Below are 52,672 nucleotides of genomic sequence, written 5' to 3'. Positions count from 1 at the left end.
CGGCGCAGAGCGACAGCCTACCTCTGACTGCCGCCAATCTTTGCAACAGAGCCCCTGACCGAGAGCGAACGCGATCAGATACTCGCCATCCCGACCGATCGCGACCATTTGGCCCGGCTCTATACCTTCGAGCCTTCCGATATCGAGATCATCGGCGCGCGACGGGAGCGACGGAACCAGTTGGGCGTGGCGCTGCAACTCGCGCTCCTGCGGCACCCGGGCATCACGCTTGCGCAGTTGATACAGGACAGGGGAGCAATACCCCATGATCTCGCCGCTTTCGTCGCGGAGCAACTTGGTCTGCACGTAACCGAGCTGGCCAACTATGCGGCGCGGGATCAGACAATGACGGATCATGCCCGTGAGCTGGCGGCGCGTTTGGGGCTTCGGGGGCCAACCCGCGCCGATATTCCCTTCATGGTCGAGGCGGCCGCGAGAACCGCATGGGCGACCGACAAGGGGATGACGATTGCGATGGGCGTGGTCACCGCCCTGCGCGAGGCCCGGATTTTGCTGCCGTCCATCTCCACCATCGAACGCGCCAGCAGCGCGGGACGTGCCCGCGCGCGCAAGCAGGCCGCCCACGCCCTGATCGCCGATCTCAGCGCCGAACAGGTCCAGGCCCTCGATCAGCTCTTCGACGCCGCCGGCGGCATGAGCCATCTCGCCTTGCTTAAGACCATCCCCGTCGCGGCCAAGCCCGATCACGTCCGCCAGATCCTCGACCGTCTGAGGCAGGTGCGGAAGATCGGCATTTCCCCCGACGTCGCGGGCCGCATCCACGCGGACCGATTTCGGCAATATGTCAGGGAAGGCCGTGCGTCGCCTGCCTATATGATCGAGCGCTATATTCCCTCCCGGCGACGCGCCACGCTCGTTGCCTTCCTGCTCGATCTTGAAGAACGGCTGACGGACAGCGCCCTGGAGATGGCGGACAAGCTGATCGGCGGCATCTTCACCCGCGCGAAGAACGTCCAGGCGCGCAGCTATGCCGCCACGTCGAAGAACGTGGCCCGGCTGATGCTGATCTTCCGCAGGACGATCGACGCGCTCACCGATGCAGTCGATACTGGCGAAGATCCTATGGAGGTCCTGGATGCCTCAGTAGGATGGCACACCCTCCTGAAGGCCAGACCGGAAGTGGCGACGATCGCGGAAACCGCCAATCTTGATCCGCTGAGGGTCGCGGCCGACCGCTATGCGGCGTTGCGCAAGTTCGCCCCTGATCTGCTTGAAGCGCTACAGTTCAAGGCCGGAAAGGGCAGCGCGAAAACGATTGCCGCTATCGAGATGCTGCGCGACCTCAATAGGTCGGGCAAGCGCGATCTGCCTGCCGACGCTCCGATGCCCTTCCGCAAGGAATGGCAGAAAATCGTCATGGGCGATGACGGCAAGATCAATCGGCGGCTCTGGGAAATCGCGACTATCGCGCATCTGCGCAACAAGCTGCGCTCCGGTGATGTCTGGGTGGAACGATCGACGGGATACCGCCAGTTCGACAGCTACCTGCTAAGCGAACCGAAGGCCAAGCCGATCGTGTCGGCTCTTGGTCTGCCACCCACAGCCGGCGAATGGCTCGAACAGCGGGGCCGCGAACTGGACTGGCGGCTGAAGAAATTCGCCCGGAGCCTGAAGCGCGACGCTCTGGAGGGTGTGCGATACCGCGACGGCCGCCTCCAGATATCCCCCGTTCGCACGATCGCAACGCCCGACGCCGAAGCCCTGGCCGACCGGCTCGATGCGATGATGCCACGCATCCGTATCACCGAACTGCTACATGAGGTGGCGCAGGAAACTGGCTTTCTTTCGGCGTTCACCAACCTGCGCACCGGCGAGCTATGTCCCAATGAAAATGCGCTGCTCGCCACGATCCTCGCCGACGCCACCAATCTCGGCCTGTCGCGCATGGCCGCCGCGAGCCAGGGCGTCACGCGCGATCAACTCCTATGGACCCATGACGCCTATATCCGCGACGAGAGCTACCGCGCGGCGCTCGCCGTCCTCATCAACGCGCACCACCGCCTGACATTCTCGCGGGTATGGGGCGACGGCACAACGTCCAGTTCCGATGGTCAGTTCTTCAGGGGCGCGAAGCGCGGCGCATCGGGCGGCGACATCAACGCCCGCTATGGCGTCGATCATGGCTTCAGCTTCTACACCCATGTTTCCGATCAGCGCGGGCCCTACCACGTCAATGTGATCTCGGCCGCCACGCATGAAGCGCCCTATGTCCTCGACGGCCTCATCAGCCATGGCACCGATCTCAGGATCGTCGAGCATTACACCGACACCGGCGGAGCGACGGATCATGTCTTCGCCCTGTGCGCGATGCTGGGATTTCGCTTCTGCCCGCGCCTGCGCGACTTTCCGGACAGGCGGCTTGCGCCGATCGCGCCGGTTTCGGCCTATCCGTCCATCGCCCCGTTGTTGGGCAAGCGTATCCGCACCGACATCATCAATGAACAATGGGACGACGTGCTGCGCCTCGTGGGGTCGATCAAGGCTGGCCACGTCGCGCCGTCGGTCATGCTGCGAAAGCTCGCCGCCTACGAACGGCAGAACCAGCTCGACGTCGCACTACAGGAGATCGGCAAGATCGAACGGACCCTGTTCATGCTGGACTGGCTTGAAAATCCCGATCTGCGCCGGCGATGCCATGCCGGCCTTAACAACAGCGAGCAGCGCCATGCCCTGACGCAAGCGATCTACACCTTCCGCCAGGGCCGCATCATCGACCGCAGCCATGAAGCTCAACAATATCGGGCATCAGGCCTCAACCTAGTCATCGCGGCGATCGTCTATTGGAACACGATCTACATGGCCGACGCCGCCCAGCATCTGCGATCGGCAGCGGCCCCGGTCCCCGATGATCTGCTTGTCCATACGTCGCCGGTTGGCTGGGAGCATATTGCCTTTTCCGGCGATTTCCTCTGGGATCGAGCCGCCGCTTCCGCTGGCCGCAAGGCCCTCAATCTTCCGCCGGACAGCCGCGCCGCCTAAGCGTTCCTCGGTTGTTCTCCCTTAGCGTTGCGTGTGGATGGCTCCCGCGTTGCGGTGCGATTTTCTGACGTTCTGACATGCCATATCGAGTGCAGTCGCGTGTCCGGCCTTTATGTGCAGCCTTTATACGGCTGCTGGCCTTGAAGGATTCCGCCAGCCCTGGCCTCCTCATCGTTTACGCGGACTCGAAGTCCTGTACGCTAAGCAGGTTTGCCGAAGCTCGGTGGATCGAATGGCTTGCCTTCAGTCGGTCTTCACACCTCAACCTTGTTTTGCCATCGCCTGCCAATCAGGCTGCGATCGCCAATTCCTTTCTTTCATACTCGACGCCGCGCGTCATCACCACCCATGCAATACGCGCCATCTTGTTGGCCAGAGCAACGGCCACAACCTTGGGCGGACGGCGATCAAGCAAGGCTTTGGCCCATTCAAAGCCTTTGACGCTGCCCGCCCGGACATGCCGCAGCACTGAAGTCGCACCGACGACCAGCAATTGTCGCAGGTAGCGATTGCCGCCCTTGGTAATCTTGCCCAGGCGGGTCTTGCCACCTGACGAGTTTTGCCGGGGCACGAGTCCAAGCCAGGCGGCGAAATGGCGGGCCGACCTGAAGCTCTGCGCGTTGGTCACCATCGACGCGAGCGCCGAGGCGGTGATCACACCAACGCCGGGGATGGTTTCAAGGATGTTGCTGACGTCGTTGCGATAATGCAAGCGGGTCAACTGCTTATCGATCCCGGTGAGCTTGTCCTGCAGTTCCTGAATGTGGCGCGCTAAGACGCCGAGTGTCTCGCGCGCCAGTTCCGGAAGATCGAGTTCGTCCCCTTTCGCAAGCCGATCGACCATGCGCACCACCTGCGCCACGCCGGTACCCGTCACAAGACCGAATTCGGCCAGATGGCTGCGCACGGCATTGAACATCATCGTCCGCTGCTTGATCAGCAGTGCCCGCGTTTTGTGCAGCACGCCGCCAGCCTGCTGGTCAACTGACTTGATTTCGACGAACCGCATTGTCGGCCGCGTCACCGCCTCGCAAATCGCTTCGGCATCGGCGGCATCGTTCTTCTGCCGCTTGACGTAAGGTTTCACGTAGATCGGCGGGATGAGTTTTACGTCGTGGCCCAGGTTCTGGAGCTGCCGACCCCAGTGATGCGCCGTTCCGCAGGCTTCGATCCCGATCAGAACCGGAGGCAATGCCGCGAAAAACTTCAACATCTGTCCGCGCTTCAATTGCCGGGTCACAACCACCTGACCCGCAGCGTCTACACCATGGACCTGGAACACCGACTTCGCGATATCCAGCCCAATCGTGACAATCTCACTCATCGTCCGTCTCCTCGCTCTTCAGCCGAGGCAGTCTGCCTCAGCCGGTGAGCGGGAGCCATCCACTCCATCGTTTAGCGTACCTTCCACGCTATGCCCTCAACAAGGTTGAGTGGCATTACATCGATCCCGGTAAGCCCCAGCAGAACGGCTTCATCGAGAGCTTCAACGGCTCATTGCGCGATGAGCTGCTCAACGAGGAGCTGTTCGACAGCTTGGCTGACGCCCGCCGGAAGCTGGCCATCTGGCGCTACGACTACAACCATGTTCGCCCCCACTCATCGTTGGGAAATCGAACGCCTGCACAAGCGCGTCGGACGTTCGTGCAGGACGATAGCATCACGCCCGGCGCGCTTGTGCAGGCGAGCATACCGGAATATTCAACCGCAAGACTCTCGTTATGATCGAGGGACCGCCGGGGGGCAGGTCACTTGCCTCGAATTCCTGAAGGCCGGCGACACCTTGGTCGTTTGGAAACTCGACCGTCTCGGGCGATCATTGACCAATCTTCTGGCGATCATAACCGATCTGAAAAATCGAGGTGTGGCCTTCCGATCGCTAACGGAGCAGATGGACACAAGCACGCCCCATGGTGAATTGCTGTTTTCGCTCTTCGGCGCGCTCGCCCAATATGAACGCGCGCTCACGCGTGAGCGGGTGATGGCAGGCTTGGTCGCAGCTCGACGACGGGGCCGGCGCGGGGGCCGGCCGCCCAGCATTGACGCGGAAACGATCGAGCAGATCACGGCAGCCCTCGATGCCGGCGCAAGCAAGGCGTCGGTGTGCCGATCATTCAAGGTGCCGCGATCGACCCTCATCGGCACGCTCGATCGCATTGGCTGGACGGGACCGGTCAAGGCCTGACCCGATGCCCCGCCGCTCTGTTCTGACCGAGGCGCAACACGCCGAGTTGTTCGCCTTGCCGGAGAGCGAGCCAGATCTGGTGCGATACTGGACGCTCAGTTCCGCAGATCTGCGCGTCTTCACGAGCCGGAGGCGTCCCCACAACCGCCTCGGTTTTGCGCTGCAGCTCTGCGCCTTGCGATATCCTGGCCGATTGCTGAAACCCGGCGAATTCATCCCTGATGCTCCTCTCAGGTTCGTCGGGGATCAGCTCGGCGTCGAGCCGGACGCGCTTGCCGATTATGCCACGCGTGGTCCCACCCGGTATGAGCAACTCGATACGCTGCGCGAGGTATTCGGTTTCCGGCAATTGAGCCGTCCGATCCATGCAGAACTGCAGGCTTGGCTCTTGCCGATCGCACTGACCATGACCGGTGGAATCGATCTCGCGCGGATCCTGATGGAAGAATTCCGCCGCCGGCAGATAATCGTGCCCGGTATCACGTCCCTGGAACGCATGGTGAGCAAAGCTCTGTTAGATGCCGAGCGGAACGTGGGCAACCTGCTGACGGGAAGTCTGACTTCAGTGCAATGCGGCCTGCTGGACTCGCTGCTGCTGCAGCACAATGCAGGCCGCATCAGCATTCTTGCCTGGATCCGCCAACCACCCGGTAGACCGGGACGACGTGCCTTCGCGGAAATTCTCGAGCGATTGTCCACATTGCGGGCAATCGGCTTGGAGCCTGTCCTGCTCATCGCCTGGTTGATGCCGATCGTGACGCTGGGCCTGGCGCTGCTGCTCCTCGGGATCGTCATCGCGCTGGGCCGCACCGCCTGGCCACGCTGGTTCGCAGCGCTGGCCAATCCCGTCTCGCTGGTCGCGATCGGCATGCTGATCGCGCGCATCCTGCCCGAGCCGGCGCACACCTGGCTTGACGGCGCCGCGTTCAACCTCGGCTGGCTCGTTGTCTATGCCGTCTCGACGGCGCTGCTCTGGAATGGTGGCCGTTCGCCGGTCGCATCACGGGACGAAGCAGCATGACCGAAGCTGCGACAGCGACAGGCGACGAACAAGTGGGGGAGGAAGCATCAGGCGCTTTCAGCATGAAGCCACTGATGTTCGAGACCTTCGTCTGCTCGATGGCGATGATGTCGTTCGTGGCGCTCGCGGGCCCCATCGCGCGCGTGCTTGGCCTCGAGCCATGGCAGGTCGGCGGGGCGATGACCGCGTCGGGCATCGCCTGGATGATCATGGCGCGGTTCTGGGGCGGCCTTAGCGATCGGCGCGGCGCTCGTCGCTTGACGGCTTAATTGGATCGGGGGCGCCGCGATCAAGCGTTACCGCTCGGTTAGAGAATGGGATGACCAAATTATCGCTGCAACTTTGCCATCGCTTCCACTTCGATGGTTGTAAGCTCGTCGATTGTCAGGTCGAGCGCAGAGCGCTGCGTCTTCAAGTCGACCAACCTTTCCCGGATGCGGGCAATCAATCGCTCCATTTGCTCCTTATGCTCGGGATCGGCATCGTAGAGATCGAGAAACTCCTTGATTTCCTTGATGGAGAAGCCAAGGCGTTTGCCGCGCAAAATCAGCTGTATGCGTCCGATCTCACGCCTGGAATATGCCCGGGTGCTGCCTACCCGTTGAGGGGCGATGAGCCCCTCCTTTTCGTAGAAGCGTAGCGTGCGAAGTGTCAGTCCGAGTTCCTGAGCGACATCCTGGATGCCGTACACTTGTAAATCCGCATCCTTTGCGCGGGTTCTCCCCTTGTGCGTGGGGTTGTCGCGACCCGCGTCCTTAAGCGTTTCATCGTCCTCGGCGAGGTGGAGCGAGTTCCCCATGCCATCCACTCCCTGTCCTCCAATCACGGCTACCCTACCACTCAAGCGCATAAGCTTTGTAGCTTGACAGGGGATAGAGGCTCAGGCGAGCTTTTTGTTCTCCTCTTCGATCAAATCCTTCTTCGAAAGTTTGCCGATCAGCGTTTTGGGCAGGCTGTCCCGGAATTCGAAAGCCTTGGGTAACTCGATCTTGCTGAGGCGATCCTGCAAAAAAATCTTGAGTTCATCGACGGTCAGGTTTGCCCCCTCGTGCAGTGCGACGAACAACTTGGGAGATTGACCTCTGTAGGCATCGGGTATCGCGATTGCGATCGCCTCCTTTACCGCCGGGTGTTGGTAGGCCGCATCCTCGATGATCCGGGGATATACATTATATCCGCCACAGAAGATGATGTCCTTGATGCGGTCGACGAGGAAGAGATAGCCATCCTCATCAAAATAGCCGATATCGCCGGTTCGTAGCGCGCCATCGACGAAGACAGCACTGGTCTCTGCAGGGCGCTGCCAATAGCCCTTCATCACCTGAGGGCCGCGGGCGCACACTTCTCCGCGTTCTCCCTGGGGAAGAACCCGCGAGGGATTCTCCGGATCGCGGATCTCGATGATGGTGCCGGGGAAACTTGGGCCGCAGCTATTATCCTTCACCGTCCCGAACAACGGGTTGCAGGCGATGATTGGGGCGGTTTCGGAGAGCCCATATCCTTCCACGACCCTGGCACGCGTGCGTGCCTCGAACTCCTCGCGTACCTCGAGCGGGAGCGGAGCGCCGCCGGATATACAGGCGCGCACGGCCGAGAGATCGGGTATCTCGTCGTCCGGAAGCGCGTTCAGGGCAACATAGATGGTAGGGACGCCGAAGAACTGTGTCGGTGGCTTGCGCTTCATCGTCCTGAGAACCTGCTTCATCTCAAACCGCGGCAGCAGGACGATTTCGGCGCCGATTTCGACCGAGAAGTTGAGCACCGTCGTGAGTGCGAAGACGTGAAACATGGGCAGGACGCCGAGAGTTCTCTCCTGCTGCGGGCGAAGTCCTCCCACATGCACCACCATCTGGGCGCTGTTCGCCGTGAGGTTGGCATGGGTCAGCATTGCGCCCTTGGGCACGCCGGTTGTGCCTCCGGTATATTGAAGGACCGCGACATCATCAGGGTGACGTTCGACCGCGTCAGGTTCGGCATCATGGGCGAGAAGCGCCTTGAGGCGGACATGAAGGCCTTCGTCGAGTATCCGCGCGTGGTCTTTTCGCTTGAATAGCGCAAAGCCCAGGCCTTGCAGCCAGGGCAGCATATCCCTCATGCCGCACAACACGATCTTGTCCAGCCCGGCACGTGGCGCGACGGCTTGCACTTTCTCGTGGATTATCCGGACGTCCGGTACCGCCATCATGCGCGTTCCCGAGTCCCGGATCTGATGCTCCAGTTCGCGCTCCGTGTAGAGCGGGTTGAAGTTGACCACGATCGCACCCACGCGCAGCGCGGCGAAGTACAATATCACGAAATAGGGGCAGTTCGGCAGGCACAGGCCGAACCGATCGCCCTTGCGCAGCCCCTGATCCTGCAATCCACGTGCTGCACGACGAACGAGTTGCCCCACCTGCGCATAAGTCCAGGTTCGCCCGAGAAAGTCGATGGCGACGCGTTCGGGATAAAGGTTCAACGCATTGTCGAGGAGGTCGGTCAGGAGCCGTGGCGGAATTGCCGGTTCCGGTATCGACGGGAAGGCGCTGATGGCGGGCTGGGGCATGGCGATCTCCAGCATCAGAAGTGGAAACGTCCGCCGAGCGACAGCACGACGGCGTGCGCGTCCTCGAGCTTGCCGTCCATCAGGATCGGCGTCTGCACGGCCGTGCCGGCATAGGCCGCTGTCGTGCGATCAATAGTCGTATCCTTGAACGTGATATACGCTGCGCCCGCATCGAGCGTGAACCGGGAAGACACGGCATAGCTTGTGCCGGCAGCGAAATTCCACCGGTTGCTGTCGGGCACTCGAGCGTCCCGATTGCCGTTGCGCGTCGGGGTCTGGGCGTGTTGAACGCCGGCACGAACGGTCCAGGCCGGTGTGACCGCATAATCGATGCCGCCTGCGAAGCTCCACGTGTCCCGGTAATTTTCCGGGATTGAAACGTTGAGCGGCGCGCCGAGCCGGATAGCGTCGAATTTCGACCAACCCATGCGGGTCACCTGACCGTTGAGGGTGACCTTGGGCGACACCGCCACGCGCGCTCCGAAGATCGCCTGCCAGGGGGTCTCGAACGTGGCGTTTGCATTCACTACGCTGTTTTGCCCGGCGAGCGGACCAAGAAGACCGGTCGTCGTCACCGAACCATCGAGATTATGCTTCACGCTCGACTTGTAGCTGGCGCCCAGTTGCACGGGGCCGGCGCGATATTGCAGCCCGGCCGACCAGCCCAGATCCCAACCATTGCCTTTCAGCTCCTGGTGGCCGTCGGCGAGAAGAGGCGATAGGTTCGGCAGATAGTTGGACAATGATGCGTCGGCATATTCGATATTAAGCGCGGCGCCGATGCTGAGATTTGGCGTAACGAGGTAGGCGATCGATGGCTGGATGTCGTATGTTCGCAGCTTGGTCTTGTCGGCGCTATACCGTGCCCAGCTGTCGGCATCATAATTGGTTGTGAAGCTATAAGGGGAGGCGACGGTCAGCCCCAAAGCGAGCCGTGATGTCAGGCCGACGGCTATCGCGCCGGAGGGTAGTACGCCATTATTGATCGGATCACGAGAGCGTTGGCTCCCGCCTACAGCCGCAGCCGACTGCCCGGGACGGACAATGAGCGTGTTGACATTGTCAACCGACCCTTTGGGAAGGATTATGCTTACGGCCTGGTGGGCATCGACTCCTTCCATGCCTGCGATCGCAGCGGGATTCCACCAGAGGGACTGTACGCCCTGGTCGGCGACCTCGCCCGAAAAGGCTCGTCCGGCACCTCTGGACGATTGTTCCTGAAGGTAAAAGGCCTGCGCGCTCGCGGCTTGCGGCGCGAGCAATCCAGCCGCCAGGGCCGATGTTGCGATCCCAACTTTCCAATTTTTGCCTGCCACGCCCGTCTCCCCTTTCGTGATTGTCAAATTCCTCGTGCTTATCGGATGCGCGTCCATGTCTGCGTCTTGCAAAGGGGCCAGACGATGCAGCCCTTGAGGCGCAAATGATCCCGATCGGCTAATGTGACCGTCGCGCTGTATGTGCCGCCATCCTCAGCGTTGTAGATGGAGCCACCCGACCAACTGCCCGACTTCCACGTAAAACCCTGCAGCATCTGCAATCCACGAAGCGGACGACCGCGCAACGCAGCGGTCTTGTTCTTTTCGTCACGTAGTTCGGGGTTGGCTTTGATCCCGTCGGAACTGATCAAGGCACCACAGATTGATTGCCCGCAGCGGGTGATTTCCACGACGCCATGATGGCTCTCGGTTTGCCAGCGACCGACAACGGTGTCGGCGGGCAATGCAGTGCTCGAAGCCAGTAGTGTCAGAATGATCGACATCGTTCCTCTCCGCGCGCCTTCAGGCGACCGTCTGTTTCACGTCTGGAGCCAATATGCGGCGAATCAGCGTCCCATAACCATCTCGATGACGTATAGGTAAGTCAATAGCTCAATGCGTCATCAAAATGCCTATTAGGTTGTGTGCGAATTGGAGGGTCAGGCGCTGCTGGCCCCGTCGTCAGCGTTCGGGCGTGTTCGTGTGTGACGCCGTCAAGCTATTGATCTTTGCGCGCCTTCAAGCAAGGAAAGATTGCGATAATTGCCCAGTTCCTGAATGCGCTGGATGGAACGCGACACTTCGCCGTCAGCCGCCCCGTTCGCGGCAACGACCAGGCGCCCGTAGCCGCCGGCGTGAATGCGAAAGTCGCTCCAGATCCGGACGCTATCCCCGATGATGCAGGAGACGAGATGGCCCGGATGGAAGTCGGCCCGATCGACAACCGGCTCGGCGTAGCTATCGTTCGCCACAACGACGATGTGGGTTGCGCGGATGACCAGGCCCGGCAGCGTTTCCATCCACTGCAAGGTATCACTGAAGGGGCCGACGTCGGGAGCAGACCAGAACTGCGCGTCCGCGCTGACCGAGGTTGACGTTAGCGTCGTGGTGACCGCTTCACTGTGCCTTTCCCAGGCCAGCCGCCCGTTGGCGGACCACTCCGTTTCCAGGTGGCGCAGGTTGCGATCGAGTCCAGAGGCACATCGCTGCTCCAGGATCAGCCATTCCTTCTCCCGGTCATTCTCATCGACCAGGCGAACCGTCTGAAATGCCATGGCGGGCAATTCGAGTGCAGGAAAACGGCGCAGATGCATTTCGCCGACGATCTGACGCCGGAGGGGATGCTCAGAAAATCGCATGTGTGCGCCTTCGAAAACAGGTGCAGTGGCGCTTGGGGAGAGGCGCAGCCGTCGATAAGACGGGCGCGAGCATCATCGCCGGGATGAGAGTGCGCGGTTTTTCACTGGCGAGCATCCGTACGTTCCTCGGCCAAGACCTCCGATATCAAGCCTCCCGGGAACCGGTGCATGACGATTCCCTCGACGGCGTGAGAAGAGTGCCAAAGATTTTAGTTGACGTAAACGTCATTTCACGCACCATTAGGTAATCAAATGTCCGATTCCCTGGAGAGGCTATCATCGATGCGTAATGTGGTTGTTGCGGGCTATGCCCGGTCCCCCTTTCACCTGGCAGGCAAGGGCGCGCTGGCGCGCGTCCGCCCTGACGATCTGGCCGCTCAGGTCATTCGCGGACTGATTCAGCAGACCGGCGTGAAGGCCGAAGATATCGAGGATATCGTGCTGGGCTGCGCTTTTCCTGAAGGCGAGCAGGGCTTCAACATCGCGCGCCTTATCGGTCTTCTCGCCGACCTGCCGCTCTCTGTCGGCGGCATGACCGTTAATCGCTTCTGCGGATCGTCGATGAGCTCGGTCCACATCGCTGCGGGCCAGATTCAGCTTGGCGCCGGCGAGGCCTTCATCTGCGCGGGCGTGGAGTCGATGAGCCGCGTGCCGATGATGGGGTTCAATCCGCTGCCGAACCCCGAGCTCGCGAAGAAGAGCGCCGCCTATATGGGCATGGGCGACACGGCGGAGAATGTCGCGACCAAATATCAGATCACCCGTGCCCAGCAGGAAGCCTTTGCGGTCGCCAGTCAGGACAAGGCGGCCGCGGCTATCGCGGCCGGCAAGCTCGAGGCCGAGATCGTGCCGATCACGACCAAGGCGGGCGTGGTCGACAAGGATGGCACGCCGCGTGCCGGCACGACGACGGAAACCCTCGCCGGGCTGAAGCCGGCCTTCAGCCAGGACGGCACGGTAACGGCGGGAACGTCCTCGCCGCTGACCGATGGCGCAAGCGCAATCCTGGTCACGAGCGAGGATTATGCGCGCGCGCATGGACTGCCGATCCTTGCCCGCATCAAGTCGGTTGCTGTCTCTGGCTGCCAGCCGGAGATCATGGGCATCGGACCGGTCGAGGCCTCGCGCAAGGCGCTGCAGCGGGCGGGGCTCAGTGTGGACCAGCTTGACGTTGTCGAGCTCAACGAAGCCTTTGCGAGCCAGTCACTGGCCTGCATCAGCGACCTGGGGCTTGACCAGTCGAAGGTCAATCTGGACGGCGGCGCCATCGCGATAGGCCACCCTCTGGGGGCGACCGGTGCGCGGATCGTGGGCAAGGCCGCGGCTCTGCTGAAGCGCGAAGGCGGCAGCTATGCGCTTGCCACCCAGTGCATCGGCGGCGGTCAGGGCATCGCCACCGTGCTGGAGGCGGCGGAATGAGCGAGCAGGCCATCAAGCCAGTCGGCGCCCCGCCGGAAACCATCAAAAAGGTCTGCGTGATCGGCGCAGGCGTCATGGGCGCCGGCATCGCAGCGCAGGTCGCCAATGCCGGCGTGCCGGTGCTGCTGCTCGATATCGTGCCCAAGGAGGGCGGCGATCGTGACGCCGTGGCGAAGGGTGCGGTCGCGAAGATGCTGAAGACCGATCCGGCGCCCTTCATGTCGAAGGCTGCGGCGAAGCTCGTTGAAACGGGCAATATCGACGACCATCTCGAGCGGGTGGCCGAATGCGACTGGATCGTCGAGGCGATCGTCGAACGGCTCGACATCAAGCAGGCGCTCTACGCCAAGCTCGAGCAGCTCAAGCGTCCGGGCACGGCGGTATCGTCCAATACCTCGACGATTCCGCTTGGCCATCTGGTCGAGGGGCGGGACGATCAGTTCAAACAGGACTTCCTGATCACCCATTTCTTCAATCCGCCGCGCTACATGCGGCTCATCGAAATCGTGACCGGCCCCGACACTGATACGGCTGTGGCGAGGCGCGTCTCGGATTTCGTCGATCGAAAGCTCGGCAAGCGCATCGTGCCGGCGCGGGACACGCCGGGCTTCATCGCCAATCGCATCGGTACCTACTGGCTGGCCGTCGCGATCAATGCCGCGATGGACCAGGGGCTGACGGTGGAGGAAGCCGACCAGATCGGCGGAAAGCCGATGGGCGTGCCCAAGACCGGCATTTTCGGCCTTGTCGATCTCGTTGGCGTCGACCTCATGCCGCTGCTCACGAAGAGCCTGTCCTCGACGCTGCCGGCAGGTGACGCCTATTTCGACACGGTGAGGCCGATGCCGCTCGTCGACAGGATGATCGCGGAAGGCTTTACCGGGCGGAAGGGCAAGGGCGGTTTCTACGCGTTCGACAAGGCGACGAAGACCAAGAAAGCGCTCGATCTCGCGACCGGCGAATATCGCGTATCGGTGAAGCCGGCTTCCTTGCCGGGCCGGGCCGAGAAGGACCTGGCAGCATTGGTTGCTGCGCCCGGCAAGGTCGGCGCCTATGCCTGGGAAATTCTCGGCAAGGTTCTTTCCTATGCCGCGAGTCTGGTCGGTGAAGCTGCGGACAACATCGTCGGCATCGATGACGCGATGAAGCTCGGCTACAACTGGAAGTTCGGGCCGTTCGAACTGATCGATCGCCTCGGGCCGGGCAAGCTCGCCGAACGGCTGGCGGCCGAGGGGCGGGATGTTCCCGCGATCCTCAAGGTAGCCGGAGATCGGCCATTCTACCGGGTGCAGGACGGCCGTCGGCAATATCTCGATGCCGCCGGCGACTATCATGATGTCGTGCGGCCCGAGGGCGTGCTGCTGCTGGAAGACATCAAGCTTCATAGCCAGCCGATCCTCAAAAATGGCTCGGCGGCACTCTGGGATGTCGGCGACGGCGTTGCCTGCCTTGAGTTCACCGGCAAGATGAACGCGCTCGACGGCGATGTGATGAAGCTGATCGGTCAGGCGATCCCGGTCGTGCAGGACAAGTTCAAGGCGCTCGTCGTCTATAATGAGGGCAGCAATTTCTCTGCTGGCGCCAATCTCGGCCTTGCCCTGTTCGCGCTGAACATCGCGGCATGGGGCGAGATCGAAAAGCTCGTCGCGGGCGGGCAGCAGGCCTACAAGGCGCTCAAATATGCGCCGTTCCCGGTCGTGAGCGCGCCGGCCGGCATGGCGTTGGGCGGTGGTTGCGAGATCCTGCTCAACAGTGATGCCGTGCAGGCCCATGCCGAAAGCTATGTGGGTCTGGTCGAGTGCGGCGTGGGCCTGATCCCTGGCTGGGGCGGATGCGGTGAAATGATCGATCGCTGGCGCTCCAGTCCCGGCATGCCCAAGGGGCCGATGCCGGCCGTTGCCAAGGTGTTCGAGACGGTATCGACGGCCACTGTGGCAAAGTCGGCCGCCGAGGCGAAGGAGCATGGCTTCCTGCGTCCGTCGGACGGCATCACGATGAACCGCGACCGCCTGCTGGCGGATGCCAAGGCGAAGGCACTGGAACTGGCGGACGGTTACAAACCGCCCGTGGCTCCGGAATTCCGCTTGCCTGGCGCGGGAGGCAAGTCCGCTCTTTCGATGGCTGTCGAAGGATTCCAGGCCCGTGGCCTCGCAACCTCCTACGATGGTGTCGTGTCCGGCGCGCTCGCCGACGTCCTGACGGGCGGCGAGAAGGATCTGATCGACATCGTGACCGAAGAGGATCTGCTGGCGCTCGAGCGCAAGGCCTTCATGCAACTGGTGCGCGACCCGCGGACCCAGGCGCGCGTCGAGCAGATGCTCGTCACCGGCAAGCCGCTGCGTAACTGATTGGCGGCCGGCGGCCCGAGGGCCGACTGGTCAGGAGATATAAATATGCAAGTCTATGACGCCCCGTTGCGCGATATGCGCTTCGTGCTCAACGAACTCCATGCCGATGACGGCTTCGGGGACATTCCCGCGCTGGCGGAGTTCACGCCGGATCTGACCGATGCCATCCTCGAGGAGGCGGCGCGCTTCTGTCGCGACGTGCTCTTGCCGATCAATCGGTCGGGCGACGAGGAAGGATGCCATCTGGAAAACGGCGTTGTGCGGACGCCGGCGGGGTTCGCGCAAGCCTATAAGCAATTCGCCGAAGGTGGCTGGACCGCGCTCGCATCCGATCCAGAATGGGGTGGGCAAGGGCTGCCGGAAGCGGTCAACAAGCTGGTCGAAGAGATGATCTGCTCGTCCAACCTTTCCTTCGGCCTCTATCCGGGCCTCACCCATGGTGCGACCACTGCGATCGAGGGCCATGGGAGCGACGCGCTCAAGCAGGCCTACCTGCCCAAGATGGTAAGCGGTCAATGGTCCGGCACGATGTGCCTGACCGAGCCTCATTGCGGTACCGATCTCGGGCTCCTGCGCAGCCGCGCGGTCCCGCAGGGCGATGGCAGCTACAAGGTCACCGGCTCCAAGATCTTCATCTCCGCCGGTGAGCATGACCTGACCGAGAATATCATCCATCTCGTGCTCGCCCGCCTGCCCGACGCCCCCAAGGGCGTAAAGGGCATCAGCCTGTTCCTCGTTCCCAAATATCTTCCCAAGGAGGACGGCACTCCCGGTCAATCGAACGGCGTCGCCTGCGCCGCGATCGAGCACAAGATGGGTCTCAAGGCGTCGGCGACCTGCCAGATGAACTTCGACGATTCGACCGGTTGGCTGGTCGGCGAGCCGGGCAAGGGCATGGCCGCCATGTTCACGATGATGAACACTGAGCGCGTCTCTGTCGGCATTCAGGGCCTCGGTGTCGGTGAAGCCGCGTATCAGGCGGCCGCCTGGTATGCGAAGGACCGTATTCAGGGCCGGGCGCTCTCGGGCCCCAAATATCCCGAACAGGCTGCCGATCCGATCATCGTCCATCCCGATGTTCGCCGCATGTTGATGACGATGCGGGCCTATAATGAGGGGTGCCGGGCGCTCTCGGCCTGGGTCTCGCGCGCGCTGGACGCGGAAAAACATTCTCCCGAACCCGAAGTGCGCCAGCGTGCGAGTGACTTCATCGCGCTCATGACCCCCGTCGTCAAAGCGCTCTTCACCGACCTTGCGTTCGACAGTGCGAACCTCGCTGTCCAATGCTATGGCGGCCACGGCTACATCCGCGAAAGCGGCGTCGAGCAATATGCCCGTGATGCCCGGATCACCATGATCTATGAGGGGACGAACGGCGTTCAGGCGCTCGATCTCGTCGGCCGCAAGCTCGGCGCCCATATGGGCCGCTATCTGCGCAGCTTCTTCCATCCGGTGTCGGCTTTCATCGAGGAAAACAACGTCGACGGACCGATGAAGCCGATGGTCGAGGCGCTCGCCAAGGCGTTCGGGGCGCTGCAGCTTTCGACGGCCACGGTCGCGCAGCGGGCACTCAAGGATCCCGAAGAGGCGGGCGCGGCGTCGGCGGACTATCTGCGTCTGATGGGCCTGGTGGCCATGGGCTATTGCTTTGCCAAGGCGACCAAGATTGCAGGCTTGCAGCTCTTCTTCGGCAGCGAGGACAAGCGCTTCTACGATGCCAAGATCAAGACGGCGACGTTCTTCTTCGAGCGCATCCTGCCGCAGGCGACGGCCAGCTTCCTGGCGATCAAGGCGGGCAAGAAGTCGCTGATGGCGCTGGAAGACGACGTGTTTTGACGCTTCCGGCAAGCCTCGAAAAGCGGCTGGCCATTCCAGCCATCGTTGCGCCGATGTTCCTTGTGTCGGGACCGGACCTTGTCGTCAGTTGCTGCGAGGCGGGACTGCTTGGCACGTTCCCGGCGCTCAATCAGCGGACCAGCGAAGGTTTCGGTGAATGGCTGGATGAAATCGAGGAGCGGCTGGCTCCCATGCCGGGAGCGGCGCCCTTCGGCGTCAACCTCATCGTCCATAAGAGCAATCCGAGGCTCGACGCCGATCTGGAACTGATCGTTCGGCACCATGTGCCATTGGTCATCACCTCGCTCGGCGCCGTCGCGGATCTTGTCCAGGTGGTTCAGGGCTATGGCGGGCTGGTCTTTCACGACGTGACGAACGTGCGTCATGCGGAAAAGGCGCTCGAAGCTGGCGTCGACGGTCTGATCGCGGTCGCTGCCGGCGCGGGGGGACATGCCGGCACGATGAGCCCGTTCGCACTGGTTGACGAGATACGGCGCTTCTTCCAGGGGCCGCTGGCGCTTTCCGGCGCCATCACGCGCGGCCACCAGATCGCGGCCGCGCAGATGATGGGGGCCGATCTTGCCTATATCGGATCCCACTTCATCGCGTCGGAAGAGAGTCTCGCCTCGCCGGCACAGAAAGACATGGTGATCGGGGCCGGACCAGCGGATATCGTCTATACGGACCGGGTCACCGGCGTCGGGGCCAATTTTCTCCGGCCCTCGCTGGAAGCCGCGACTCTCCCTGAGCCACATGGCGCGCTTTCGGTTTCGGAGGAGGCCAAGGCCTGGAAGACGATCTGGTCGGCAGGCCACGGTGTCGGCGCTACCACTGCCGTCCAACCGGCCCGATCCATCTGTGAGAGACTCATTGCCGAATATCAGGCGGCATTACAATCAGAGTAGGATTGATCCATGAAGGTGCTTGTGCCCGTCAAGCGGGTTATCGATTATAATGTGAAACCGCGCGTGAAGGCGGATGGGACGGGCGTCGATTTGGCGAACGTGAAAATGTCGATGAACCCGTTCGACGAGATCGCCGTCGAAGAGGCTATCCGCCTCAAGGAAAAGGGAGTCGCGACCGAAATCGTGGTGGTGTCGATCGGCGTCGCCAAGGCGCAGGAAACGCTGCGCACCGCGCTCGCCATGGGGGCCGACCGCGCGATCCTCGTCCAGACTGACGATGAGGTCGAGCCGCTCGCCGTCGCCAAGATCCTGAAGGCCATCGCCACCGAGGAGGCTCCGGGCCTGGTGATCCTCGGCAAGCAGGCCATCGACGATGATGCCAATCAGACCGGCCAGATGCTGGCAGCCCTTCTCGGTTGGGGGCAGGGCACATTCGCCAGCAAGGTCGAAGTATCGGGCGAGACTGTCGCGGTGACCCGTGAGGTGGATGGCGGTCTGGAGACCGTAAGCCTCAAACTGCCGGCGATCGTGACGACCGATCTGCGTCTCAACGAACCGCGCTATGCGAGCCTGCCCAATATCATGAAGGCCAAATCCAAGCCGCTGGCGACGAAGACGCCGGCCGATCTCGGTGTTGAGATCGCCTCGCGCCTCAAGACGCTCAAGGTGACCGAACCCCCCAAGCGCTCGGCGGGCATCAAGGTGGCCGACGTCGATGAATTGGTCGCCAGGCTCAAGGAAATGGCGATTTGATAAACTTTCAAACGCGCCGAACTTGCCGAACCTCTCCCATGCAAGTGACGGCGCACCCCGCTTCATCCTGTGCGCACAGAGATGAAGCGGGGGCGGATTTCTCGGAGAATAAGTTATGAATACGCTCGTCTGGGTTGAACATGACAATGCGTCGGTCAAGGATGCGACGCTATCGGCCGTCACCGCCGCTGCCAAACTTGGTGAGGTCCATCTGCTGGTTGCCGGTGCGGGCATCGGCGGCGTGGCCGAGGCTGCTGCGAAGGTCGCGGGTGTCGCCAAAGTCGTAACGTTCGACGATGCGGCGTTCAAACACGCTTTGCCCGAGAATGTCGCGCCGGCCGTCGCGGACCTGATGCGCGGCTATGACGCGTTCGTGGCGCCTTCCACTTCGAATGGCAAGAACATCGCGCCGCGCGTGGCGGCCTTGCTTGATGTGATGCAGGTCAGCGACATCCTGTCGGTGGAAAGCGCTGACACGTTCACGCGTCCCATCTACGCGGGAAATGCGATCGCGACGGTCCAGTCGTCTGATGCAAAGAAGGTTATCACGGTGCGTGGCACAGCCTTCGAGAAGGCGGCCCGCGAGGGTGGCTCGGCCAGTATCGAGGCTGCGACGGGCACGGATGCGGGACTTTCCAGCTTCGTGGGTGCCGAGATCGCCCAGTCCGAGCGCCCGGAACTCACCTCGGCCAAAATCATCGTCTCGGGCGGGCGAGCGCTGGGCTCGGCCGGGCAGTTTCATGGCGTGATCGATCCGCTGGCCGACAAGCTGGGCGCGGGTGTGGGCGCAAGCCGCGCGGCGGTCGATGCTGGCTATGCGCCCAACGATTTTCAGGTCGGCCAGACCGGCAAGATCGTGGCGCCGGAAGTCTATGTCGCCGTCGGCATATCGGGTGCGATTCAGCACCTTGCTGGCATGAAGGATAGCAAGACCATCATCGCGATCAACAAGGATGAGGACGCGCCCATCTTCCAGGTCGCCGATATCGGCCTGGTCGGCGACCTCTTCAAGATCGTTCCTGAACTGACCGAAAAGCTTTGAGGTAAGCGATGACCGGTCTGGAAGAGATCGAACAGTTCATGGCGGCCGGCACCCGGCCGCCCATGATGGACCTGTTCGACATCGATCTGCTTGAGGCGGAGGAGGGGAAGGTCGTCTTTGTCGCGACGCCCACCTCGCAGACCTACAATTTCATGGGCATCGCCCATGGTGGCTATGCCGCGACGCTGCTGGATTCGGCCTGCGGCATCGCGGCGAACTCCGCGGCCCAAGTGCCCATCAACTGCGTCACGCTCGAACTCAAGGTCGCCTATCATGCGCCCTTGACCGACAGGGTCGGGATGGTCCGTGCAATCGGCCAGGTGGTGTCGATGGGCAAGAGGGTGGCGCATACCGAGGCGCGTCTGATCGACATGGCCGGCAAACTCTATGCCTCCGCGACATCGACCTTGCTGCTCGTCGATCGGGCGGCCTGAACAGGAAAGAAGATATGGAAGTCGTTATCCCGCACAGCCTTGGTAAAATCGAAGCGAAGAGCAGGATCGAGGCCGGCCTGCCCAAGCTGGCAGCGCATATCCCGGGAGGCGGTTCGCTCAGTTCCGAGTGGGTATCGGACTACGCACTACACTTGGTCATCGGGGCGATGGGGCAGAATATCCCGGTGCAACTCGACATTGAGGATAGCGAGATTCGCGGCGACGTCAGCGTACCGCTGTTCCTCAAAATGATGTCAGGACAGATTTCGGATTTTGTGAAAACGAGCGCCGAGAAAATGCTCAGCAAGGCATGATGAATTTACTGGCCGCAGGACAATATCGTTGCTCTGCGATGATTGAGTTTACGAGAATCTGCCCTGTTTCCTAGCCGATAGTGTCCGCGCGAGGGCTTTGTGATGGAAGAAATCGCTCCCCGAGTTTTCAGGATCATTAGCCGTCAGCTCGGCGTCTATCCGGATCAGATTGCCCTTGCTTCGTCTTTCTACGATGACATCGGCGTGGATAGTCTCGATGTGCTGGAAGTTGTGATGGCGCTTGAAGACGAATTCGGACTCACTATCCCGGATGAAGCCGCCGGTGAGGTCAAAACAGTAGAGGATGCGGTCAAGCTGGTCGAAGCATGGATAGCCAAGTGAGATAAAACCCACGATCCTCTGAAACCGCAATTCACGACGACAATGAAATCTAGATAGCTCTTTGGTCGCCTGACGTATCACTTCCATGATCAAGGCTACCGTGATCGCGCATAGCCGCCATATGCTTTGCGCCAGAAACGGGATTTCATCTATCGCTTTGCCCACTCGATGACGGAATGGTGTTTCCGAAAAGAATATAGCGAACCATGTTATCTAATGACGAATCGCTGTCTTCTCACATTTGACGAACTGGCTGGTAACGTCGGAGCGGGAAGATGCATGAAAGAGGTAGATCATGCGATACCGTTCATTAGGCCTGGCTACAGTCTTGATTGTCACGAGCACCGCTTGGGCGCAGACGCCGTCGGATAACCAACATGCGCTGATCGGACCGCCCCAACTCCACGCCCTTCCCGTCACCGCTCCGACGCTCGTCGAGGCCTATGGTCCTGATCCTCTGCAGATCGGTGAACTGCGCTTGCCTGCAGGTCCTGGCCCGTTTCCCGTCGTCATGGTCATTCACGGTGGCTGCTGGACCAAAGGCTATGAGACACTGGCAGGCACGGCGCCGTTGGCGAGCGCCTTGACGGACAAGGGCGTGGCGACATGGAATATAGAGTATCGACAGGTTGGTGACACCCGCGGCGGGTGGCCTGGGACCTTCCAGGATTGGGGAGCGGCGCTCGATCACTTGAGGGTGCTGGCACGAACCCAGCCTCTGGACCTGAAGCATGTGGTGACGGTGGGACATTCGGCCGGCGCCCACGCTGCCCTGTGGCTGGCGGCCCGTCCCAGATTGCCTGCCGACAGCGAGGTCCGCGGCGCTGATCCACTGAAGGTTTCCGCCGCGGTCGCCATCGACGGCCCAGGCGACCTGCGAACCCTGTACGGGTTCGACAAGGAGATTTGCGGCCGCCCGATCTTCGTCAACCTGTTCGGGGGCGCTCCTGACGCACAGGCGGGCCGCTACCGTCAGGCAAATCCGATCGAATGGCTGCCTCTGGCCGTGCCTCAATTCATGGTCGCTTCCGTCGTGCTGGAGCCTTCAGCCGCGCAAGCCTATGCAGCAGCCGCACAGTCGGCCGGCGATAAGGCGACGGTGATCACCCTGGAGAATGCGGGCCACTTCAACATGCTTTCGCCTGCGGACCCCACCTGGGCGCCGGTAGAGGCCGCGATCCTCGCGGCGGCGAAAGCAGAGCAATAGTCGAGGCAGCCTCCGGTTTATCCCCATCTCGGTGATCTCTATCTGATGAAGCCCTGCAGAGGTCCGCTTCGAACACCTCCCCCTGGGTTGCGCCAAGGTCGCGTCGGCCGGGGCGAGAGGGTTGCACTTGGGGTGCCCCTGACGATCTCGTTCCATTGAGGCGTCAGTCAGGCTTGAGAGGCTGAAGGTCCGGCGCGGAAATCTTCGTGAAGCGCCACCAGGCCAGGCCTCCGTAGACCAGAATGAGGATGGCGAGGTTGAGCACCTCCCGCGTCTGCTCGGCAAGGCTCGCGCCCATCTGATTGAGCCCGACCATGAGATGAATGCCCGCGGTGGTTGGCAGGAGGCGCGCGAGGAGCGCCAGCCAGGCCGGCGTCGCCTCCGCCGGCCAGGAGAGACCCGCGAGGAAGAAGATGGCGAGCGACGTGCCCATCCACAGTTGCAGGGGTCGTTCCCGTGTCCGGAAGAGGCTGGCCAGCGCAAGCGCCGCCGCCACAGTCGCGCCCACGAACAAACTGCCGCCCACGATCAAGGCGCCAGGAGAGCCGGCGGCGCGGGGATAGTCCTGAAACCAGAACACAAAACCCGCATAATAGGCCACGTCGGCCCAGCCGATCACGAAGAAGGCCAGGGCAATTCCGATAAGGGTGCGCGAGGGCAGACGAAAGCGTCCCAGTGTCTCGCGCAGGGTGGCGGCGAGCATCGTCAGGCCCATCAGCAGGGTCTGGTGAATGATGAGGAAGCCGACCCCGGGGAACACCGTGCTGCCATAGCCTTCGCGCGTGTTGAACAGCGGGCGCTGAACGAGCGACAGGGCAGGGCGGGCGGGTGCGCCCTGCGCCATGGCCTGATCGCTCGCCGCCTCGCCGGCGATCGTGGTGACCGCCAGGCCGATGCCTGACAGCGCCGTGCTGCTGCGCAGCAGATAGGCGCCGTTGCCGTAGAGCGCGACCGTGCCCTGGGCGCCGTTCAGAATATGTCGCTCGAACCCCTCGGGGATGATGACCACGGCCCCTGCGCCGGTCGTCTCGAGCCAGAGCCGGGCGGCTCCTGGAGAGGCCGGGCGCGCGGCAAGATCGGCCTGCTGGAGCGCTGCGATCCGGCGCACGAGACTGCGGCTTGCGCCGCTGTCGTCGAGATCGACGACGGCCACCGGAATGCGGACCGCGACCTCCCCGGAATAGGCTGAAGGGTAGAAGAAGGAATAGAGGATCGTCGACACGACGATCAGCATGAAGGCGGAGCGGTCGGAGAGAACGGCGCGGAAGGTAGCGAGGAAGGCGCGGCCGATCATCGTCGTCCCCAGACCTCCGGGCTCATCCGCGCCGAGACATAGCGCGGCAGCCCGGCGCCCGAGCCGACGACGAGAAAGGCAAACAGCGCCAGGATCGATCCAAGAGATGCGAGCACGGGTGCGCCGATCATCCATTGCTCCGCGACCAGCCGCGCGAAGCGGGTAAAAGGCAGCAGCGCGCTCCATAGCCGGGCGAAGGCGGAGGCCGACTCGATCGGGAAGATCGCCCCGGCGAAGGCGAAGGAAGCGCCCGCATAGAGGGCGGTCATCGACAGCGCCTGCCCCATGGAAAGGGTGGCCCCGACGATGAACAAGGCCATGCCCGCATAGGCGAGATAGAGGGCGAGATAGCCGCCCATCAGCATCGCCACGCTCCCTTGCACGGGCCAGCCCCGGTAGACCGCGAGATAGCCGGTCGCAAGCGCCCCCCAGAGCAGGAAGATGAGGATATAGGGCGCGATCTTGCCGGCGACGGCGGCGACCGCCTCGCCTCGAGGCCCTGCAAGCCATGCTCCGATGGTCCCGTCCCGCAGCTCGCGACCGAGCGCGCTCACGACCGCGATCATGAACAGCAGGTGCAGGAGTGCGGGGTGGATCAGGGCGACGAGTTGCAGCTCGTAACTGGCCTGCGGGTTGTAGAGGATCCGGCTCTGCACGCTCACCGGCTGCGGCCGCACACGCGCGGGACCGGCGATCGCGGCGCTTTGCTCCCCGGCCAAGGCCTTTGCGTGGGCCTGGACCACGGTGCCGACTTCACGCAACACCGAACCCGAGGGCGTGGAATAGCTCGCATTGTAGAAGAGGAGGATCTTGCCGGTCTCGCCGCGCAGCACGGTGCGCTCGAGATCACGCGGGATCAGGACCACGGCATAGGCGGCGTTGGAGCGGACCAGATGCTCGGCCTGTGCCATGTCCGGTGGCCGCGCCGCGACCTTGAGCCCGGGTGACGCCTCCAGCTTGCGGGTGAGGTCGCGCGCGACGCCGCCGCCGTCCTCGTCGACCACGACGATCGGCAGGTTCCGCATGACGCCTGCCGACAACTGGACCGCGACGATCGCCAGCAGCAGCAGAGGCAGCCAGGTGACCAGCGCCAGATCCCAGACGCTGCCGCGCAGGAAGGCGGTTTCGCGCCGGGCGCTATCGACGAAGGCCCGGATCATTGCGGCCAGTCGAACAGGACCGTCATGCCGGGGCGCAGCCCATCGACCCGCGACACGGGCGACAGGCGCACGTCAAAGCTCTTCACGTCAAAGCCGCTCGACTGGCGGGTCGCGCGCCATGTCGCGAAATCGCCGGCGGGCGCGATGTAGAAGACCCGAAACTGGGCGCAACGATCGCCGAGCGCAGGTATGCGGCCGGTCAGGACCCGTCCCCGGCGGATCGCACTGAACTGATCTTCTCTCAGGGTGAGCGTCACCCAGGGATGATCGATGTCGGTCAGGACGAAGACGGGAAATCCCTGCGGCACGAGTTCGCCCGACTGCGCCAGCCTGCGTCCGATCTCACCGTCCGACGGCGCGAACACCCGGGTTTCCTTCTCGGCCGCCTCGACTTCGGCCAGGGCGCCGCGCGCCTGGCGCACCTGTCCGCTCGCGGCCTGCCGATCCTGTCGCCGCGCCCCGGCCAGCGCCAGATCATATTGCGCGCGCGCCGCTCGGGCCGCTTCATTGGAGGCCAGGGCGTTTGCGCGGCTCTCGTCGCGTTTCTGCCCCGCCAGCACACCCTGTTCAAAGAGGCGCTCGGTGCGCTGATAGGTGGTCTGGGCGAGGTCCGCCGCCGCCTGCGCGCGTCGCCACTGGGCCTCGGCAGCCCGGATATCCTCCGGCCGTGCGCCTTCATCGGCCTTGTCCGCATTCGCCTGCGCGGCGGCGAGCGCGCCGCCGGCCTGTTCGGAGCGGGCTTCGACCTCGGGACTGTCGAGCGTATAGAGCAGCTGTCCCGTCTTCACCGGCTGGCCTTCCTCGACATGAAAGGCCGTGATCCGAGCCGAGACCTTGCTCGTGATCCGCAGTTCGCGGGCCTCGACCATGCCCTGGAGCTGATCGGGAACCGGGCGATAGGCCAGCCAGAGACCGAGGCCGAGAATGACCACGACGAGGAAAGCAATGAGCGGCAGCAACTTGCGCTTCCGCCCGGTCGGAACCGGCGGAGCCGTCTCGTCCGGGGTGACCAGGGTTTCCGATGTGGCGGTCATGGCGTGACCCTTTCACCCTGGTCGATATAGTCCGGCAATGTGGCGATCTGACCGCTGACGTGGAGAAGCTGGGCGAGCGCGACAACGAAATCATATCCGGCCTGGGCGCGCTGGATCCGGGAGCGGGCAAGACCGAGCTGCGCATCGATCACGTCGAGCGAGGTTGTCTGCTGCTCCTGATAGCCGAGGGTCTGGACCCGCAGATTCTCCTGCGCCGCAGTGATGGCCGTGTCGGTCAGCTCAAACCGCCGTCGCGCGGCTTCCGCATCGTTCCAGGACCGCGTGACGCCGATTTCGATCTGGGTGCGGGCTTCGCGCAGGCCCGCATTGGCTTGCGTCACCGTTTCCCGCGCGGCCTGCACCGCTTGCGAGCGGCCCACACCGGAGAAGAGCGTGTAGCGCAGCCCCACGCCCATCGACCAGTCGGGATCCGTCAACAGCGTGTCGCGCCGATCGAAATTATACTGGGCGAAGCCATAGATCGTAGGCCGGAGCTTGGCGCGCTGGAGGGCCACCCCCGCTTCGGCCTGGTCTTCCAGCGCGCCGAGCCGGTCCAGTTGGGGATGGGCGCGCAGCGCCGTGTCCACATAGGTGTCGAGCGAGCGGAGGGGCTGGCGGATCACGAAGATGGGGGAGACGGGATCGACGCCGGACGGCGCCCGCAATGCGCCGGCAAGCGCTACCTGCGCACTCGCGAGATCGGCCTGCGCCTTCTCGAGTTCACGCGCGGCGTCGTCGCGAGCCACCTGCGCCTGGAGGCGTTGGGCCCGGCTTATGAACCCTTCCTGTTCGAGTTTGAGGGCGTCCGCGACATGCCGGTCCAATCCCGCGAGCGCATCACGGCGAACATCGCGCACGCGCTCGAGCAGCTGCTGGCCGAAATAGAACTGGGTCATCTGCAACAGACCGTTGTCGATGACGATCTGGCGTTCGGCGCGCGACTGCCCCAGTTGCGCCGCCGCGCCCGCCTGAGCGGCGGGAATCTGGCCACCGGAATAGAGCGGCAGCGTCGCCGTCACGATCGGCCGGGTGCTGGTGCGCTCGATCTCGAAGCGGAGGGGATCATAGATGGCATAATCCTGGGCCACGTCCGCCAGCGGGCCGAGCGGCAGATAGAGGGTTTTCTGATAGCGGATCATCTGGCCTTCGAACTCGACAGTCGGACGCCGCAGCGTGCTCGTGGAGCCCTTCTGGGCCTCCTTGCTGCGCACATCGGCGTCGGCGCCCTGGATCGCGTCCGACCGCTCGAGCAGCCTCGCCTGGGCGCTTCGATAATCGAGATCCAGCCTGTCGATCGTTTGCGCCTGCGCGCCCTGACAAACCGCAGTCGCCAGCGCAGCAACCAGCATCGAACATCGCAAGGTCATGAAGAACGTCTCCTGCTCCCGCACGGTAACGTTGACATCCAACCAACTCAATACATATTTGTATCGAAATGCTCCTGCCCGTGATCCCGTGAGCCGCCGCCCGGCACGAACGCGCCCGACCCGGGCGCAGACCCGGGAGCGCATCCTGGATGGCGCTCTCGAGGCCTTCGCTGAACGTGGCTTCCATGGCGCAACCCAGGAAGATATTTGCGAGCGCGTCGGTCTGAGCCGGGGCGCCTATAATTCTAGCTTCCGGTCCAAGGACGAATTGTTCTTCGCCCTCTATGACCGGGTGATCGAGCGATTGCAGTCGAGGCTGGAGGAGGCGACCGCCTCAGCGCTGTCCATGCCCGGCTCGACGGCCGACAATTTCCTCAAGGCCTTTATCGCCAGCTATCCGTTCGATCGGGACTGGTATCTGCTCCAGGCCGAGTTCGGCCTCTATGCCTTGCGCCATCCTGCCATGGCGAGCCACTATGCCGAACGGCAGGGGCGGATCCTCGTCATCATCGAGGGCGCGCTCGCCGACATCCTTCGCGAGGACTCCCGCATCGTTGCCCGGGACCTCCCGCGCATCGCGCGACTGATCCTGGCTGTCCACGAGGGAAGCATGTTCCAGGGCCTGCTCGAACCGCACGAGGTCACAAGCGGAGAGCTTCTGGACTTTCTCGTGGATCTCATGCTGGCGGGGGCGGCAACGAGCGTCGACTAAGAATGGATTGCTGATCTTGCCTTGCGGGAGGCCGCGCAACAGCATGCCTGCCTCTATTTGTGATGTGGGAGACCGTTTAGTGAAGGAGACCGCGCTGTATTGCCGTGGCGACGGCCTGGGTGCGCCTGTTGACGGCGAGACACTTGAAGATCGCGCGAAAATGCCATTTTACGCCATCTTCGCCGATACCCAATATGTTGGCGATCTCCGCGCTTGTAAGACCATCTCGCGCCAGGCTGAGGATATGGAGTTGGCGGCGAGACAGGTCGGATCCTTCGGTATGTTGTGAACTCGGCAAGTGATGTTGTGCTGCGGACCGATCAAACCTCGCCTTTAGGGCCCATCCCGCGTGAATATGCTCCAGGATATTCCGGAACTCCCGCGCTGTTTCCTTCAGTCCTGTGCTGTCGCGAATTTCCGAGGCCTCTTCCGCCGACCGTATGGCCAGTTGCAGCGCATCTTTACGTAGATGCAGCACCGAACGCAGCATGAGGGTTTTGAGTATGATATGTTGACATCCTGCCCTGCGGGTGCGGGCCAGGATACGGTCCGTCAATTGGCGCGCGAGGTGATCCTTCCCGTCGGCAAGCGCCCGCGTCGCAGACAGAAGCATGCACTCGACGTCCGCAATGGCGAGGTGAGCCGAAGTGATGGCGTCGTTCCTGGGAATATTGGGGATGGTGACCGATCGACCCGACGCCATTTCATGTTCGGCAGTCAGGATATCGGCCATGAGTTGCAGTCGCGGCATGTGGTCGCGTACGGCTTTCACGTTCAGTTCGGTCAGGATTTTTCCGCAGAGGTCCGCATCTCCGGCCAGACGAGCGGCTCGTAATATGGCCCGTGCCGTATGAATCTGGACGTCGACGATCTGGTCGCAGAAAAGCAACGGCCATTCCAGTTCTGCCAGAGGCACGCCGCTTTCGGCCAGCACAGCGAGGCGCAATCTTTTCAGCGTCTCCTCGGCAACCGGGGAGACCATATCCGTCAGATGCGCGTCGATCCTATTTCGTGCGGGAATGATCTGCCCCTGCGTCAGCAGGAGCAGCACTTCGGCAATCTTTGCCCAGTCGCGGGCAAAGCCCTGATCGGCCAGGGCACAAGCTTGATCCAGTAGGGGACGCAGTGCCGCGAACTCGGCCTCGTTCGACTGACTCGCCACGATGCTCGCGAGACAGGCCAGGGCGGAGGCCTTCATCATTGGGTTTTCCCGGGCGTGCAGTTGGAGCCATTGCCGGCAGAGCCTTTCCGCCCGCACGACATCGTCCCTCAGCGCCGCTGTCGTAGCACCGAGCAGCGTCAGCAATTCCTCATGCGTGTCCGTGCGTGACAGCAACTTCAGAAGGTGCGTCGCCCCTGCATGCTGCTGCTGGAAGGAAAGGACCCATATCTTTCCCAGACCAGCCATGGGATTCGTCAGCAACGCTGTGTCGGGCACGCCCTCGAGCCAATGGGCCAACTCGTTGATACGGCCTTGTCGCAAAGCGACATCCATGACGATCTCACCGCCCAGTCCCCGCGCCCAGGCCGGATCGCCGGCGCGCAGCGAAAGTGCTATTGTTTGCGCTGGCCGGCCGGCGCGCCAGTGATGAAAAGCAGCCCGTTTTAAAAGATGGCTTGGCGAGAAACGAAGCTGCGACTGTCCGCTCAAGGCAAGATGGTGTCGCAGCGCCGGATTGAGCGCAAACATTCCGTGCTTGTCCGGCCTCAATAGGAGACATTCGCGTTGCGCACGTGCGATCCATTGCGCGCCGTCGTGGATGCGCAGGGCAAAATCGTGGCTTTCGGCATCGAGGGGAGCGATCAATGCCGCCTTTTTCAACCATGTGCGCAGAGCGGGCGATAAGGGCGCCAACACGATCTGATCGAGATAACAGATGATCTCGGGCCATACATGCAGTGGCTGCTTCCGGTCGGATACACGACACGCGATGCGGCACAATGCGGGCCAACCCTGTGTGTCCGACATGATCCGGTCGAGGGCTGAAGGGACCCGGGTCAGTTGCTTCAGATCCTGGGCGCTGCAGGCCAGGCCATCGGGGCCGACTTCCTGCCAGTCGGCGTTGAGGACGCCAAATCCCCAAGGGGCGGAGGTTGCAAGGACCGCCCGCCAATCATCGGGAAGAGCATCCACCAGGTCTCTGGTCAGCGTTTCGAGATGTGGCGCTTCCTGAACATCATCGAGGCAAATGATCCCGGGCCTGTCCTGATGCCATATCCATTGCAGAATGGAGTCGATGTCCGCGGCGGTTCCGGCCTGAAGAGCGAGGCGATGCAGGGTGCTCTTCGCCGTGTCGTCGCTTGCAAGCTTTGTCCAAAGCGCCGGGCGACCAGTGTCCGCCGCCTCCTTCCAACCGGCCGCAAGTGTCGCCGATTTGCCGTAGCCGCAAGGCGCACGCAGCAGGCTGACGCGCGCGGTCAATTTAACAGGGCGAAGTGCCGTTTCCGCCAGTCGCGAAAGCAGAGTTGGAGTCCATTCCCTTTCGTGATCCATGACAGGTCGATACTACATGTTCGTGTAGTTCCCTATTGCTATTGTGCTCGTAAGACTCGCGCGAAGCTCATGTTTCGGACGTGAATGAGATGATTGAAGAGAGACAGTCGATTTCGCAGGAACCCTGTGATGGCCGCCCGGTGGAAATGCTCTTCACCGCGCAAAAGGCAATGTCGGACGAGCGCCGGATGCGATTTGGCCTTGCTGAGAGGCGCGCCGCGCTGGCGCGCCTCGCGCTTGCCATACGAAAGTTCGAAGCGGATATCGTTCAGGCCATGGCGACCGACTTCGGCAAGCCGGAGGCCGAAGTGTTTCTGACGGAAATTCTTCCGGTCATGCAGGAAATCCGCCACAGCCGTCGTAATCTGCGCCGATGGATGCGGCCAGTCCATGTCGGATCGACATTGATCGGCTTCGGCACGGCCGGACGGATCGTGCCACAACCACGCGGCGTGTGCCTTATCATCGCGCCCTGGAATTACCCATTCAATCTCTGCCTGGGGCCGCTTGTGTCCTGCCTTGCTGCCGGCAACAGCGCTATCCTGAAGCCTTCAGAGATGACACCTGCTACCTCGGGCGTCATCGCGCGGCTGATCGCCGACACATTTCCGCCAGACCTGGTTACCGTCGCCCTCGGCGGGAAGGAGATGTCTCAGGCCCTGCTCGCGCTGCCCTTCGATCATATCTTCTTCACCGGCAGCCCCGAGGTCGGGAAAGTCGTAATGCAGGCAGCCTCCCGCCACCTGACCTCCGTTACGCTGGAACTGGGTGGCAAGTCGCCCACGATCGTGGGACCGGATGCCGACATAGAGACGGCCGCCAGTTGGATCGTCTTCGGCAAATTCTCCAATGCCGGTCAAACCTGCATCGCGCCCGATCATGTGTTCGTCCACGCTTCGATCCGCGACCGGTTCGTGGAAGCGCTGCGCCGCCGGATCGCCGCCGCTTATGGTTCGGGCATGACGAGCCCCTATCTCGCAAGGATCGTCAATGATCGCCATGCGGACAGACTGGGGGGCCTGATTGCGGATGCCCTGGCCACGGGCGGGCGGATCATTGTCGGCGGCGAAAGGCAGGGAAGGGCGCTGGCGCCCACAGTGCTGGAGGCGATCGCTCCCGAGGCGGCGATCGACCATGAGGAGGTATTCGGTCCCGTCCTGCCGGTCCTGACCTATGATGACATTGAAACCGTGATCGGTCGGATCAACGCAAGACCCAAGCCGCTGGCGCTTTATGTGTTCGATCGTGACCGGGCGAGAGTGGATCATATCCTGGCGGCCACGACTTCCGGCAGTGCAGGCGTCAACCTTACCATCGTCCAATACGTCCACGATCATCTGCCGTTCGGCGGTGTGAACAATTCCGGGATCGGGGCGGCACATGGCCATCACGGGTTCCGGACTTTCAGTCATGAGCGCGCCGTTCTCCAGAACCGCTTCTCCGCTCTGCCTCTCGTCTTTCCTCCCTATTCGGGCCGGGCAGCGCGTCTGATCCGACTTGCCAAACGCTTTCTGGGGTAAATCCATGTACGACTATATCACGATAACCGATAGCCTAACTATCTAAATTAACGTGGCTTTTCCTGCCTTCTGGCGGTCGCCAGCATCTCACGGCGAAGTATGGCGTTCATGCGGGCTTGGTAGCCCTTACCCTGCGATTTGAGCCAGGCGAGCACATCAGCATCAAGGCGTGCCGTCACCTGCTGCTTGATGGGCTTATAGAAGCGCCCACGCTGCCCGTTCCGCCAGAAATCCTCTGTCAGCGCCGGAGAGTCGCTATAGTCGATCCCGCTATCCGGCATCGCCTGCAGGGCATCCAGTTCGGCCTGTTGCGCTTCGGTCAACGGCGGCAGATTGTCCGGATCGAGTTGGAAACGGACGGTATCAGCGTCTTTCTTCTTCATAACGTCGCCTTTCCGTTCGATCGGCCTTTCGAGCCGAAATGATATGAATGATCTCCACATACTCGCCGTCATCGTCTTGCTCGACGACAGTGTGGGCCACGAGGAGGAGCAGATGCCCTTCCACGAGGCCCAAGGTTTGCCATCGTCGCTCGCCACCTTCGATCCGATCCTGATCGCTCAGCGCGAAACGATCTGTGAACGCACGAGTAGCGATCGCAAAGCTGACGCCGTGCTTCTTCAGATTGCTCTCGGCTTTGGCCGGATGCCAGGAGAAGCGCATGGATGGCATTACGGAAATATAATTATGTTTTTGTCGTTACGCAAGGCGCGGCGGTTTGAGCCATCCGGCCCGCGCGAGCGTATCTGCGAGGGTCGATCGGGGCACGTTGAACGTGCGGCTGATCGACGACTTGCTAGCGCCACCGGCAAGGGCGGCGGTGATCTGATCGAGCTTTTCCGCATCGATCGTTCGCGGGCGGCCACCGTAGCGCCCGCGCCGTCTGGCGGCCGCAAGGCCTGCCATGATGCGCTCGCGCGTCAATGCCCGTTCATACTGGGCCAGCGCGCCGAACAGCGAAAACAGCAGCTCGCCATGCGGCGTTCCCGTGTCCATCTGCTCGGTCAATGACCGGAATGACACGTCACGCTCCCTGAGATCGGTCAGGATCGACAGCAAATGCGGCAGGGAGCGGCCGAGCCGATCCAGTTTCCACACGACCAGCGTATCGCCGGCTGCGAGATATTCGAGGCAGGCCCGCAGGCTCGCCCGGTCCTCGCGAGCGCCGGATGCCTTGTCGGAATAGAGATGCCGGCTATCGACGCCGGCTGCGATCAGCGCATCGCGCTGAAGATCGACCGATTGCCGGTCATCTGTGGAAGAGACGCGCATGTAGCCTATAAGCATGTCGGAAAACCCCTGATAGCTTGTTGTGGGACAGTCCTCCTTTCCGGCAGAGTTTATCGGACGCTACGGATTTTGGGCGTGCGTAGATTGCTGGAATTTCCGGGGGGATGCCTGCTAGCGGCGGAATGTGTCGTCGGGCGCATCAGGCGGGGCGCTTATCGTGTGATTTCCATTAGGTTAATCTGTTCGTGCAGCCGCTGCCGCAGCGGACCGTCTTCTGGCCGCGACGATCAATAACGGATTATCCGCCTGCTTACGCTGACCAAGTCGCATGCCCGTCGCCGAATTGATCCCGTGGCGGCTGCACACATCGCTGTCGCCATGCCCGCTTCCTGCTCCGCGCCTCTTCAATTTATCGTAGAAGCTTTTGATGTGTCTTATTAAAATCCTTGGCTTGCCGCTCTCGGTCAGACGATGATTGGACGGATTTCAGTTCACTTTCGTCCATATCTGCGATTTGCACATGATCCGCCCTGTCAGGCACCCCTTTCCCTCCATGCGCCGATCGTCGAGCGTGGTGATTGTTCCAGAGAAGGTTTGGCCGATGTCGGGTACAAAAACACTGCCGCGCCACACGCCCTTCTTTTCAGGAACAAAATCGCGAAACAGGATCAGACCTACCAGATCGTTTGTCCCGCCGCGCCGCGCATCCGCCTTGGCTTTGTCACTTGCCCAGACCACGACCCCGCACATTCTGCTTCCGCACGGCTGGGCTCGCACATGTACGCTGTCCTGCGGATTCTTCCACACTCCGAAAGAAGCGCGCTGTGCCTCGACGGACGCAGATGCTGCAAGTAGCAGCATGGCTGCCAATACGAAACTGAACCTCATCGCCATTCTTCCTCAAGGCCGGATCATCATTTGCGCGACATTTTCCGCGATCGCCATGGTAGGCGCGTTAGTGTTGCCCGACACGATCGACGGCATGATCGATGCATCGACCACGCGCAAACCGTCAATGCCACGTACACGGGCTGCCGGATCGACCACGGATGCCGAGTCACTGCCCATGCGGCATGTTCCTACCGGATGATAGATTGTTTCAGCGCGCGCGCGGATGTCGTCGATCAGAGCCTCGTCGGTCTGGACCGCGGGTCCCGGTCGCACCTCCTCGCGCAAGTGACGGGCGAGCGCCGGCGCATGAAGGAGCTTGCGGGCTAGCTTCGCGCCATTCAGCAAGACGCCCACATCATCGGGATGACTGAGATAATTGCCCTCTATGCGCGGATGAGCCGTGGGATCGGCGATCTTGAGCCCGATCCTGCCGCGGCTCTTCGGTAGAAGGTCGCAGACATGCACGGTCATTCCGTAGCCGAAGGCTGTCTTGCGGCCATGGTCACGCAGGATCGCCGGCAGGAAATGGAATTGAAGATTGGGCCGCTCCCGGCCGGCGTCGGATTTGAGGAAAGCGCCGCCCTCCGAGGCATTTGACGTCAATTCGCCTTCATGATGAAGGAAATAGCTCCATGCGCCGCGTATCGCACGAGGCAGGAAACTGGGCGCCACCCCAAATCCTTCGCGATCGGCCGTGGTTGCCACAGCCGTATAGTCGAGGTGATCGGCGAGATTGGCTCCGACTTCGGGCGCATCCAGAACGATCTCTATGCCATGCTGCCTGAGTTCGCTCGCCGAGCCGACGCCCGACAGCATCAGAATCTGCGGCGAATTGACCGCGCCAGCCGAAAGGATCACCTCTCCACCGGGGCGCAGCAGCAGGTCCCGGCCGCCGACGCGGACCCCGATGGCGCGACGGTCCTTGAACAGTATCCGTTCGACGAGGCCGTTCGTTTCGATGGCGAGATTCTTGCGCGAGCGAGCCGGATCGAGAAACGCTCGCGCCGTGCTGAACCGTTGCCCGTCTTTCTGGGTCACCTGATAGACACCAAAGCCTTCCTGGCTCACGCCATTGAAGTCGGGATTTCGCGGGTAGTGCAGTTCCACCCCAGCTTCGACGAAGTCTTCCGTAAGTGGGTTCACTCGCCCAAGATTGGAGACGCAAAGTGGCCCGGCATTGCCATGATGCTCGTCGTGGATAGCCTGATTGTTTTCGAGCGCGATAAAAAGCTCGCGCATGCGCGGCCAGTCCCAGTCAGCTCCGGCGGCCGCCCCCCAGCCCTCATAGTCCGCCCGATCGCCGCGAATGTAGACCATTGCATTGATCGAGCTGCTGCCACCCAGCGTCTTGCCGCGCGGCCAATAGAGCCGCCGGTTGTTAAGGTGAGGCTCGACTTCGGTCTCACAGTTCCAGTTCACCCATCCCGTGCGGGCAATGACGCCGACGCCAAGCGGCATGTGAATGAAGGGATTGCGATCGCGCGGCCCCGCCTCGATGAGGCAGACAGCTTTATCCGAATCAGCAGAAAGGCGGTTGGCCATGACGCAGCCGGCCGAGCCGCCGCCAATGATGTGGTTTCCGTCAGCGCCGAACCGTAACATCTAGCTACTCCTCTTCTATCCCCATCGCTTTCAAGTCCAATCCCAATTCCTTTAAACTGGGCAGGGGAGGAGGATCGAAGGCTACCAGTGCATCGATAAAGTCATGAAAGCTGTCGTATACGGGGGTTATCGCCCTAGAAGGCAGAGCTTCATCGTGCAGCCATACGGATATCTTTCCATCAATTCTGTCAATTAACAGCATATTACCCAGACCGATTTCCGCAAAAACCACAGATGTTTTTGGAATCTGCATGGATAATTGTTCGTTTATGCGAATTATTCCTAAGCTTCCGTCAGCAGGGCCATATATAACTGAAACGCCAATTCTTCCTGAATCTTCGGAATAGGCGCATTTTTCCGCAGGAAATTCAACATCCTTATTGAAAACTATCGCTGATCCGAATTCAATAAATAAATCACGAAGCTCAGAGGGCAGCAATATCCTTAATGAACTCTCTATCTGGTCTAATTCGATCAAAGAATCTCCCGGCATGTGGAGTGATTCTGCATCGAATGATGGATCAAACTGAAAGGTCATATATTTTCTGCCTTACATCATTAGGGCGTCGCTATCGTGTCCGTTCCGCACCGCGCCTCAATCACGCCACCTGATTGGTATAGCCGTTAGCGGAGGGGCACGACAATCAGGTCAATCTTGGCGCGTCGATGCTTTGATTGGTGCTGCGCTCCATCTACGATTGAATATCCGCCATCCGACTAAGCCCGCGACAACGCCCAGCAGGCCGCCCACGAGATAGGCGGTTGGCGCATCATTCGGCACAAAAAAGAAGCCGCCAGCAACATAGCCGCCGATTACGGCGGTGCGTGTCACCGCACCATAGATCGCGGCGACCTTGCCATGATCGGCGGGCGGGCATTCCGACTGGAACAAGGTTCGGACAGCGACGTTGTGGATGCTGTTTGCGCCGCCGCCTAGGATGAAGGCGACGGCAACGATTGCCAGCCCGATCGGCGCAAGGCCGATCCACAGCATGGTCGCGCCCATGACAGCGGCCGTGCCGAACGCCGCCAGTCCGACCCTATGGCCAATAACCCTTTCGGCCAGCCCAGCGCCGATCAACATCCCAACCGCCCATAGTGCCGTCAGCATTCCAAACGCGGTCGGCCCGCTCCCAGCGTCACCATCACGAGAAACACGAAAGCAACGTCGGCTATGGCGGTCGCAAACACTTCGAGGCTGAGCGCACCCGTAACCACCATCAACCGTCGATTGCGGAGCAGCGGCAGGTAGTCCGCGAACAGGGTCTCTTCCTCCTGATCGTCCCGTTGTGGCTTGCGGCGAAGCCTGCTCGCCATCACGACGAGGGCCAAAAGGGCATAACTGGCGGCATCGGCTAAAAGCGCATTGCGCGATCCGATCCATCCCACCAGTACGCCCCCAGCGACTGGACCAGCGAGCATTCCAAGGCTGCGAACCATTTCCATAAGGGAATTGGCGAGTGCGAGGTCATTCCAAGCCGCTCGCCAGCACTGGAATCAACGCGAATGTTGCGGCGCTGCTGATCGTGAACAGCACGCTCAACAGCGCGGCCCCGGCGAGCGTGAACATGGGATAATAGGCGATAAATGCTATCACGCCCGCTTGCAGAACTGACACCATGACCAGAATGCGGGCCGCCTCCCGGCGGTCGATCAAGCGGCCCGCCCAGGGTGCGGCGATCAGACCGGGTAGCAGCTCCGCGGTCAGCAGCGTCGGCACCGCATAGCCGGATGCGTTCTCGGCAGTGCGGAACATCAACGTCAGCAACGTGATTTCATCGCCGGTCGTCGAAATCGTAAGCGCCACAAGGACCAACCATCCCCAGCCTTGCCGAAACTCAACTCCCACTCACTTAACCTTCCGCACAGCCCCGCACTTTCCGGGTCACTCTGCACACTTCAAATCTCAACCGACAATCAGGTGAATAGCTTTAGCGTTGTTCTGCCAACCACTTAAGCGCCGATAGGCTTGGCATGAACAGATATTCGCCTCCATTCATGACATTGAAGGTCTGCACACCGTCGATGCGCTTGCGCGCAGGCGCCTGCGGGATCGTGAACCGGCCGTCCTCCTCATGCAGACCAACGATTGGATCGCGCTCCTCGCCGAGGTCGACGAAATTGCCGCGGTTGATCCATTCCTGCTGCATGAACTCGATCGTGTCGTAAGCGCGCGCGCTTATGAAGATGAAGAACAGGCCGCGATCGCCTTTGGCATCGTCTTTCGGCGCCACATCCTCGGAATAAACCGGCCCGAAGGTCGAGGAACGGCGGATGATGCGGTGAATGTTGACGTCGGTGAGCAGTGTCAGCTCGGAATCGCGGGGATTGAGCCGGCGCATATGACAGCCGAGCGGCACGACGCGGCCTTTGGGGTCGTCCTTGAAATTGAAGTCGTTGTTGCGCTGCGGATCGGCGCCGAGGTCCGGGTCGTCATGATCCGGCGACAACGTCAGTGGAGCGCCTGACCGCCAGCGACCGAACATCTTGGCGGCAAGACGTTCGCGGTCCTCCGCCGTCTCGCCATGGGCCTTGAGGAAGGCGTTGAAGCAGCCGACCCGGCTGTTGTACTTGCGCAGGACGACGAAGGTGCCGTTCTTTCCCAGCGCCGCAGGTTCAGGCATGCCGAGCGGCTGGCCGTTCTCGCTCTCGTATCCAAGGATGAACTCGCCCGCCTTGATCGCGCGTTCCTCGCCGGGCAGCGGATCGACGCCGCTGCCTTCGACGGCGGGCTGGGAGATCGAATCCCGGAAGCCGAACGGGTTTTTCGCGCCGTCCGGCGCGCCGAAGCGATGCTCGCCGATCAAGGTGACGCCGCTGCTCTGGTCGAGTTCGGTTCGCGCGGTCGCCAGCGCCTTGTCGAGCGCCGCATCGTCGACCGCGTAGATGGTCAGCGCGAGATGGCAGTTGCCCGGCTTGAACACGTCCTCCCAGTTTTCCGGCGCGTTGGGTCCGAAGTCGCGGAGCTGCTCCGAGCGCGCCGCCATGCCCTGCTGAAAGGGGAGCGGGAATGTCTTGAGCTGCGCTTCAGGAACGCCGAGCGCCTTCAGTCCCTCGAAGCTGAGTGCAGCGCCTATCCAGAAATCGAGATCCTCGTTCCAGTTGTCGGCGGATGCGATATGGGGCGCGAGCCGGCCCAGCAAAGCGCGCGCGCCCTCGGCCTCGTCGAAATGGAGCATCGCATGGATGCCGACATAGGGCTCCGGCCGGCTTCGCAGGATCAGCGCCTGGATATCGTGCAGGTCGAGCGTAACGCTGTCCCTCGAGAAGCGCTCTTTCAGCTTTTGAAGGATCGTCATCGCTCAGCCCACCTTGTCCAGGAATTCGTTGACGGCATGTTCCATCCGCTGAAGCCGACGCACGTCGACGACCGTGACCTGCGGGTTGGCGACGAACCATCCGGCGGCGGTGATCTGATGTTCGGCGATGAAATCCTTGACCTTCGGGCTCGCGATGCCCGGCCAGCCTTCGACCGAGGCGAAGAGCAAATCCATCAGGTCAGGGATCTTGGTGGCGAAGTCGTTGATATAGGTGTCCCAGTCGCCGTCATAGGCGGTGGCGAACAGGATGCGGGTGTCGTTGTCGAAGAAGACGAACCGCATGTTGTGCAGGGTGCCGACCTTCTGCGCCCCGTCGAAATTGCCGTTCACGAGTCCGAAGATGCGTTTCAGCCGGTCCGCGCCGCCCGGCTTGAGGTTGGCGATGGCGGTGAGCTCGGAGACATTGCCGGACTGCGCGCCGACGCGACCGGCCGAGCCGGCCGTGCCCTTGAGGTCGGGATTGTGCTTCGTCACCATCTGCTCGAGCGCGAGCTTGGCGAGCTGCGGCGCGTCGCCGGCCACTTCCTCGATCCGCCGCCGGATGGCCTGAAGGCGGGTTTCGTCGATCTGCGGGTTTTCTTCGGTCTCGGCCATGACTGGCCTCCTTTCGTGATTGCGTGTGTCGATCGGTGCGTCAGTCCGGGATGGCGTCGATGTTTGTCGGCTCGACACGCGGCTGCGCGTTCATCTCATGGCGGTAGCGGGTGGATCGCTCATAGGCGGCGATGCGCACCCGCATGATCGATCCGAGCGGCTGGTGCTCGCGGATACCGTGCCAGGGATTGAACGACAGCACGTCATCGCCATAGACCCGCCGCGCCGGCGAATAGGCGTCCTGCGGCGGGATGCGCAGCGTGGCGATCGGCTGGTGTGGCGACAGCTCTTCGGGCCAGAGCACCGCCGCGTCCTCGACAGGCATCTTGTCGAGATCAGCGCAAAGTTGGGCGCGCAGTTGATACTCAGCACCCTGGTCGCGGAAATGCTCGACAACCAGATCGCGCATCGTGGAATCCTCCACTGTGCCGACGTCCTTGCCAGTGAGCGCGCGGACATTGTCGGAAAGCGGCGCGGCGCTGATCTTGGCGATGTGATCGCCAAAGCGGATCGCCGCCATCGAGTGATAGGTCTCGCCGAGCAGATGGTCGTTGTCGCGCGCGAGCCCGCGCAGCGTCGCGCCGGGCTCGACGCCGACCGCTTCGACCGCGGCTTCCACGCCACGCGCCACCCCGGCCATGGCGCGTTGGAGGAAGGCGGGGTTCTGCGCATTCTTCTCCAGAAGGCCAATGAGCTGGCGATATTTGCCGATCGTGCCGAAGCTCAAGACCGGTATGTTGACCAGCAGGAAATCCTGATTGCGGCCCTGGTCGTCGGGCAGAAGCCGCTCTCCCTCCACGCCGATGACCTTGATCGCCATGCCGCGTGGGGCGGGGATGGTGTCCGAGTGGATATCTCCGGGCGCTGATGAGAGGCGGATCACCACGGAATAGGTGGCCGGGCGAGCGAAAAGCCCCTGGCGCAGATGCTCCGGCAGTTCCGGGACGACGAGTTCGCCCTTCAGGAACCCGTGGCTCTTGGCATGGGCGTCGCGCACCGCATGCCGATGGCGCTCGAACGCCTTGCGGTTGGTGCTCGCCATGATTTCGAGGATTTCGGCGGTGAGCCGCTCCTCGTCTTCGCCGAGCACTTCGACGCTGGTGGAGTAGGGGATATAGGTCTCAGCCAAGGGCGATCCTTCGAACCGGATTTTCGTTGCATTCGAGATATCAGGTGATATCTGGTTTTACGGTGAACGCCGACATGGGTAAAAGGTTTCCATGCCGTGCTGAATTGGAGGTCGATCGCTCATGCGCCTCACGCGAAAGGAAACGCAGCGCCAGACGCGGGATAAGCTGCTCGCCGCAGCACATTCGTCCATTGTGGAAGAAGGGGTGGCGGCCATGTCGATCCGCAACATCTGTAGTGCAGCGGGTCATTCGCAGGGGGCCTTCTATTCGAATTTTGCAAGCAAGGACGATCTGCTGGTCGAGATTCTGCAGGCTCATATCCAGGACGAGGTCGTGCTTCTGCGCGATCTGGTCGCCCACTGCTCCGGCGATGATATCGAGGCGACTCTGCAAGTGCTTGCGGCGCGGCTGGCTAAGCTGGCTGACGAACAGCATTGGTCGCTGCTTTCGATCGAATTGCAGCTTCATGCGCGGCGGGACCCCGCGTTCGCTGAACGGCATCGCGAAGGAAAGGCCGCCTGCCACCATTTGTTCGGAGAACTTGTGGCGGATCTGACGCGGCGCTTTGCGCTTCGGCCTGCCTTGCCGCAGCTGCAGACCGGGATCGGCCTCTATGCACTGTGGATGGGACTGGCGGTCCAGGGCGATGTCGAAGGCGCTATTCCCCGAGAGCAAATGCTTGTCGGCTTCTTTCGCGCGATGGCAGGCCTCGATGCGCCATCCACCCGGTCATGAGCCTTCCTGGCGAAGGACGCCGCAGGATCGGCTGCGATGCTTCAGGCGTGCCCTTGGCTGGAAAAGTGGACGAACGTCGGCGCTTCCATATCCGTTTCCAGGCAACCGAAGAAGACATCGATGAACTCGGCGATGTCAACAATGCGGTCTGGGTGACCTGGATTCAGGATGTGTCGGTGGCGCACTGGCTGACAGCCGCGCGTCCGAGGGATGCCGACACCTATGTTGCTATGGTGCTCAGGCACGAGGTCGATTACCGCGGCAATATCCGGGCGGGCGAAGAGACCTTTGCCATAACCTGGGTCGAAGGGAAGCCGCGCGGAGCGAGATACGCCCGGTGCGTCGAGTTCAAAGACAGTAACGGTCAGACGCTCGTCGCGGCCCTGTCGCAATGGGTGCTCATCGAGAAAGCTACCGGCAAGCTGGTTCGCGTGCCCGCCGAAGTCGCTGCGCCGTTTCTCTATGAAACCCGACGCAAGGAAGAGAATGAATGAGCGACATCCTGAAAGTGACGGTGCTAGGCACCGGTGTCCTCGGCAGCCAGATCGCCTTCCAGGCCGCCTATAGTGGCTTTGACGTTACCGCTTATGAGATCAGCGACGAAGCACTCGACCAGGCGAGGCATCGGTTCGAAACGCTTGTAGAAACCTACGTGAAAGAGGTGACGGGTGCGGCTGACGGCAAGGCAGCCGAAGCTTCGAGACGCATCACGCTCACCGCCGATCTTGAGGCTGCGGTTGCGAATGCCGATCTGGTCATCGAAGCGGTTCCGGAAGTGCTCGAGATCAAGCAGGCGCTCTACGAGAAGCTGGCGGCGCTCGCGCCTGACAGAACGATCTTCGCCACCAATAGCTCGACTTTGCTGCCGAGCGACCTCAAAGCCTTCACCGGCCGCCCGGACCGTTTCCTGGCGCTGCACTTCGCCAACAGCATCTGGAAGTTCAACACCGCCGAGGTGATGGGCACGGACGACACCGATCCGGCCGTGTTCGATGCCCTGATCGCCTTCGCCTCCGCCATCGGCATGGTGCCGATCCCGGTGCGCAAGGAGAAAGCGGGTTACGTCCTCAATTCGCTTTTGGTGCCGCTCCTGAACGCGGCCGCCGATCTGGCGGCCGGCGGCTATGCCGAGCCGGAAGATGTCGACAAGGTCTGGCGGATCGCCACCGGCGCGCCGATGGGGCCGTTCCAGATCTACGACATCATCGGATTGAACACCCCCTACAACATCCTCTCGCATGGCGACGAGCATGCTCAGTCGCTCGCCGCCTGGCTGAAGGAAAACTACATCGACAAGGGCAGGCTCGGCATCGCCTCGGGCGAAGGCTTCTACAGCTACAAGCCCTCCGCAGACTGATCCCAACAAGAAGAACAGGAGTTCGCCATGCACTATAGCAGCGGAAACTATGAAGCCTTCGTGCGTCCCCGCAAGCCCGAGGGCGCCGACAAGAAGACGGCCTGGTTTGTCGGTTCGGGGCTGGCGGGGCTTGCCGGCGCGGCCTTCCTGATCCGCGACGGCGGCGTTTCCGGCGACCGCATCACCATCCTTGAAGAGCTGGAAATCCCTGGTGGCGCGCTCGATGGTCTGGACGTGCCCGAAAAGGGCTTCGTCATTCGCGGCGGCCGCGAAATGGAAGAACATTTCGAGTGCCTGTGGGACCTTTATCGCTCGATCCCCTCGCTGGAGATCGAGGACGCCAGCGTGCTCGACGAGTTCTACCGGCTCAACAAGGACGATCCCAACTTTTCGCTCCAGCGCACGACGCAGAACCAGGGCCAGGACGTGCCCGACAAAGCGCTGTTGACGCTAAACGACAAGGCCCAGAAGGACCTGCTCTCGGTCTTCCTCGCGACGCGCGAGGAGATGGAGAACAAGCGTATCAACGAGGTCTTCGGCGAAGACTTCCTCAAAAGCAATTTCTGGCTCTACTGGCGCACCATGTTCGCCTTCGAGGAATGGCATTCCGCGCTGGAGATGAAGCTCTACCTGCACCGCTTCATCCATCATATCGGCAGTCTCGCCGACTTCTCCTCGCTCAAGTTCAACCGCTATAACCAGTATGAATCGATGGTCCTGCCGCTGGTGAAGTGGCTGACCGATCACGGCGTCACGTTCCGCTACGGCGTCGAGGTCACCGATGTCGATTTCGACATCCAGCCCGGCCGCAAGCAAGCGACCCGCATTCACTGGAAAGAGCGCGGCGTCGAAGGCGGCGTCGATCTCGGGCCAGACGATCTCGTCTTCATCACGATCGGCTCGCTGACCGAGAATTCCGACAATGGCGACCACAGGACGCCGGCGAAGCTCAATGAAGGACCGGCGCCGGCCTGGGACCTGTGGCGCCGCATCGCCGCGAAGGATCCGGCCTTCGGCCGCCCCGACGTGTTCGGCGCCCATATCCCGGAGACGAAATGGGCCTCCGCCTCCATCACCGCCCTCGACGCCCGCATTCCGGCCTATGTCGAGAAGATCACCAAGCGGAACCCCTTTACCGGCAAGATCGTCTCCGCCGGTATCGTCACGGTGAAGGACTCGGCGTGGCTGCTGAGCTGGACGGTTCATCGCCAGCCGCATTTCAAGAAGCAGCCCAAAGATCAGATGATCGCCTGGTTCTACGCGCTCTTTGTCGATTGCCCCGGCGACTTCGTGAAGAAGCCGATGCAGGAATGCACCGGTGAGGAGATCACCCAGGAATGGCTCTATCACCTCGGCGTGCCGGTCGAGGACATTCCCGAACTCGCGGCATCCGGCGCCCGCACCGTTCCCACGATGATGCCCTATATTACCGCCTTCTTCATGCCGCGCCAGGCGGGTGACCGGCCGGACGTGGTGCCGGAGGGCGCGGTCAACTTCGCCTTCATCGGCCAGTTCGCGGAATCGAAGCAGCGGGACTGCATCTTCACCACGGAATATTCGGTGAGAACCCCGATGGAGGCCGTCTACACGCTGATGAATGTCGAGCGCGGCGTGCCGGAGGTCTTCAACTCGACCTATGATATTCGTACACTTCTTGCTGCGATCGGTCCGCTGCGGGACGGCAAGGGCATCGATCTTCCCGGACCGGCCTTCCTGCGCAAGCTGCTGATGAAGAAGCTCGAAGGCACAGAGATCGCCAAGCTGCTCGAAGAGTTCCATCTGATCGAGGAGTGAACAAAGACCGGAAGGCACGCGCGGCGTGTGAAAGGTGATGAATGGCCGACGACGATCAGAAGAGCGAACGCGCCGCCGAGGTGACTGGGGCGCACGGCCATCATCACCATCATGAGCCGGACGGCGAAACGCCGTCCGGTCACGTCGACCATGATCCGGTCTGTGGCATGGTGGTCGATCCCGCCAGGACCGCTCACAATGCTGAGTATGAAGGCGAGCGCTACGTCTTCTGCTCGGCCGGCTGCAAGGCGAAGTTCGACGCCGACCCCGTGCATTATGCGGCACTGGCAGCGCATGCTGCACATCACCATGAGGGTGCTGCCGCCCATGGCGATCATTCCCACCATAGCCACACGCATGGACCTGATACCCATGAGCATCACCACGTTGCGGCAGTAACGGCAACCGCAACGGAAGGGACGATCTGGACATGCCCGATGCATCCGGAAATCCGCCGGGATGCGCCGGGTAGTTGCCCGATCTGCGGCATGGCGCTGGAGCCGCTGATCGCGGCGGCGGATGCCGGATCAAGCCCCGAACTCGCCGATATGACCCGACGCTTCTGGATCGGCCTCGTGCTCGCCTTGCCCGTGTTCCTGCTGGAGATGGGCGGTCACCTGATCCCGGCGCTGCACCATTTGGTGCCGATGCGCATCTCGATCTGGATCCAGTTCGCGCTGGCGACGCCGGTGGTCCTGTGGGCCGGATGGCCGTTCTTCGAACGTGGCTGGGCGTCGATCGTCAACCGCAGCCTCAACATGTTCACGCTGATCGCGATGGGCACCGGGGTCGCCTGGGGCTACAGCATCGTCGCGACATTCGCGCCGCAGCTCTACCCGCAGGCTTTCCGAGGCGCCGATGGCACGGTCGCGGTCTACTATGAGGCCGCGGCCGTGATCACCGTGCTGGTGCTGCTCGGTCAGGTCATGGAACTGCGCGCCCGGGAGCAGACCTCCGGCGCAATCCGCGCGCTTCTCAATCTCGCGCCGAAAACCGCCCGGCGGATCGGGCGGAACGATGCTGAAGAGGATATTCCTGTCGAAGCCGTCGTCATCGGTGATCGGCTCAGGGTCCGGCCCGGTGAAACCGTGCCGGTTGACGGCGTGGTCGAGCAGGGTCGCTCATCGATCGATGAATCGATGGTGACCGGCGAATCCATGCCGGTGACGCGTGTAGTCGGCGAAGCGGTCGTAGGAGGTACGCTGAACCAGACCGGCGCGCTCGTCATCCGGGCTGAAAAAGTCGGGCGCGACACCATGCTCGCCCGCATCGTCCAGATGGTCGCGGATGCCCAGCGCTCGCGCGCGCCGATCCAGCGCATGGCTGATCAGGTGTCGGGCTGGTTCGTGCCGGTCGTCATCGCCGTCGCGCTGCTCGCCTTCGCGGCCTGGGGTGTATGGGGGCCGGAGCCGCGGCTGGCGCATGGCCTGATCGCGGCCGTTTCCGTGCTGATCATTGCCTGCCCCTGCGCGCTCGGGCTCGCGACGCCGATGTCGATCATGGTGGGTATCGGCAAGGGGGCGGCCGCCGGCGTTCTGATCAAGAACGCGGAGGCGCTCGAGCGGATGGAGAAGATCGATACTCTGGTGGTCGACAAAACCGGGACGCTTACGCAAGGAAAGCCGGCGGTGACCCGGATCGTCGTGGCCCCGCGATTTGTCGAGGAGACCATCCTGCGGCTTGCAGCCGGCGTGGAGAAGGCGTCCGAGCATCCGCTTGCGCGGGCGACCATCCCCGATGTCGCCGACTTCGACTCGCCGACCGGCAAGGGGGCGATCGGTCGTGTCGAGGGCCGGCATGTGGTGCTCGGCAGCACCACCTTCCTCGCCGAACATGGGGTTGATACAGCGCCGCTCGCGGCACAGGCCGATGAGCTACGCCGCGACGGCGCAACCGCCATCTATATCGGCATCGATAAAGCCATCGGCGGCATCTTCGCCATCGCCGACACGATCAAGGCGACCACGCCTGAGGCACTGAAGGCCCTGCATGCGGAAGGCATCCGCATCGTCATGCTGACCGGTGACAATCGCACCACAGCCGAAGCCGTTGCGAGAAAGCTCGGCATCGATGAGGTCGAGGCCGATGTGCTGCCGGACCAGAAAGCCGCGGTCGTCGAGCGCCTGAAGGCGCAGGGCAAGGTGGTGGCGATGGCGGGTGACGGCGTAAATGACGCGCCGGCGCTTGCCGCCGCCGATGTTGGTATCGCCATGGGATCGGGGACCGACGTTGCGATCGAAAGTGCGGGCGTGACGCTGCTCAAGGGCGATCTCACCGGCATTGTCCGCGCGCGACGCCTGTCGCAGGCGACGATGGCCAACATCCGCCAGAACCTCGCCTTCGCGTTCATCTACAATGCGGCAGGCGTACCGATTGCGGCCGGTGCGCTCTATCCCACGTTTGGGCTGCTGCTGTCGCCGATCATCGCTGCTGCCGCGATGGCGCTGTCGTCCGTCAGCGTCATCGGCAATTCGCTGCGGCTCCGGACAGTGAAGGCATGACGGACCAAGGCCCCGACCTTGTGGCGGGGTCTTGCGTGGGGTCTTAGTCGGCGCGCCTGCCGTTGGGGCGGGACCAGATCAGCGAGAAGGTGTCTTCGCCCTCGTTGTCGAAGAGGTTGGCATAGATCAGAGCGCCGATCTTCTCATGATGCCCTCGGCTGTCAGGGCGTCCGCGATCTGACGGTCGAGTGATCCCACAGCATTGAGCGTTCGCACCATCTCCTCGATGCGTGCGAAGTGAGCCAGATCGTCATAGTTGGCGGTATTGCGGATGATCACATGCTCTGTTCGCGCGCCGGTCTGCCACAGGATCGCGAACCAGATACGGCCTTGCGCACGGCTCTTGTCGACCGTCACGCTGTCGATCACGAGCCGCATCATCTCTTTGCGTTCGTCGATGCCAGCCCGCTTCGAGAACGCGGGCAACAGGGTCGGCAATGGTCAGGATACGCGTTCGCGCGGCGGCGGCCAGGGCGTTAACCTGCTCGACATGCCACCGCGCGTAATCCTGTTAGACGCGTCGGCTTCGCGTATTTTCTCTTCCCACAACGTTTCCAGCGAACGTGCGACGAGCCGCTTTTCCGACTCCACGGCATCATATTGTCGGCGTGCACGCTCCGCTTCGTAATGCGCCTTCTCCCGATTCAGCGCCCATTGACGTTCCAGCAGCCGGTTTTCGCCGTTCATCTGTTCATGAGCCGCAAGCGCAAGGTCGATGCGATCGGGTTGCAGAGCTTCGATCAACAGCCGCTCGACCTCTGCATCAACCTGGTTTGCGCGCACATTCTGGCAGTGCCCGCTCTGCTCGCTATCGATGCAGTGATAGACGGGGGTCTTCTTATGGGCAGAGTGAGTGAAGACCCATGCGGTGTCCGCATATCCCGCAGACCACGATGCCTTGAAGCATCGCTGCGCCACGCAGGGGCGCTCCGCGCCGGCCAGCGCTGAAGTTGCCGATATTGTCGGCGAGCCGCCCGACGTTGCTCATATATGCCTCCCATTGGCTATGCCGATGAGCCCGCGTAGGTGGTGACGCCATAGCCATATAGACGACTGGTCTATTATTCGTTATATATGCTGATCATGAATTTGACACCCAAAGCAGAAGCGACCCGGCAAAACATCCTCGACACGGGCTACAGCCTTGTGTTGAGCAAGGGCTTCTCCGCGCTCGGCCTTCAGGAAATCTTGAAGGTTTCCGGCGTGCCGAAGGGGTCTTTCTATCATTATTTCCCGTCCAAGGAGGCGTTCGGCTGCGCACTTCTTCGTGATTACGTGGACGGTTACGGCAAGAAACTGGACTCGCTGTTATCCGCGGAAGCCATAAGCGGTCGCGAGCGGTTGATGCGCTATTGGCGAGCGTGGCTCGATGATCCCGGGGAAGGTGATCAAGCCGGAGACGGCTGGGCCGAGGATTGCCTCGCCGTCAAACTGTCCGCCGAAGTCGCGGACCTGTCGGAGGCCATGCGGGCCGTTCTGAGCGATGGCGTCGCACGATTGCTGCAACGCATCGCCTCCATGATCGCCGAGGCGCGCGAGGACGGATCGCTTCCACCGGGGGCGGAGCCGTCCGCGCTGGCGCAGGTTCTCTACCAGATGTGGCTTGGCGCTGCGCTGCTCGCCAAACTCACCCGTTCTCGTGCGCCGATGCAACGGGCGATGATCGCCACCGAGCAGATTCTGGTCTGCACGCCGCAATCCAACCATCCGTGAAAGGAACCGAAGAATGAAAATTTTCTACAAGACCCGCGCAACGGCGACCGGTGGCCGTTCAGGCCACACGGCGCTCGACGACGGCAGCCTCGGCCTCGATCTCGCCATGCCGAACTCCGGCAAGCCGGGCGCCAACCCGGAGCAGCTGTTCGCGATGGGGTATGCAGCTTGTTTCGACAGTGCGCTCAACCATGTCGCCCAGCAGAAAAAGCTGGCGCTGATGGGTAGCAAAACGTCCGCGGAGGTCGGAATCGGGCAGACGCCTGAGGGCGGCTTCAAGCTGGACATCGACATTCATGTGGAAATCGCGGGTCTCGATGAGGCCGCCGCGCAGGAACTGGTCGAGGCGACGCATCGGGCCTGCCCCTATTCCAACGCCACACGCAACAACATCGACGTGCGCCTGCACGTCATCACGGTTTAAGGAGGCGTCATGCGTAGCGCCATTCACACCACATTCGGCGAACCGGCCGACGTTCTCGCTTTGGAAGAAAGCCCGGTTCCCGAACCCGGCCCGGGCCAGGTGCGGATCAAGACGATCCTTTCGCCGATCCACAATCACGATCTTTGGACCGTGCGCGGCAGCTACGGCTACAAGCCTGAACTGCCCGCTATTGGCGGTTCGGAAGCCGTCGGTACGGTCGATGCGCTCGGTGAAGGCGTGACCGGCATCACCATCGGTCAGCGCGTCTCGGTCGCCTCGGTTCATGGCTCATGGGCTGAATATTTCCTCGCGCCCGCTGCCGGGTTGGTCCCTGTCCCGGATTCGATCTCCGATGAGGCGGCGGCGCAGCTTATCGCCATGCCGTTCAGCGCGATCACTCTTCTGGACTTCCTCGAAGTGGCAAGTGGCGACTGGGTGATCCAGAACACCGCCAATGGCGCGGTCGGCAAAACGCTGGCAATGCTGGCGGCCGCGCGCGGTGTGCATATCGTCAATCTCGTGCGCCGCGATGCCGGCGTGGAAGAGCTGGCGGCTCTCGGCATCGCCAATGCCGTCTCGACTGCGACCGATGGTTGGCAGGATCGGGTGCGTGCGATCACCGGCGATGCGCCGATACGCGCGGCTGTGGATTCGATCGGCGGACAGGCCAGCGCTGAACTCCTGTCGCTTCTGGGTGAGGATGGGCTGCTGGTGTCCTTCGGCACCATGGCCGGAGAGCCGATGCAGATTTCCTCTGGCAATCTTATTTTCAAACAGGCCGTCGTGAAGGGCTTCTGGGGCTCCAAGGTGAGTGCCGCCATGCCCGCCGAAGCCAAGCGCCGGCTGCTTGGAGAACTTATCCGCCTCGTCGCCAGTGGCGAGCTGAAACTGCCGGCAGGGGCGGTATTCGGGCTGGATCAGGTCGCTGACGCCGTTCGCGCATCGCTGACAGCGGGCAAAGCAGGCAAGGTTCTTCTCAAGCCCTGAGCGACGAAGGAAAGACCGGCGATCGCCAACATCCTGATGTTCTCCAGCCATCAGCGTTGCCAAGGGCCAGACTATCCGTGGTTTGGTCAGGCGACGGAGAGGACGATCTTGCCCTGGATATTGCCACGGGCGGCGCGTTCGTGGGCACGGGCGGCGTCGGCGAGCGGGAAGATGCTGTCGACGACGATGCGGATGGTGCCGTCGTCAAGCAGGCGGGCCGCCTCGGCCAGTTGCGCGCCACTCGAACGGACCTGTGTCGTCGAGACGGTAATGCCCAGCGTCTCGGCTTCGGCATGTCCGGTGAAGCCCAGCGGATAGACCGGGTATAGAGAACCGCCACGCTTCAGGGTGCGGAAGAAGCGGCCGGTATCCGGTCCGCCCACGGCGTCGAGCACGACGTCCACGTCGCGCACGATCTCGTCGGCCGCCGTCCTGGTGTAATCGATGAACTGATCGGCGCCGAGCTCGCGCATCAGCGCCTCGTTCCTGCCCGACGCGACCGCGATGACGCGCGCGCCCTTCCACTTCGCCAGTTGCACGGCGAGGTGCCCGACACCGCCGCCGGCGCCGTTGACAAGGACCGTTCGGCCTTCGAGCTGCGCGTGTGCATGGGTAAATGACTGGAACGGGTTGGGTTCGTCATGACCCAGATCGATCAGGAACTGCCAGGCCGTCAGCAGCGACATGGGCGCAGCCGCCGCGTGAACATGGTCGATGCCCGGTTTGCGCGCGAGGTCCGATGCCGGCACGCTGACATATTCGGCATAGGCCTTGCTGCCTTCCATGACGTTTTGCGGGAAACGGACCATCGCGTAGACCTCGTCGCCGACGCTAAATCCCTCCACGCCATCGTCGAGCGCGGCGACGACGCCGGACACGTCCGATCCGAGGATCAGCGGAAAGGCGGGATGCGGTTGCCACTCGGGGGGAAGCGAGCGGTAGCCGTCACGGAGATACCAGTCCGGCGGATTGAGGCCGACCGCGTGGACGCGGACCAGTACCTCACCAGCCGCCAAGGTGGGGCGGGGCGCATCCTCGTAGCGGAGCACGTCCGGGCCGCCGAACGCGTGCAGGCGAACCGCCTTCATTGTCTCGCTCATCATTGCCTCCTTCGGAAACTTCTAAACTGAAGGAGATGTGGCGACGCGCATTAAGATTGATAATATTGGTAGAAATCGTTTTAGTATTTCCATGAAGGAACAAATAGCATTTGAGCGCCTCACGGGGTTGATCGCCTTCGCCCGTGTCGGGTCGCTGGGCAGCTTCACGGCCGCCGCCCGGTCGCTGTCGATTTCGCCATCGGCGGTCAGCAAGAGCGTCCAGCGTCTCGAGCAGACGCTTGGGGTGCCGCTTATCACGCGCACCACCCGTTCGTTGGCTCTGACGCCCGAGGGCCGGGATTTGCATGAACGGGCGCTCCTGCTTCTTCGCGACGCGGAGGAGATCGAGCAGATGGCGATCACGGCGCGCTCGGAGCCGGCTGGCACGCTGAGGATCGCCGCCTCGCTGCCGATCGGCATCCATGTGCTTGCTCCGAAGCTGCCCGCATTCCGGGAGCGCCACCCCCAGGTGATGGTCGAGCTTCGCCTGAACGACCAGTTCGTCGACCTCGTCGAGGCCGGGATCGATATCGCGGTACGGATCGGCGATCTCGCGGACACGCGGCTCCTGGCGCGCCGGCTCGCGCCGCATCGCTTTTGCTGCTTTGCATCGCCCTCCTATCTGGCATCCCGGGGCAGGCCGTCCCATCCGGACGAACTGGTTGGCCACGATACGGTGAACCTGCGCTACCAAAGCAGCGGCCAGGTGTTGCGCTGGCCTTTCCGCGTCGGGGATCGCGAGGTCGAGATCGTGCCGTCGTCGGGTATCGTCATGGACGCCAGCGAGGCGCTGATGGCGGCGCTGGCCGCCGGTGGTGGTGTCGGCATCAGCGCGGACTTCGTCGCGGCGCCTTACGTGGCGCGCGGCGAGCTGGTGCCGGTTCTGTCGGAATTCGCTGTCGAGCGGCACAATATCACGGCCGTCTGGCCGGAGAGCCGTCGCACCAATCCGGCGGTGCGCGCTTTCCTGGCCCATCTGCAGGGCACCATGCCACGATCAAAGAATATCCACCCCTCATGATCTTCGGCCGCGATGTGATCTGCCATCGCCATCTCGGTGGCGCGGCGCAGGAAAGCCGCCGGATCGGCCCAAGGTAACGCGCTGCCACCGGAGGCCAGTTCTTCGGCTATGATGCGACGGCCACGTTCCTCGACGATTGTACGGCCGCGCGCGCTCAACTCAGCCAGAAGAGTCGATTTCCCGCCGCTTGAGCAGCCCGAAATTGCCACAAGGCCTTTGTTCAACAAGCACCATCCTTTCGTGCCACGTCGGTGGCTGCGAGACGGGCTTCCAACCGCTTCCTGGCCGAAAGTCGCGACCACCGTTTCGATAGACAGAAACAGGGTGCGGCTGTCCTGCGGATAATCGATGAGTTCGGCGCAGCGCAAATAGAAACGACGTGCAGCGTTGTCCTTCGCGTGGACCATCACCGCGCCGAAGCCGATAATCCGGGACGGCGATGCGATCCGCCTCAGCGCATCCGACAGCACGTTCTCCCCAAGCCCCTGGCCGGCGTGATCGAAGCTTACCGCCAGCCGTCCCAACGGGAGCACATTATGCGGCACACGGGGATGCTTCTCTTGATATGCCAGCGTTACGTGTCCAAAACATCAGCAAAGGCTTCCAGATCCTTGGCAACGAAGTCCCAATCCTGCTCGGCAGAAAGATCGCTCGTTTGTTTGGGGCCGTGTTCGGGGCTCTGTTGCAAAGATTGGCGGCAGTCAGAGGTAGGCTGTCGCTCTGCGCCGAT

At 62.3% G+C, this 52,672-nt stretch carries 50 protein-coding genes and 3 pseudogenes; 26 read left to right on the top strand and 27 right to left on the bottom strand.

Annotated features, from left to right (window positions below; genetic code table 11):
* Positions 1 to 36 precede the first annotated feature (36 nt).
* Positions 37 to 3,000: a Tn3 family transposase gene (locus AX724_RS04715; RefSeq protein ID WP_066764035.1), complete on the top strand. Its 2,964-nt coding sequence runs from the start codon at positions 37 to 39 to the stop codon at positions 2,998 to 3,000.
* 289 nt (positions 3,001 to 3,289) lie between these two features.
* Here the strand turns inward: AX724_RS04715 and AX724_RS04710 are convergent, their stop codons facing one another.
* The gene (locus tag AX724_RS04710; RefSeq protein ID WP_066764033.1) at positions 3,290 to 4,324 is read right to left on the bottom strand and encodes an IS110 family transposase; all 1,035 of its coding nucleotides are present in this window, start codon (positions 4,322 to 4,324) and stop codon (positions 3,290 to 3,292) included.
* A 98-nt stretch (positions 4,325 to 4,422) separates the two neighbouring features.
* On the opposite strand from AX724_RS04710, the pseudogene AX724_RS04705 reads away from it, so the two are divergent.
* The 4 genes and pseudogenes from AX724_RS04705 to AX724_RS04690 all read left to right on the top strand — a co-directional run.
* A pseudogene (locus AX724_RS04705) lies at positions 4,423 to 4,725 on the top strand (integrase core domain-containing protein); the annotation flags it as partial.
* Positions 4,676 to 5,185, top strand: coding sequence for a recombinase family protein (locus tag AX724_RS04700; protein WP_025290585.1), 510 nt, complete (start codon positions 4,676 to 4,678; stop codon positions 5,183 to 5,185). The pseudogene AX724_RS04705 and the gene AX724_RS04700, both read left to right, overlap by 50 nt.
* Positions 5,186 to 5,189: 4 nt before the next feature.
* Positions 5,190 to 5,921 (top strand): annotated as a pseudogene (locus AX724_RS22610) (DUF4158 domain-containing protein); the annotation flags it as partial.
* A 281-nt stretch (positions 5,922 to 6,202) separates the two neighbouring features.
* On the top strand, positions 6,203 to 6,475 hold the full coding sequence (locus AX724_RS04690; RefSeq protein WP_017503288.1) for a hypothetical protein: 273 nt from the start codon (positions 6,203 to 6,205) through the stop codon (positions 6,473 to 6,475).
* Between the two features lie 59 nt (positions 6,476 to 6,534).
* Here AX724_RS04690 and AX724_RS04685 read toward each other — a convergent pair whose 3' ends face one another.
* The 5 genes from AX724_RS04685 to AX724_RS04665 all read right to left on the bottom strand — a co-directional run bounded on the left by AX724_RS04685 (position 6,535) and on the right by AX724_RS04665 (position 11,362).
* Entirely contained in the window at positions 6,535 to 7,005 is a 471-nt protein-coding gene (locus AX724_RS04685; RefSeq protein WP_004206963.1) for a MerR family transcriptional regulator, read from the bottom strand.
* Positions 7,006 to 7,086: 81 nt separating this feature from the next.
* Positions 7,087 to 8,748 carry a long-chain-fatty-acid--CoA ligase gene (locus tag AX724_RS04680; protein ID WP_047099898.1) on the bottom strand — a complete coding sequence of 554 codons (1,662 nt, stop codon included), beginning with the start codon at positions 8,746 to 8,748 and terminating at the stop codon, positions 7,087 to 7,089.
* A gap of 14 nt (positions 8,749 to 8,762) precedes the next feature.
* Positions 8,763 to 10,064 carry an OmpP1/FadL family transporter gene (locus AX724_RS04675; RefSeq protein ID WP_025290589.1) on the bottom strand — a complete coding sequence of 434 codons (1,302 nt, stop codon included), beginning with the start codon at positions 10,062 to 10,064 and terminating at the stop codon, positions 8,763 to 8,765.
* A gap of 38 nt (positions 10,065 to 10,102) precedes the next feature.
* Complete coding sequence (locus tag AX724_RS04670; RefSeq protein WP_066764031.1) at positions 10,103 to 10,507, bottom strand: DUF2147 domain-containing protein; 405 nt, start codon at positions 10,505 to 10,507, stop codon at positions 10,103 to 10,105.
* Between the two features lie 210 nt (positions 10,508 to 10,717).
* On the bottom strand, positions 10,718 to 11,362 hold the full coding sequence (locus AX724_RS04665; RefSeq protein ID WP_066764030.1) for a DUF3422 family protein: 645 nt from the start codon (positions 11,360 to 11,362) through the stop codon (positions 10,718 to 10,720).
* A 282-nt stretch (positions 11,363 to 11,644) separates the two neighbouring features.
* Here AX724_RS04665 and AX724_RS04660 point away from each other — a divergent pair, with 282 nt between their 5' ends.
* The 10 genes from AX724_RS04660 (at position 11,645) to AX724_RS04615 (ending at position 21,962) form a co-directional block, all read left to right on the top strand.
* Positions 11,645 to 12,781: a thiolase family protein gene (locus AX724_RS04660; RefSeq protein ID WP_004206969.1), complete on the top strand. Its 1,137-nt coding sequence runs from the start codon at positions 11,645 to 11,647 to the stop codon at positions 12,779 to 12,781.
* The gene (locus AX724_RS04655) at positions 12,778 to 15,129 is read left to right on the top strand and encodes a 3-hydroxyacyl-CoA dehydrogenase/enoyl-CoA hydratase family protein (RefSeq protein WP_025290591.1); all 2,352 of its coding nucleotides are present in this window, start codon (positions 12,778 to 12,780) and stop codon (positions 15,127 to 15,129) included. Before AX724_RS04660 ends, AX724_RS04655 begins: the two co-directional genes overlap by 4 nt.
* Positions 15,130 to 15,174: 45 nt before the next feature.
* Positions 15,175 to 16,965: an acyl-CoA dehydrogenase C-terminal domain-containing protein gene (locus AX724_RS04650; RefSeq protein ID WP_025290592.1), complete on the top strand. Its 1,791-nt coding sequence runs from the start codon at positions 15,175 to 15,177 to the stop codon at positions 16,963 to 16,965.
* Positions 16,962 to 17,870: an NAD(P)H-dependent flavin oxidoreductase gene (locus AX724_RS04645; RefSeq protein ID WP_025290593.1), complete on the top strand. Its 909-nt coding sequence runs from the start codon at positions 16,962 to 16,964 to the stop codon at positions 17,868 to 17,870. Before AX724_RS04650 ends, AX724_RS04645 begins: the two co-directional genes overlap by 4 nt.
* A 9-nt stretch (positions 17,871 to 17,879) precedes the next feature.
* Positions 17,880 to 18,623 carry an electron transfer flavoprotein subunit beta/FixA family protein gene (locus AX724_RS04640; protein WP_004206977.1) on the top strand — a complete coding sequence of 248 codons (744 nt, stop codon included), beginning with the start codon at positions 17,880 to 17,882 and terminating at the stop codon, positions 18,621 to 18,623.
* A gap of 115 nt (positions 18,624 to 18,738) precedes the next feature.
* Positions 18,739 to 19,665 (top strand): electron transfer flavoprotein subunit alpha/FixB family protein, encoded by a 927-nt coding sequence (locus tag AX724_RS04635; protein ID WP_004206978.1) that lies wholly within the window; start codon positions 18,739 to 18,741, stop codon positions 19,663 to 19,665.
* Between the two features lie 8 nt (positions 19,666 to 19,673).
* Positions 19,674 to 20,099, top strand: coding sequence for a PaaI family thioesterase (locus AX724_RS04630; protein WP_004206979.1), 426 nt, complete (start codon positions 19,674 to 19,676; stop codon positions 20,097 to 20,099).
* 14 nt (positions 20,100 to 20,113) lie between these two features.
* Positions 20,114 to 20,413: a polyhydroxyalkanoic acid system family protein gene (locus AX724_RS04625; protein ID WP_004206980.1), complete on the top strand. Its 300-nt coding sequence runs from the start codon at positions 20,114 to 20,116 to the stop codon at positions 20,411 to 20,413.
* A gap of 102 nt (positions 20,414 to 20,515) precedes the next feature.
* Complete coding sequence (acpP, locus tag AX724_RS04620) at positions 20,516 to 20,755, top strand: acyl carrier protein (RefSeq protein WP_004206981.1); 240 nt, start codon at positions 20,516 to 20,518, stop codon at positions 20,753 to 20,755.
* 328 nt (positions 20,756 to 21,083) lie between these two features.
* Entirely contained in the window at positions 21,084 to 21,962 is an 879-nt protein-coding gene (locus AX724_RS04615; RefSeq protein WP_025290594.1) for an alpha/beta hydrolase family protein, read from the top strand.
* Positions 21,963 to 22,125: 163 nt separating this feature from the next.
* On the opposite strand, the gene AX724_RS04610 is transcribed toward AX724_RS04615, so the two are convergent.
* The 4 genes from AX724_RS04610 to AX724_RS04595 are packed head-to-tail and all read right to left on the bottom strand — an operon-like array spanning position 22,126 to position 26,817.
* On the bottom strand, positions 22,126 to 23,256 hold the full coding sequence (locus tag AX724_RS04610; protein ID WP_004206985.1) for an ABC transporter permease: 1,131 nt from the start codon (positions 23,254 to 23,256) through the stop codon (positions 22,126 to 22,128).
* On the bottom strand, positions 23,253 to 24,416 hold the full coding sequence (locus AX724_RS04605) for an ABC transporter permease (protein WP_004206986.1): 1,164 nt from the start codon (positions 24,414 to 24,416) through the stop codon (positions 23,253 to 23,255). The genes AX724_RS04610 and AX724_RS04605 overlap by 4 nt, the downstream gene beginning before the upstream one ends.
* Positions 24,413 to 25,450, bottom strand: coding sequence for an HlyD family secretion protein (locus AX724_RS04600; RefSeq protein WP_004206989.1), 1,038 nt, complete (start codon positions 25,448 to 25,450; stop codon positions 24,413 to 24,415). The genes AX724_RS04605 and AX724_RS04600 overlap by 4 nt, the downstream gene beginning before the upstream one ends.
* Positions 25,447 to 26,817, bottom strand: coding sequence for a TolC family protein (locus AX724_RS04595; protein WP_066764039.1), 1,371 nt, complete (start codon positions 26,815 to 26,817; stop codon positions 25,447 to 25,449). The genes AX724_RS04600 and AX724_RS04595 overlap by 4 nt, the downstream gene beginning before the upstream one ends.
* A gap of 88 nt (positions 26,818 to 26,905) precedes the next feature.
* Between AX724_RS04595 and AX724_RS04590 the strand changes: the two genes are divergently transcribed.
* Complete coding sequence (locus AX724_RS04590) at positions 26,906 to 27,529, top strand: TetR/AcrR family transcriptional regulator (RefSeq protein ID WP_066764029.1); 624 nt, start codon at positions 26,906 to 26,908, stop codon at positions 27,527 to 27,529.
* Between the two features lie 76 nt (positions 27,530 to 27,605).
* On the opposite strand, the gene AX724_RS04585 is transcribed toward AX724_RS04590, so the two are convergent.
* On the bottom strand, positions 27,606 to 30,023 hold the full coding sequence (locus AX724_RS04585) for a LuxR C-terminal-related transcriptional regulator (RefSeq protein ID WP_082733397.1): 2,418 nt from the start codon (positions 30,021 to 30,023) through the stop codon (positions 27,606 to 27,608).
* A gap of 146 nt (positions 30,024 to 30,169) precedes the next feature.
* On the opposite strand from AX724_RS04585, the gene AX724_RS04580 reads away from it, so the two are divergent.
* Positions 30,170 to 31,543 carry an aldehyde dehydrogenase family protein gene (locus tag AX724_RS04580; protein ID WP_231736468.1) on the top strand — a complete coding sequence of 458 codons (1,374 nt, stop codon included), beginning with the start codon at positions 30,170 to 30,172 and terminating at the stop codon, positions 31,541 to 31,543.
* 47 nt (positions 31,544 to 31,590) lie between these two features.
* Here the strand turns inward: AX724_RS04580 and AX724_RS04575 are convergent, their stop codons facing one another.
* The 12 genes from AX724_RS04575 to AX724_RS04520 form a co-directional block, all read right to left on the bottom strand.
* Complete coding sequence (locus AX724_RS04575) at positions 31,591 to 31,926, bottom strand: BrnA antitoxin family protein (RefSeq protein WP_004206995.1); 336 nt, start codon at positions 31,924 to 31,926, stop codon at positions 31,591 to 31,593.
* Positions 31,907 to 32,206 carry a BrnT family toxin gene (locus tag AX724_RS04570; protein WP_004206996.1) on the bottom strand — a complete coding sequence of 100 codons (300 nt, stop codon included), beginning with the start codon at positions 32,204 to 32,206 and terminating at the stop codon, positions 31,907 to 31,909. Before AX724_RS04570 ends, AX724_RS04575 begins: the two co-directional genes overlap by 20 nt.
* Before the next feature lie 36 nt (positions 32,207 to 32,242).
* A complete protein-coding gene (locus AX724_RS04565) occupies positions 32,243 to 32,830 on the bottom strand; it encodes a recombinase family protein (RefSeq protein ID WP_025290601.1) in 588 nt (195 codons plus the stop codon).
* A 429-nt stretch (positions 32,831 to 33,259) separates the two neighbouring features.
* Positions 33,260 to 33,667, bottom strand: coding sequence for a DUF2147 domain-containing protein (locus tag AX724_RS04560; protein WP_231736466.1), 408 nt, complete (start codon positions 33,665 to 33,667; stop codon positions 33,260 to 33,262).
* Between the two features lie 6 nt (positions 33,668 to 33,673).
* The gene (locus AX724_RS04555; protein WP_025290602.1) at positions 33,674 to 35,266 is read right to left on the bottom strand and encodes a GMC family oxidoreductase; all 1,593 of its coding nucleotides are present in this window, start codon (positions 35,264 to 35,266) and stop codon (positions 33,674 to 33,676) included.
* A 4-nt stretch (positions 35,267 to 35,270) separates the two neighbouring features.
* The gene (locus AX724_RS22605) at positions 35,271 to 35,804 is read right to left on the bottom strand and encodes an SMI1/KNR4 family protein (protein WP_082733396.1); all 534 of its coding nucleotides are present in this window, start codon (positions 35,802 to 35,804) and stop codon (positions 35,271 to 35,273) included.
* Between the two features lie 111 nt (positions 35,805 to 35,915).
* On the bottom strand, positions 35,916 to 36,350 hold the full coding sequence (locus tag AX724_RS24345) for a hypothetical protein (protein ID WP_025290603.1): 435 nt from the start codon (positions 36,348 to 36,350) through the stop codon (positions 35,916 to 35,918).
* A gap of 20 nt (positions 36,351 to 36,370) precedes the next feature.
* Positions 36,371 to 36,712, bottom strand: coding sequence for an MFS transporter (locus AX724_RS24340; protein ID WP_037490093.1), 342 nt, complete (start codon positions 36,710 to 36,712; stop codon positions 36,371 to 36,373).
* Positions 36,713 to 36,734: 22 nt separating this feature from the next.
* Positions 36,735 to 37,073 carry a hypothetical protein gene (locus AX724_RS24335; RefSeq protein WP_017503244.1) on the bottom strand — a complete coding sequence of 113 codons (339 nt, stop codon included), beginning with the start codon at positions 37,071 to 37,073 and terminating at the stop codon, positions 36,735 to 36,737.
* 124 nt (positions 37,074 to 37,197) lie between these two features.
* A complete protein-coding gene (locus AX724_RS04530; RefSeq protein ID WP_066764023.1) occupies positions 37,198 to 38,565 on the bottom strand; it encodes a Dyp-type peroxidase in 1,368 nt (455 codons plus the stop codon).
* A gap of 3 nt (positions 38,566 to 38,568) precedes the next feature.
* Positions 38,569 to 39,180: a hypothetical protein gene (locus tag AX724_RS04525; RefSeq protein WP_004207013.1), complete on the bottom strand. Its 612-nt coding sequence runs from the start codon at positions 39,178 to 39,180 to the stop codon at positions 38,569 to 38,571.
* A gap of 40 nt (positions 39,181 to 39,220) precedes the next feature.
* Positions 39,221 to 40,309 carry a catalase family protein gene (locus AX724_RS04520; RefSeq protein ID WP_066764021.1) on the bottom strand — a complete coding sequence of 363 codons (1,089 nt, stop codon included), beginning with the start codon at positions 40,307 to 40,309 and terminating at the stop codon, positions 39,221 to 39,223.
* A 121-nt stretch (positions 40,310 to 40,430) separates the two neighbouring features.
* Here AX724_RS04520 and AX724_RS04515 point away from each other — a divergent pair, with 121 nt between their 5' ends.
* Genes AX724_RS04515 through AX724_RS04495 form a run of 5 tightly spaced genes read left to right on the top strand, consistent with a single transcriptional unit; the run spans position 40,431 to position 46,697 of the window.
* The gene (locus tag AX724_RS04515; protein ID WP_066764020.1) at positions 40,431 to 41,045 is read left to right on the top strand and encodes a TetR/AcrR family transcriptional regulator; all 615 of its coding nucleotides are present in this window, start codon (positions 40,431 to 40,433) and stop codon (positions 41,043 to 41,045) included.
* Complete coding sequence (locus AX724_RS04510; RefSeq protein WP_082733395.1) at positions 41,042 to 41,539, top strand: acyl-CoA thioesterase; 498 nt, start codon at positions 41,042 to 41,044, stop codon at positions 41,537 to 41,539. The genes AX724_RS04515 and AX724_RS04510 overlap by 4 nt, the downstream gene beginning before the upstream one ends.
* Positions 41,536 to 42,402, top strand: coding sequence for a 3-hydroxyacyl-CoA dehydrogenase (locus AX724_RS04505; protein ID WP_066764017.1), 867 nt, complete (start codon positions 41,536 to 41,538; stop codon positions 42,400 to 42,402). Before AX724_RS04510 ends, AX724_RS04505 begins: the two co-directional genes overlap by 4 nt.
* Positions 42,403 to 42,429: 27 nt before the next feature.
* Positions 42,430 to 44,196, top strand: a complete 1,767-nt coding sequence (locus AX724_RS04500) for an oleate hydratase (RefSeq protein ID WP_066764016.1) — start codon at positions 42,430 to 42,432, stop codon at positions 44,194 to 44,196.
* Between the two features lie 41 nt (positions 44,197 to 44,237).
* On the top strand, positions 44,238 to 46,697 hold the full coding sequence (locus AX724_RS04495) for a heavy metal translocating P-type ATPase (RefSeq protein ID WP_066764015.1): 2,460 nt from the start codon (positions 44,238 to 44,240) through the stop codon (positions 46,695 to 46,697).
* A 126-nt stretch (positions 46,698 to 46,823) separates the two neighbouring features.
* On the opposite strand, the gene AX724_RS04490 is transcribed toward AX724_RS04495, so the two are convergent.
* Positions 46,824 to 47,135, bottom strand: coding sequence for a hypothetical protein (locus AX724_RS04490; RefSeq protein WP_099232143.1), 312 nt, complete (start codon positions 47,133 to 47,135; stop codon positions 46,824 to 46,826).
* 3 nt (positions 47,136 to 47,138) lie between these two features.
* Entirely contained in the window at positions 47,139 to 47,615 is a 477-nt protein-coding gene (locus AX724_RS04485; protein ID WP_037479890.1) for a hypothetical protein, read from the bottom strand.
* Positions 47,616 to 47,780: 165 nt separating this feature from the next.
* On the opposite strand from AX724_RS04485, the gene AX724_RS04480 reads away from it, so the two are divergent.
* From AX724_RS04480 to AX724_RS04470, 3 genes are read left to right on the top strand one after another with little or no spacing between them, the layout of a single operon-like run.
* Positions 47,781 to 48,410, top strand: a complete 630-nt coding sequence (locus AX724_RS04480; RefSeq protein WP_025290609.1) for a TetR/AcrR family transcriptional regulator — start codon at positions 47,781 to 47,783, stop codon at positions 48,408 to 48,410.
* A 13-nt stretch (positions 48,411 to 48,423) separates the two neighbouring features.
* Entirely contained in the window at positions 48,424 to 48,834 is a 411-nt protein-coding gene (locus tag AX724_RS04475; protein ID WP_025290610.1) for an organic hydroperoxide resistance protein, read from the top strand.
* 9 nt (positions 48,835 to 48,843) lie between these two features.
* A complete protein-coding gene (locus AX724_RS04470) occupies positions 48,844 to 49,821 on the top strand; it encodes a zinc-binding dehydrogenase (protein WP_004207037.1) in 978 nt (325 codons plus the stop codon).
* 86 nt (positions 49,822 to 49,907) lie between these two features.
* Here the strand turns inward: AX724_RS04470 and AX724_RS04465 are convergent, their stop codons facing one another.
* Positions 49,908 to 50,921, bottom strand: coding sequence for an NADP-dependent oxidoreductase (locus AX724_RS04465; RefSeq protein WP_082733398.1), 1,014 nt, complete (start codon positions 50,919 to 50,921; stop codon positions 49,908 to 49,910).
* A 37-nt stretch (positions 50,922 to 50,958) separates the two neighbouring features.
* Between AX724_RS04465 and AX724_RS04460 the strand changes: the two genes are divergently transcribed.
* Positions 50,959 to 51,942, top strand: coding sequence for a LysR family transcriptional regulator (locus AX724_RS04460; protein WP_125989423.1), 984 nt, complete (start codon positions 50,959 to 50,961; stop codon positions 51,940 to 51,942).
* Between the two features lie 23 nt (positions 51,943 to 51,965).
* Here AX724_RS04460 and AX724_RS24330 read toward each other — a convergent pair.
* Positions 51,966 to 52,349 (bottom strand): annotated as a pseudogene (locus AX724_RS24330) (AAA family ATPase); the annotation flags it as partial.
* Positions 52,350 to 52,672 lie beyond the last annotated feature (323 nt).

It is taken from the genome of Sphingobium sp. CCH11-B1 (assembly GCF_001556865.1).
Taxonomy (GTDB): Bacteria; Pseudomonadota; Alphaproteobacteria; order Sphingomonadales; family Sphingomonadaceae; genus Sphingobium.
Note: the sequence above shows the minus strand (reverse complement) of the source record. Positions and strands in the feature narration are given on the sequence as shown.

Coding starts and splice junctions, on each gene's coding strand:
- AX724_RS04710 (WP_066764033.1), bottom strand. CDS start 4,324: ATGAGTGAGATTGTCACGATTGGGCTGGATATCGCGAAGTCGGTGTTC.
- AX724_RS04690 (WP_017503288.1), top strand. CDS start 6,203: ATGACCGAAGCTGCGACAGCGACAGGCGACGAACAAGTGGGGGAGGAA.
- AX724_RS04685 (WP_004206963.1), bottom strand. CDS start 7,005: ATGGGGAACTCGCTCCACCTCGCCGAGGACGATGAAACGCTTAAGGAC.
- AX724_RS04680 (WP_047099898.1), bottom strand. CDS start 8,748: ATGCCCCAGCCCGCCATCAGCGCCTTCCCGTCGATACCGGAACCGGCA.
- AX724_RS04670 (WP_066764031.1), bottom strand. CDS start 10,507: ATGTCGATCATTCTGACACTACTGGCTTCGAGCACTGCATTGCCCGCC.
- AX724_RS04665 (WP_066764030.1), bottom strand. CDS start 11,362: ATGCGATTTTCTGAGCATCCCCTCCGGCGTCAGATCGTCGGCGAAATG.
- AX724_RS04660 (WP_004206969.1), top strand. CDS start 11,645: ATGCGTAATGTGGTTGTTGCGGGCTATGCCCGGTCCCCCTTTCACCTG.
- AX724_RS04655 (WP_025290591.1), top strand. CDS start 12,778: ATGAGCGAGCAGGCCATCAAGCCAGTCGGCGCCCCGCCGGAAACCATC.
- AX724_RS04650 (WP_025290592.1), top strand. CDS start 15,175: ATGCAAGTCTATGACGCCCCGTTGCGCGATATGCGCTTCGTGCTCAAC.
- AX724_RS04640 (WP_004206977.1), top strand. CDS start 17,880: ATGAAGGTGCTTGTGCCCGTCAAGCGGGTTATCGATTATAATGTGAAA.
- AX724_RS04635 (WP_004206978.1), top strand. CDS start 18,739: ATGAATACGCTCGTCTGGGTTGAACATGACAATGCGTCGGTCAAGGAT.
- AX724_RS04630 (WP_004206979.1), top strand. CDS start 19,674: ATGACCGGTCTGGAAGAGATCGAACAGTTCATGGCGGCCGGCACCCGG.
- AX724_RS04625 (WP_004206980.1), top strand. CDS start 20,114: ATGGAAGTCGTTATCCCGCACAGCCTTGGTAAAATCGAAGCGAAGAGC.
- acpP (WP_004206981.1), top strand. CDS start 20,516: ATGGAAGAAATCGCTCCCCGAGTTTTCAGGATCATTAGCCGTCAGCTC.
- AX724_RS04610 (WP_004206985.1), bottom strand. CDS start 23,256: ATGATCGGCCGCGCCTTCCTCGCTACCTTCCGCGCCGTTCTCTCCGAC.
- AX724_RS04605 (WP_004206986.1), bottom strand. CDS start 24,416: ATGATCCGGGCCTTCGTCGATAGCGCCCGGCGCGAAACCGCCTTCCTG.
- AX724_RS04600 (WP_004206989.1), bottom strand. CDS start 25,450: ATGACCGCCACATCGGAAACCCTGGTCACCCCGGACGAGACGGCTCCG.
- AX724_RS04595 (WP_066764039.1), bottom strand. CDS start 26,817: ATGACCTTGCGATGTTCGATGCTGGTTGCTGCGCTGGCGACTGCGGTT.
- AX724_RS04585 (WP_082733397.1), bottom strand. CDS start 30,023: ATGGATCACGAAAGGGAATGGACTCCAACTCTGCTTTCGCGACTGGCG.
- AX724_RS04580 (WP_231736468.1), top strand. CDS start 30,170: ATGCTCTTCACCGCGCAAAAGGCAATGTCGGACGAGCGCCGGATGCGA.
- AX724_RS04575 (WP_004206995.1), bottom strand. CDS start 31,926: ATGAAGAAGAAAGACGCTGATACCGTCCGTTTCCAACTCGATCCGGAC.
- AX724_RS04570 (WP_004206996.1), bottom strand. CDS start 32,206: ATGCGCTTCTCCTGGCATCCGGCCAAAGCCGAGAGCAATCTGAAGAAG.
- AX724_RS04565 (WP_025290601.1), bottom strand. CDS start 32,830: ATGCTTATAGGCTACATGCGCGTCTCTTCCACAGATGACCGGCAATCG.
- AX724_RS04560 (WP_231736466.1), bottom strand. CDS start 33,667: ATGGCGATGAGGTTCAGTTTCGTATTGGCAGCCATGCTGCTACTTGCA.
- AX724_RS04555 (WP_025290602.1), bottom strand. CDS start 35,266: ATGTTACGGTTCGGCGCTGACGGAAACCACATCATTGGCGGCGGCTCG.
- AX724_RS22605 (WP_082733396.1), bottom strand. CDS start 35,804: ATGACCTTTCAGTTTGATCCATCATTCGATGCAGAATCACTCCACATG.
- AX724_RS24345 (WP_025290603.1), bottom strand. CDS start 36,350: ATGTTGATCGGCGCTGGGCTGGCCGAAAGGGTTATTGGCCATAGGGTC.
- AX724_RS24340 (WP_037490093.1), bottom strand. CDS start 36,712: ATGGAAATGGTTCGCAGCCTTGGAATGCTCGCTGGTCCAGTCGCTGGG.
- AX724_RS04530 (WP_066764023.1), bottom strand. CDS start 38,565: ATGACGATCCTTCAAAAGCTGAAAGAGCGCTTCTCGAGGGACAGCGTT.
- AX724_RS04525 (WP_004207013.1), bottom strand. CDS start 39,180: ATGGCCGAGACCGAAGAAAACCCGCAGATCGACGAAACCCGCCTTCAG.
- AX724_RS04515 (WP_066764020.1), top strand. CDS start 40,431: ATGCGCCTCACGCGAAAGGAAACGCAGCGCCAGACGCGGGATAAGCTG.
- AX724_RS04510 (WP_082733395.1), top strand. CDS start 41,042: ATGAGCCTTCCTGGCGAAGGACGCCGCAGGATCGGCTGCGATGCTTCA.
- AX724_RS04505 (WP_066764017.1), top strand. CDS start 41,536: ATGAGCGACATCCTGAAAGTGACGGTGCTAGGCACCGGTGTCCTCGGC.
- AX724_RS04500 (WP_066764016.1), top strand. CDS start 42,430: ATGCACTATAGCAGCGGAAACTATGAAGCCTTCGTGCGTCCCCGCAAG.
- AX724_RS04495 (WP_066764015.1), top strand. CDS start 44,238: ATGGCCGACGACGATCAGAAGAGCGAACGCGCCGCCGAGGTGACTGGG.
- AX724_RS04480 (WP_025290609.1), top strand. CDS start 47,781: ATGAATTTGACACCCAAAGCAGAAGCGACCCGGCAAAACATCCTCGAC.
- AX724_RS04475 (WP_025290610.1), top strand. CDS start 48,424: ATGAAAATTTTCTACAAGACCCGCGCAACGGCGACCGGTGGCCGTTCA.
- AX724_RS04470 (WP_004207037.1), top strand. CDS start 48,844: ATGCGTAGCGCCATTCACACCACATTCGGCGAACCGGCCGACGTTCTC.
- AX724_RS04465 (WP_082733398.1), bottom strand. CDS start 50,921: ATGAGCGAGACAATGAAGGCGGTTCGCCTGCACGCGTTCGGCGGCCCG.